This is a genomic window from Nitrobacter vulgaris, assembly GCF_031453995.1.
Taxonomy (GTDB): domain Bacteria; phylum Pseudomonadota; class Alphaproteobacteria; order Rhizobiales; family Xanthobacteraceae; genus Nitrobacter; species Nitrobacter vulgaris.
In genome coordinates this window covers 1-48054 of record NZ_JAVDPZ010000030.1, presented here as the reverse complement: position 1 = coordinate 48054, position 48054 = coordinate 1, and the positions used below count along the sequence as shown (strand labels likewise).

Below are 48054 nucleotides of genomic sequence, written 5' to 3'. Positions count from 1 at the left end.
ATCTAAAAACAGGACGACTCGGGATGCCCCCCGGCCGATAGCCTATCGATATGTTTCTCGCTATACATCGTACAGCGCGGTGTCAACATGCAGGCATCTCTTTTAGGTGAGGGAAACTTCCGGGTGGGACTGAAAGGCAACACTAAAGCCGGTTCATGCAACCGATGATTGCCGCTCTGCGATCATGACGGTTTTGCGCGTAGCGCTCGTGATCAACCGTGAGATCAAACATGGTGACCGCTCGGCGCGTGACGCGAGAAATCACCTTTGGTTCTTCATCTTCGTGTCCGATCGTCACGACAACATTGATCTCAACATCGTCCACGGGGTGTATTGTTTCTACCTTACCGTCAGAATGAATTCCGAATGACTTCGGTTACACGTTATAGTAGTATATATATAATGAGGAAATGCCTCCGGTTGCTGGGGGGCAGTGCGGTCATATTCTTCGTAAAAGTCATTGAGTTCTGAATAAAGAATCTACCGAGAACGGATTGTTGGTGGGTTGTTCCGACATCAAAACCGCGCCAACGAATTTTGCTACCTCGGCTTTGGCTGCGTCGAGGTCAGACAAATCCACGATTACGGCATTGATCAGTGGATTCCCGTTTATAAAGTGAAAGCAATACTGCGGCATGGTGCTCCTCTCTCTGTCAGGGGACTCCATTGACCACTGAGGGTGAAGTGCCTGTGACGTTCGGCGCGTCGAGATAGACCGCGCCGCAGGTATCTACGCAGTACGGTCCCCATTTGTTTTGGTGGCTATCGAGGGGAGACGCCTTGGCTGAGGGAGAGATTGAAAGTATCCGCGCAATACTGTCTTCAAAGCCTCGTCCGATCGGATGGGAGCAGCGAAGGCAACGTCTCGATGAGGTCGGCTCAATTTGGCCGGTGGCGGACGATGTAGAGCTGCGAACAGTCGGTTGCGGAGATGTAGCAGGGGAATGGTCGCTTTCGCCCGGGGCGGACGCCACACGGGTACTTCTGTATTTTCATGGCGGCGGCTACTGTTCGGGCTCAATTGCGAGCCATCGACGCCTTGTTACAGAGGCCGGGCGCGCCGCTGGTATAAGCACGTTGGCGATTGCCTATCGGCTAGCGCCGGAACATCCTGCTGCGCATGACGATGCCATGATCGGTTGGCGGTATCTGCGCCAGCAAGGCATTGACGCGCGGAATATTGTAGTTGGCGGCGACAGCGCCGGCGGCAATCTCACGATCGCCCTGATCAACGCCTTGCGAGAGGCGAACGAAGATTTGCCGGCGTGCGCGTGGCTGATTTCACCCTGGACTGATCTCACCATGTCCGGAAAGACGTTGGAGAGCAAAGATCATATCGATCCAATTATCCATCGTGGCTACCTGGTGGAGCTAGCTGATGCCTATGCTCCCACATCACTCGACCGCAGGAACCCACTTCTTTCCCCTTTGTTTTCGGTCCTTGCAGGATTTCCACCGACGCTCATTCAAGTCGGCTCTGCTGAAACATTGCTCTCGGACTCAACACGTTTTGCGGAAGCTGCCGCGGAAGCCAACGTTGCGACGACTTTGGAGGTGTGGCCAGAAATGATTCATGCGTGGCCTCTCTGGAATGCCGGCCTTACGGATGCACGGCTGGCGCTCAAATCAGCCGGACAGTTCATGAAACGCAGGTTGTTGGATCGAGTCCCCTAGGCTCATGAGATCGCAAGGTTTCGGCATTTGCAACAAGCCTAGGGTCTGACGAGATTTGCCGACTGTCTTGGTAGATTGGCAAGCTGCCCTGAAGCAGACCCTTTGGTTTTGACCTTTGTCTTTTGAGTGTCACCTGAGAGATGTTCCGCCGTCTCACGCAACAGGTCGATTGTCTGCAGCGTGACCTCCGCATGCCGGGACGGGATCAAAATCCCGGCCTCCTGGAAGGCTTCCAAAATAGCGATCCTTAGATCCGCGGTCACGTTGCCGCCCGCACGCACATCGACAAAAGCGTAAAGTTTGAACGTGAGGCCATCTACCCCAAAATCTTCAAAATCGAACGACGGCGCAGGCAGTGTCAGGACACTGGGATGGTCCTGCGCGACCTTGAGCAGAATCGATTTGACCGCTCGCGGATCGGAGCCATTCGCAACCTTAACCGGGATCGCGATACGACGTCTGTTATCGCGCAATGTCCAGTTCTTCACCTTCTCCGTGATGAAGTAGGAGTTCGGAATCACAACACTCGCTCGCTCAGACGTCTCGACCTCGGTCGAACGCACGCTGATCTTGCGAACATAACCTTCTTCGCCTCCGACGACGACCAAGTCACCGACCCTGATGGGGCGCTCAGCCAGAAGGATCAGCCCCGACACGAAATTATTGACGATACTTTGCAAACCGAACCCGATGCCGACGGAGAATGCGCCGGCCAGGATCGCGAGATTGGATAGGTCGAAGCCTGCGTAAGAGAAGGCCACAAGCGTTGCGATGACGACGCCGCCGTATCCCACTCCAACGCGAATCGAATCGCGAAGGCCGCCCGAAATACCCGCCGCCTTGAGAACCCGCTCATCGAGCCAGCCCTGGAAAAGTCGCGCGGCGCCATAGGCGAGCCCGAACACCATCACCGACGCGAGGAGCACCGCAATGGATACTTGGGTGTTGCCAACCCGGAAACCGAAGAAGAGTTGCGAGTACCAGTCGTAGACTTCCGGCCAACTGTACCCCCACTGGAGCAAAATGAGGGGCACCGACAGTATGACCACGATGGCTTTAAGGAGCAGGCCAATCGGCAGAGCCAACTGCTCGTGCCGCTGGTGTTGCTCACCAAAGCTTTCCTTGAGCCAGCGGCCTGTCGCTGCACGGTCGTCGCCCAAGCCCTGCATCAGCCCATCGACCCACAGCAGCAGGAGATAGGCAAACGCCATAATGGAGACGGTTACGACCAATTGTTGCGCGAGAAACCGGGCAAGCGCCAGGTATCCGGCAAATGTCGAGATGATGATCGCGACAACTGCAATCCAAACAGGGGCCCGAAGCACGGCGAGGAGCCGTGGTGAGAGGCTTTGGTCCTGGTGCTGCCCCTCTAGCGGCGTAAGAAGGATGGCAACGATGATTCCGGCCAAAAGCAGGCTCGACGGAAGCGCAACCGCGATCGTCAGCGCAAAGGGGGCCTGCACAACACGGGTGACCATGTAGAGCAAGCTGGTTACGCCGTACACGATTGCGAGCGCCAGAAGGAGTCCGCAAATTCGACGTGCTGTGCGATCAGAGACGGGGATCAACCGCCAATGCGGCATCCTCGGTGCGAACGCGCTGATGACGAGCACGCTGACCGCGAGAACGGTGATGATGGATTGCGCAGTCGTGTACAGCAGCCAATCGACACGTTTAGGCAGTTGATGCGTGTCGGCGACCAGCCCGTAGAGGAAAGCGATCGGCAAGACCGGCAAGAGCCACAACAAGGCGATGGCGCCCGCGACTGCAGCCCGCCGCCAGAATGGCTGATCAACGTCCTCGGATCGCCGGCGGCGCAACCGCCAGGTTCCCAAGGCGGCGGCAACAGCGAGCCCGAGCATGAGCAGTCCGGATTCGAAAACGAGGAGCTTCACATCGTCCTGATCGCCAAGACTGCCCCACCAGTCGGCCACGATGTCGCGAACGCGGTATGTGGCCAATGGAACATAGTTCGGCACACTCGACCAGGTCTCGGACGAGTAAATGCCAGGTAGCGGCTGCAACAGGCGCGTCGCGAAATTCTTTCGACGGATGTCTTGGATGGCATCGATGAGCTTGTCGATGCGCAGATTGGCGGAGTCGATCTCCTTCTGACCTCCGGTCAACACCCCATGGTAGTAGGTCCGGTCGGCCCGACTTCGCGCGACGTCGTCCGGCTCGGGTGGTTGACCGGCGGCCGGCGCCGGCCCGAGCAGGCCCAATTGGTCCTTGGCGGCTGCGAGTACAGGTTCAAGTTGCTTGCCAAAGCTTCCAATCTCGCTGCGAACGCGCTGGAGCTTGTCACGGAGGTCGTTCAGTTCGGAATAGCTCAAGCGGGGCTTTTTTAGGTCACCTTCCAGGCGCGAAAGCTCCTGCTCCCAGCCGTTGATACTCTTCTCGATGTCAACGCCGACATTTTTGTTGGCACGTGTAACGATCTCGGCCGTGTTGAGCGAAGCAGCAGGCTGTTTTGCTGGCTGCGCGGTGGCTGGCGCATCCGAAGGAGAATCTGCCCGCTGCGTCACATCTGGTTTGGGCGATGTCGGCGCCTGTGCGGTCTGAGCCTGAGCGCCGGCCACAACCAGCATAGAAAAGAGACTCAACGCCCACGCTACGACCCACAGTCGGCGGATCATCGGCAGTTCTCCCTTATTCGATGGCAACTTTGAAATCCAAACGGTAGATTCCCCTCAGCCGTCTCCGAAAACTTGATGGCCAGACAATGACCAATTGTGCGATTCCGGGGTCAGCTATGGTGGTGCGTGTATCGTTTGAGACCGGCGAACCCACAATCCGAGCCCGCGCGGCCCGTCTCCGCAACTCCACCCGCTCCGACGGTTGCTACCGCTTTGCCCTATTGCTCCAAAGGAATCACTGAATAGCCTGGGAGGATTCGATTCTCACGGTCAAGGGCCGCCTTGGCGCAGTCTCGAGCAGCTGCAAGCGGCAAGGCAATGGCCCATTTGGGAGGTATCTTCGCGACGAATCGGGAATCTATCCGATCAATTGGTGTTGATCTCCTCCGCGGCGGGATCTTGAATATTATAAAGGGGTATCTTGTAGTGCTTACGCGCCCACATGCATATTCAAGATAGTAGGGTATCTACTCTGTGAATAGTGAGCAGCACAATGACGCGCAGAACCGTGCTTGGCGAGGTGTCACTGACCGGTTCGGAAGCAAGCTGCGATCAGCTTTACTGGAATCGCGCTTCGGATCTTCTTTTTGCTGTGCGTCCCTTGGGCGCGGGAGGCTTTGCGTATGAGGCCATCAATCCAGCCTTCGAGGCTGCCCTTGGAATTTCGTCACGGAAGATCAGGAAACTGGATGTCTTCGACTATATGGGCGCGGAAGACGCTCGATTAATTTGCTCAGCTTTCCAGGCATGTCTTGCACAAGGGAGCGAAGTCAGGGTCCGTCACGGACTTGCATTTGGAGGTTCAAGGCATGACACGGAGACGACGGCCGTTCCGGTCATCCAGCCAGACGGCTGTGTCCGATTGATCGGTAGCCACCGGATCTTGCGCGGGGAGGATGACATTCGTAGGAATGTTAGCCTTGCTTCCATTCAGGAGGACATCCATCAGCGGTTCGCATCCGAGCTCCATGACTCCACGTGCCAGCACCTGATTGCCGCAAGCCTTAGTCTCATGCGAATGCGCGCCCACCCAGGCGCTTCGATCAATGCCGAGAGACTTTTCGATGAAGTTGATGCATCCATCGGCGAGGCGTTAAAGGAAATCCGCGCATTCACTTATTTGCGGTATCCTCAAGCACTGACGGTCGACGGATTGAAAACGACGATTGAGTGCTATGCGCGAAGTTTCGCCACGCGAACGTCGCTGGATGTCAGTACGAAAATCACGCGCGCTGTCGACCGATTGCCAAAAGAGCATCAGCGCTTATTGCTACGGGTCACCCAGGAAGCGCTTACGAACGTATTTCGGCACGCGAAGGCCACCAAGGTCAAAGTTGTCCTTGAGGCAACTGATGCTCACATCCGCCTTATGATCAACGATAACGGATGCGGCCTGTTAGCCGCGCGTGCGGGCCGCGGCGTGAAGGCAATATCCACCGGTGTTGGAATTCCGACAATGAGCGCGAGGCTGAAACAGATCGGCGGCAGACTCGAAATCCATTCAGATCCGGCAGTGCCGCACTCTGGCACGACGGTATATGCTGTTCGCTCATGGCTTTACGACGAAGGTGCGTAAACGGAAGACGGTAGCGGCGACTGCCAAGGCCAAAGCAAATACGCCATAAAACGCAGAGTTTAACGATTCCCGGGGTCGCGGGCCGAAGTCAAACTCGTGCCAGCGGTCGCGAATTGCCGCTTTCCCAGAATAGAATCTCGGCGAGGGTGCGGACATATTTTGGGACGCCAGGTCCATTAATGGGATTCGCCATCATAGATAGTTCTACCTAGTGATTTATCCTGAGGTTCGAGAATGTCCTCCGGAGGACTTCTGGAAGATGAAACGAATTCTCATAGCGGACGACCATGCCGCCGTCCGGCTTGGGTTGCGTGCGGTGCTTGAGCAGCGTCCCGGTTGGGAGGTCATTGCCGATGTGGATGACGGCAGGAGGGCGTTCGAGGTCGCCCTTGAGAAGCGCCCCGACGTTGCAATCCTAGACTTCTCGCTCCCGCATATGACGGGAGTCGAAGTTGCGCGACTCATCAGCAAACATTTGCGGGAGACGGAAGTCCTAATCTTTACTGTGCATGAGTCCAGGGTGCTGGCACAGGAAGCGTTTCGGGCCGGTGCGCGCGCATATCTGGTCAAATCTGACGCAAACAAGATGTTGTTGGCGGCCGTAGAGGCTTTAATGATGCATAGGTCGTTCGATGATGGGCGGTTTAGCGCCGGGCCGCGCCGCGAACAGAACGGCGCGGACGCAGGGGGCCAGAAGCTCTCTCCGCGCGAGCGGCATGTGGTCACGCTGGTGGCCGAAGGCTACAGCAATAAAAAGATTAGCTCCCTCCTCAATCTCAGTGTGAAGACCACCGAAGCTCATCGTGCGACGGCCATGCGGAAATTAGAGATCAATTCAATCGCAAGCCTCGTGCGATACGCGGTGAGGTCCAACATGATAGAGCCGTAACAGACCGGCGATTGATCTTTCCAGTAATTGCAGTACTTGAGGAAATATTCTCACCTCACTTCGTTTGCGGGCATGGATTGGACCAGCAACAATCTCTGATGAGGTGGACATCACGTAGTTCATCGCGGAATCGTTGGCAGATTGGCCCGGATGCGCTCAGAAAAATCTGATTTTCCGTCGGCGGCCTGCGCGGCTTCATTGATGAGAGAACGTCGCCTCAGTTCTTCGAACGGCAACGTCGTGTCCACTCGGCCCGAGTGGTAAAGATAGCTATCGATCAATCCGTTGAGCAGGTGGCGGATATCGAACCGCCCCTGCCTGCCTGCGGCATTGGCGTAGCGGATAATATTGATGGTGCAGCTATTGGTCAGCAGGTGATAGAATTCAGGCGTGTCGGCAAGTTCGTTGATCCGGTTCAGATAGACAAGAAATAGCCGGCGCGCACTCTCCGCAGAGGTATTCAGGCGATATAAATATACCGGTTCGTGGCGGTGATTGGTGCGCACACCCACCAGGTCACGTTCGCTGCCGACTATGTAGATCAATTCAAATTGCTTGAAGAGGGAGGCGACGGGCGCAAAGCCTTCGCCAACCTCCGGCCGTGTTTCGATGGAGATGCTCAACGGCTCGGCATTGTCGAATATGAAGCTCACGAAGGTGTGCCCGACTGGCCCCTCAGCAAAGTAGGCTACGTAGAAGTCGAGACCGGTCAGATGAGACAGCTGAACATCCCGCTCCTGGTAGCGGACCGTGAAGTCGCTCCGGCTGCGATAGTCGAAGTCGCGGACGCCAGTGAAGTGCACATTGTCGCCGTCGATGATGGCTCGTGGCATCACCGCGACTTCCTGTCGCCAGGGACGATCATGCGAAGGGGGAATGGCTATCCACCATGCGACCACGCCGACGAACAGCAGAGCCGCCATCACGGACATGCGTCGCCGATGGGAAAACCAGATGGCCCAAATCGTGAACGCTGCAAAGACTATCGCTAGCGCGATGCGTAATCCGGGCCATGGGAGATTTGAATAGTAGATGGCCAGAGTCGCCCATGTGAGGGCCAGAGCGAGACAGAAAAAGCCAAAAGCCTTCTTCAGCCAGCGCAAAGATGAAGTCAGAAACCTGAAATGCACACTCATGGCTTCTTCCACCAGCGTCGTCGAACTATTACGGATGCCGAACGTAAGATCGCATCAGATATCATGAACAGCGGCATGCCAGCAAACGACTGTCTGTCAGGTTTTATTTGCCAAGTGCGATTCGCCAAATCGTTGCCGGTGATCAAAACTAATCTTGTGTCCATCTCTTGCTTCCGGACGCCATTGCGCTACCATCGTGCAGATATTTTCAAGCAATGAAGTGTTGCGCAATCCGACATCGCTTCAAGGCTCATCGCTGATGAAAGTTGGCAGCATAGTTCGCGATCGTCCGGTACTGTTTTTGTACGGATTGATGATTGTTACGCTTGCGGCGTTACTGCCGATTCCACCCTTGCTGCAGAACCAGGACTATCATCAGTTTGCCGATCAGCGCGAAGTGTTCGGCATACCGAATTTCTGGAATGTCGTGTCCAATCTTCCATTTATCGCCGTGGGCGCGGTTGGTCTCGCGCAGTTCGGACGCAGCGCAACAACTTTCGTATTATTTGGCGGAATTTTCCTAACCGGGTTCGGCTCATCCTATTATCATCTCAATCCCAGTGACCAGACGTTGTTCTGGGATCGATTACCGATGACGCTCTGCTTCGCCGCGATACTTTCGGCGGTGGTTGAGGAGCGCGTGGATCCAAAGGCCGGCGTGGTGTTGCTGCGGCCGCTGCTTGCAGTCGGCATTTTCAGTCTTCTGATGTGGCGCTGGACAGATGATCTGCGACTATACGCGTGGGCTCAATTTTTCCCATTTACTGCACTGGTGTTAATTCTAAGCCTGTTTCCGCCCAAATACACCGGCGCTTCCTACTGGGGCGCCGCTGTGGCACTTTATGCATTAGCCAAGTTGCTGGAGCATTATGACCATCAGGTTTATTCATTCGGTGGAATTCTTAGCGGACACACGCTGAAGCACCTTGCTGCGGCATCCGCCTGCTTCGCAATTCTGAAGCTATTCCAGGTGAGACGGCCGCTGGAAGCTATTGCTCGTAGTGATTAGCTTCGCCTGGCATCGTGATGAACTGAACGATGGTCGACTTCCGGGGCGACATTGAACGGGGTTGAAATTGCGGCGCAGATTGATCGTCTCTCCGGATTCTGCCGGACCGTTTGGGAGTATCCCTCATGTCTCTGTTCGGGGTTTCTTCCGATAGACGTTGATGGGATGCCGCTATTAGCTTCAATGGGCCGGCAAGTCCGGATGCCATGCTGCAATTTCGGAAGCGATTTGATGGTAACCGGTGAAGTGCGGGATTGAGTGCGTGATGACTGCTTCGCGCTGTCTTGCCAGCGCCCTCTCAGCGGACCTGCCTGATCGCAACGAGCGTGGCATCTGAACAAATGCCCGTATTCATCAGCCGTTCTCATTCATGATACGCGGGAGATATAGATGTCCGATCTGGTCGTGATTGTCTATCCGTCTGAAGCAAAGGCAGAGGAGGTTCGGCAGCGCCTTTTATCTCTTCAAAAGGACTACCTGATCACGATCAACGATGCCGTGATCGCAGTGAAGGGGGCCGATGGAAATGTTAAGCTCAACCAGCTTGTTAATACGACCGCAATAGGGGCCGCTTCGGGCAGTTTCTGGGGACTTTTGGTCGGTCTGGTCTTCTTGAATCCGTTGATCGGCGTGGCTGTCGGAGCGGCATCGGGGGCGCTCGGAGGAGCGCTATCGGACTTCGGCATCAACGACTCCTTTATGAAGCAGCTTTCGGGAAAGATCGATGCCGGGAGCGCAGCCCTGTTTTTGCTCATCAAGAATATGACAGCGGACAAGGTGCTGCGAGAAATCAAGGACTCCGGCGGAACGGTCCTGCAAACGTCGCTCGACGATAACAAGGAGCAGAAGTTACGCGACATCCTCGCAAAGGCCGCGGCTTCTGCGCCGCCAACACCCTCAGCCGGGTTCGGTTAACAATGAGAAAGATGGGACGACGTTGTCATTATTCGAAAGAAAGATCGTCGGCGTTGGACTGTTGGTGTGAGGCGTGCCTCTTATGCGTAAGCGGTTAGACGCTTGCGCATAACGAGCTGACAGTCCTGAGTTATTAGGTGTTTCTGCTCTCATGTTGAGCGTCGTGCTTCGGAATCAGTCTGCGCAGAACATGTGACGGCCTTCACGCACGAGAGCGACAGAGGGGCACCTCGAGGCCTTCGCGATTGTGGGGGATACTCCCATGCGTATGCTGAACTGCTGGCCTAATCCGGAGGGCGCCAAACGGACGACGCCGATCGCGGCGTCGCACTTCCGGATCGTCGAGATATCGTTATGAAGCGGCGCGTGATCAAAGTTCCCACCCGTGGGGGAGTGCCCATGTCAGATTCAGCCAAAGATAGAGATATTCTTGATCGGCGCGACTTCATGACCGGCTCCATCGCCGCTGCTGGGGCGGCGGCCATCGTCATCGGGGAAGCCGCCACCGCGACCGCGCAGCAGACTTCTGGAAAAGAGGAGGCGAGGGCCGGAACCATCTATACAGGTGAAACGGTTCAGGAGAGAAAGGTTGTCAGCCGGCTTGATGTTGCGGATCTCGAGCCCGGAAAAAAGCACCAGCTCTATTTTCAAGGTGTGCAGGCGCCGGGCGGCCAGTGCTGGTACGTGTCGGTCGTCGTGGCCAAGGGCGCTCGACCCGGCAAGCGTTTCACGTTGACCAGCGGCGTGCATGGCGATGAAATGAGCTCGATCCGCACGGTGCAGGCTGTGATGGAGCAACTCGATCCGAAGCAGATGTCCGGGACGGTCATGGCTGTGCTGGACATCGCGCGACCGGCCTTGGAGAGCATGCAACGCCGATGGCCCAATTCTGGGCGCGGCATCGGCCTCATCGACATGAATCGCGAGTGGCCGGGAAACGAGAACGGGGCGAGTGCCACGAGCCGTCACGCTGGCCTTCTATTCAACCGGCTTCTGAAACCGAACTCCGACCTTGCGATCGACTTCCATACCGGAGCTACGGGCCTGGAAATTGCTGCGTTCATTATCGGCGATCGCAGTATCCCCGACGTGAAGACCATGACGGACCTCTATCCCGTCGGGCAAATGTGGGACGATGCCGCCTATCCCGGGGTTCTGCATAATGCGTTCGTCGACGCTGGCATCCCGTGCTTCACACCTGAAGTCGGCGCCGCGCGGATTCTCAACGGTGGCATGATCGACCTGTTTGTCGAAGGCACCACGAACGTTCTGAAGCATTACGGTGTGATCGGTGGCGCGATTGGGCGGACCGCGGCGGATGCCGGCATGAAGATCGGCAATGGGGCAGCTCCGATCATAGCAACCCACGGCGGTCTCGTCGAATATCTGGCGAAGCTCGACGAGGAGGTCAAAGCCGGCCAGAAGATTGCCGTGCAACGAAACATGTTCGGCGAGACTGTTGCAGAATATGTTGCTGCGCAGAACGGGACAATGGCCGCCTATCGCACCGACTCGATGTCGGACCAGGGAACATATTGGCGTTCATTATAATCCGCGAGCCGGATACTCCCGCTCGGCGTGGCGTGCATGCCGATACCGAACACTCTTATCCAGAATAGTGGATCGTCAAGATATGGAAAAAAGGGCGCCGAGGTTACAACGGCGGCAGCGGATGACTCTCGCTAATGACGATTTCGCCTCCATTAAATGAGGGGCAGCCGATGAACGACACCGTGCCAAATCCGAGTCGATTTGAAACCGGTCACAGCGTCCAGCTTCTCCTTGCGGTCTTTCTGATAACCGCTGCGCTTTACCTCGCGCGACCATTGTTTGAACCCATAGCCTTCGCACTCTTCGGTATGGCGCTCGTCTGGCCGATTCAAAAGGCGCTTGAGGCAAGGCTTTCGAAGTTTGCCGCGTTGTCTCTCACCATTCTTCTGACGCTTGTCATCATGCTCGTGTTCACGATGGCTATCGTCTGGAGCATTGATGACGTGGTCCACTGGACAATCGCCAACATCGCGAGCATTCAAGCCCTTTACGAGCGATGGACCCTGTGGCTGGCAGGGTACGGCATTTTCATCACGGAAGGGGTCGGTCAGTACGATGCCAGTGCGTTCGTCGGCGTCCTTCGGACGATCGCGTCTGGAGCGAATTACTTTTCCGGGTTCAGCATTGCTGTATTTCTCCTGCTTACGTTTGGTCTGACGGAACTGGACGATTTCAGAACGCGACTGGACTCGTTGGCACCCAAGATCGGGCAGGATATCTGTCGAACGACTGCAGAGATCGCTGGGAAAATTCGCAAATACATGATGATACGAACCACGGCCAGCATAGTAACAGGCTTGGCGGTCTTCGCTTTCACGTTCTCGATCAGCCTCGACCTGGCAACGGCCTGGGGAATCATTTCTTTCGTATTGAACTATATTCCATATGTCGGCACGCTGGTTGCGATTGTACTCCCGGTGCTTTTCGCCAGCGTGCAGTTCGAATCCTGGCAGATGGCGCTATTTGTATTTTTTAGCCTGTACCTGATCCAATTTTTGATCGGAAGCTATCTTGAGCCGATCATCGCCGGTAGAACTCTCGCGATATCGCCGTTCGTGATGCTGGTTGCATTCTTTTTCTGGGCATTTCTCTGGGGGATACCAGGTGCATTCATAGGCCTTCCCGTAACAATCGCGCTCCTGACGATTTGCGAACAACATGCCTCACTGAACTGGCTGGCGAAATTGCTTTCAGCGGGTTGAGACGAAAGGACCATGACCTTTGTGGCGCTGTCTCAAGAGCGCTTGACAATTTACCGCTGGCCTTGAGTGCGTCAGAGCCGATCAACATCGTTAGAGCGGTCCCAATAGTTTCCTAGCAAGAGATTGCGAAGCGTTGGCGTCCTGTCAGTCGGCCGTGCGAATTTGAGGTTTAGCCAACCTTCCGTGCGCGCGTCTCGTGGCGAAATGCCGAACTCTTTCTTGAACATACGGCTGTATGTGGAGGGATCCATGAAGCCATATTGCTCAGCAATGGCGAAGATCGATCGTCCGTCCGAACTGTCGGCCAGCGCGTCACGCGTCTTGCACAGGCGCGCACGCCGAATGTAATTCGCAACGCCTCCAACCGACTCGAAAATTCTGTACAGCCCGGAACGCGATACGCCGATCTCACGGCAGAGCAGGTCCGGCGTCAATTTTGGATCCGACAGGCGCTTCGCGATGATTTGAGAAGCGCGGTTCATGAGAACGGCTTCGATCGGGCGCTGCGCCTCGGCGATCCGGTCGCGTGATGGTGCGAGACATGCGGCGAGCAGGCTGGTAGTTGCCGCGGCGATGTTCAGCGCGTCGGTGCTCCTCAGATGAGGAAGCGAGCGATGCAGAAGAAGCATGTAGTCCGTCAGGAGTTGTTTCGAATTCCTGCGTATTTCAATTGTTGACGACTGGATGAAATGCAGATTTCGGGGCAGAACAAAAGCAAGGAAATCGGTTTTCTTTGATATGTATTCGAACGGGTCCGCGAAAGACTGCAAGCCTAAATCTCCAGCTTCAAAATCGTCTCTGGAATCCTGAGCTTTAGGTAACAGTAGGGTCAAATACCAATTGTCTATTGTGGGTCTGCTCAAATGCCGCCAACCAAATTGGCAATAGGGCAATGTGAGGTAAATGAAAGTCAACTTTCCAAAGTCCCACACCATTTGATGCGCCAGAAATGAGGAACACTCTTCTTGGAAAAGCGAGACTTCGGCAATGCCCGCGTACCAACTGCGAAAGAAGTCGAACTGCTCAGGGGGCAAAACGGAAGATGTGTTCATGTCGAGTGCGCATCGCAGCGGCTGCTCGCTGCTCGCCTTTAGTAGCTCGACTGCGGGAATCAGAGCATTCATGGCAAATTACCTCCAAATTGCAGGCATTCGCGCTATCAGCAGATGGACTACTCTAACACCGGGAGCCGGTGGGAACCAGATGCCCTGGCTCGACGGCCATCAGCCGTGTGGCTGGTTTGGCCGGCGTCTGCGACCGCATCTTGAATGTAAGATCCAGATCGTCTTCAGGGTGCGACCAGATTCTTGCGGATGGCATAACGGACTAGATCGGCTGTCGAGGACATACCCAGCTTTCGCATGCCGATGCGCGATGGGTTTCTACGGTCTTCACGCTGAGCTTCAGAATTCCGCTGATGGATCTGTTCGTATGCCCTTCCGCAATGAGTTGAACGATGCCTTGCTCGCGCGGAGTGAGCACGACGTCCAGCTTGTTTTGCTTGTTGGTCTGATAGTGATGAAGTAATTTCTCCATTAGAACGCCGGTGAAATAGGGCCTGCCGTCCAGTAGTGCCTCGATTGCGGCAATCAAATGTTTTCCTGCATCTGACTTGAACAGCAAGCCACGAACGCCGGCCAAAATGGCCTCAGTCAACAACTCCTCATTTTCGTGCATCGTGAGGACCAAGATCGCGGCCTGCACGCCCTTTGACTTGAGGCGGCGGCTTACTTCCAGCCCATTCATCAGTGGCATTGAATAATCTACGATGACGACGTCAGGCCGCGTTTCTAACGTCAGCGCGACAGCCTGCTCTCCATTGACGGCCTCTGCGCTGACGATCCAGTCGGCTCGCGTTTCGACAAGCGCGCGAAGTCCGGAGCGAACCACTTCATGATCATCTGCTATGACGAAGCGCTTCACGGCGTCGTTCCCGTTTTCCGGCTCATCAACGTCGGGCTATAAAGAGCGCGATCAACTGCAAACCAGCAGTTACATTAGTGGCAACACAGGTGAATATCCCACAAAACCCTGAAAATTTCGGCCAAATGTACTGACTACCGCTCTTAGATGGCATGATCGAACGGCAGCCTGAGCGCATTGTACTCACGGTTCTGCCTGTGGCGAGGATCATTTGTTGGTGTGATTGCTCAGCACGAGATTTGGTCGTCGTTAAGGAACGGCGAGCCTGCTTCCTAGGGAAAATCCCTGATGGGCAAGACGGGCTTCGGCAATCTAGGATGCTGGTTCACTCTAGGTGGCTCGGCGGGCTGGCCGATTGATGAACGACATGAAAACAGGCGGAACGTTCCGATCGGCGATGATCCCCCAGCAAGCCGCGAATCGTCAATGAGGCACCGATGGATGAAATTGAAGCTACACGAGACGATCGAACGAACCCTTCGGTGGCGCGGTCGCCGGTGACCCGCTTCGTTAGGGAGCAGTTTCCTTTTATCGTTGCACTGGTGCTGTCTATCGCCGGGGTCGCGTATACGAACGCGTCGCGCCAACCCCTCGTCGGCTATTGGGAATTTCTGGCAATCGCGATCGGCGTCACCGGCGTGATCAGCAAGTGGTCACAGGTGCACAGCAGAGAGGCGCGATGGCAACTCGTCTGGACCCAGGCACTACACTGGATCGCTGTCCTAGTTGCGATGAACATCATACTACTGTCGGGCGTTAGTCAATTTTTGACGACGCCAGCAATCAGTCTTGTTCTCCTTACGTTGCTTGCGTTGGGGACATTCCTCGCGGGCGTGAGCCTTCTGTCGCTACAGACCGCTTTCCTCGGTCTTGCGATGGGCGCAGCGGTTCCAATGATATCCTGGCTGAAGCAGTCTATTCTCCTATTTCTGCTGGCGGCTGTCTTTCTGATCGGCCTCGGCATCACGTTCTGGTTTCGCAATAGCGGTCAAACGAGCGCCGCATCCAGCCGACACAAAAGCCCCGACGAGATTTAGATGATGAGTCAGCGTCTCGCGACCATTTGCGTGTCTGCTTTGATTTGCATCGTTGCTCTTCCCGCCAATGCGGAGAGATTCAGGGTCGGCAGGCTTTTGTGCGCTAGTACACCGCGCGTTGGACAAGTTTTCGGCTCGGCGCAGGACTTGCGTTGCGTATTCCGGGCGGGAAATTCGGGGCGGCAGTACGTCTATGAAGGGAGGATCAGGCGCGTCGGTCTTGACCTCGGAGTGACCAGCGGAGCGGTCCTTTCGTGGGCCGTTCTTGCTAGGAACTCACGCATCGGTCCCGGCACCCTGCGCGGCAATTATGTGGGTGTCAGCGGTAATATCGCATTTGGGCCGGGCTTTGGAGCCAACGCGCTGATCGGTGGATCCCGCCGCACGATCATCCTCCAACCGCTATCGACCGAAAGATCGGTCGGGCTGAATTTCGCGGCAAGTGTTACCAATCTGACGCTCGGTTCAAGTCCGGCACGTTAGATCGGTGCACAATCGGATATTTTCCCTGCCCAAGTAGTTCCTCGTTCTTCGAGATGATTTTTGCCGGTCCGCCCATCATGTCCACGTATAGTGGCGCGGAGTCCTTCGGTGATAACGGGATCAGGTTAGCCGGATTGCCGTCGTAGTGGCCGAGGAAGCGGTTGATTACCGCTCGCGCGTTGTTCTGCACATCCCCATGGTAGCTCCGCGCAGCCCACTGATCGCGCAGGCTCTTCGGCACCTCATACACGTTGTGAATCTCGTTGATAGTGACGCCTCGGGCAGCGTAGTGCAGCGCCTGCTTATTCAAGTTGGCGTAGGCGTCGCGTTGCGCGCGCAACACCTCTTGGATGCGTGCGTTGCCCCAGCGCGGCCAGCTGTGTCATCGTCATCGCTACTCCTTGTAATGCGCTCTCATCCAAGTGACGCTTGAAGCTGAACAAAAATTGAAAAGGCGGACAACAGAAAAACTCCTAGGTAACCTTCGGCAATTATTAGGACCCGTTGCTGCTTGCCGCTGACAACCCCACGATCTTTTTATGGTCACGACTCTGTCAATATGACCTGGCGAACGATCTATTTGGTGCGGCGACTGAATGACTCGGCATACGCCTCGGTACGCGTATTAATGATCGGGTCATCCGAAGCTTCGATGCCGGTCGTCACATTGGTCGGCAGGAATAGCAGATCGTTCTCGATCTTCTTCGTATCCAACGCCTTGATGACTGCGATTTCTCCGAGTTCTATCGTCGGACGGCTATCCAGCCAGACTTTCGTAGCGTCCGCGGTTGGATCGCCAGCGGCGGCAACCTGCACCAAAAGGTGAAACTTGACCGGTCCTGCTTCGAGTGACGCCCGTAGATTGTCAGCTAATGCATTCGGAGGACGCTTCGCCGCCTCCTCGTCGGTTACGTAGGCCGGGCCGCTCTCCGGTACGATGCGATAGCGGCCAAACTTGCTCGTTTTTTGCGTGTTGGTAAACTTGAACGCGTTCACGCCGAAGAAGGGTTGCGTGCCGTAACTGACAGCCACAGGCCGAGGCGTGGTGACAAACGCTGCTGCCGCAGGGTGAATCGACAAGAATTTCTCGACCGGCGTCGGCTTGGGGACATTGGGACCGCTCGCACCGACGGCTTGGAGCAGAGCTAGAAAATCCTCGCCGGTTGCCACCGGAAACCCGTTGGCCGATATACAGACAATGTCTTGCTCGCTGCCATCCGAGAGACGAAACTTGATGGCCATGCCGCGGATACCGCCGGTCGAAGGGTGGGTGTCGGGCGCATCAGGGACGCCGCCTGCATTTGAGAATCGAATGACCAACGGCGTCGGAGCGCCTTTGAGAAATACAGCCGAGCTGAAGGAGTCCGCGCCTTGCGCCGGCGTGAAGATACCTTCAAACACGGCACCCTTGGCGTGGTTCGCGCGAACGCCCGTATGCTGGCCGTAGCGCGCGTTCATTTGATTGACCAGCCGAACGCCAAGCGGCTCGTCTTCGGCGCAAACGTTGGTAGCTCCTACCGCGATCGCCGCGAAGAATGCGATGCTCATAGCAAGACGTTGAAACGATCGCACGATGATCCTCTCTGATTACGAGAAACGTATAAGGAAAGCTGCTAAAGGAGAACAGAACACCAGCGGTGAGTCTAAACTAAATCGCACGCCCAATATAGTCGGAACGGCAGACTGAAAGCCATTTGCTCATCGTATTGGCTTCCTTCCTTCAATGCCGACGGTCAGCGCGAAGGTCCAGAACGCCTTACCTCCATCCCCGCCATGTGCCGCTGGAAACGCGAGCGCGAGATAAGAGGCCGAGCCCGCGACGGTGCCAATGAGGAGGCTCGACATCATGCCGATACGCGGGATCAGCCAACCGGCCATGAAGGTGGCACCAAGCGCGATCCAGAAACCGAAGACCTCGGTCACGGGCGCGATGTCGGTATTTGTGAATCCCTGGTGCTTGAAGAGCGGCACCGATGAGGACAGCCGCCTGTTTCTCCGGTGGACGCACGCTCGTGATACGCCAACCGTCGAGCACCAGATCGAGCGTTGCGCCCGCGATTCCGAGTGCGATTGAGAAACCGACTGTCCACCAGATCCAATATCCTGGATTGCCAAAAGCGATCCCGGTCAGCATGGCCATGACAGCGAGAATGGCCACAATCAACCAACCGCGCCGCCGCCCGAGCATACGTCCGATTATCGGCGGATCGTATTGATCGAGAAATGGCGTCACACGAACTTGAATTTGTAGGCGAGGGTCAGCTTTGTTGACGCGAGGGGATCGTCGCTCCAATGTGCTACGGCTGGTCCAAGGAGTTCTTGGAGACCGGTAAACGCGATTGACGGGCAATACGCCCGCGCCGCAGCCTGTGGCGAGGTGAAGGATCTTGGCGAGAGCTTATGGATGGACGTTTGATGAGGGGCGGGGGCTTCTCACGACGGAAGTATGCCGACGCGCATGGAATAGGCCGTCACGTCGCGACGGAAATCGACGATCGTTCGTTCGAATAGTGCGAATGCTTCAAGCTGAAATTCGGCAACGACCTTGTGCGGTGGAAGCCCGCGGTCGCCGATCCTGCGCTTGAGATGGTCGAGGCGTTCCGATTGCTCTGACCAGAGGTGATCGATCAGCGCCATCATCAGCCGGCGAAGGATATCAATAAACATCGTCTCACCCATGCTGGCTATCTTGCCGTCGATCCAGCGATCGGCCGCCGCAGTGATGAGCTGGGTGAGGACCTTTGCGTCGGCTTTAGGATCGCTCGATGGAGGTCTGATATCAATGGCAAGAGTCAGGACGGACCGGATGGCGTGATCCAGCCCGGCAATGTCCCATGGAGCGGTTGGCGTGGCGAAACGATTTATCAGGTCGTCGACCGTCTCATGACGCAGGCGCTTTACCAACATGAGCGTATCGCTTCCATCGCGGATGCTTTGCCGCAAATCGAAAACGTTGTCGCGCTGGCGTTGAATGATTGTGTCGAAACGCAGGAGTCCAAGGCGGCGATCGAAACTGCGCATTTCATGCCGCTTCTGCGCCGCCTCGACCAGGCGGGTCGCAACCGAAGGCGCGATCGTGGCGGCTTGTTCTGTTAGCAGCGTTGGCGGCGCGTTGATCGCAGCAGTCCGCAGAAACTCGTCTTGAAGCGAGGCGTGGATGACCGATCGCCCCGGATCGCCTTGCCTTCCGGCACGACCGCGCAATTGTTCATCCATCCGCCCATGATCGTGATGGGTGGTGCCGATAACCAGCAGTCCGCCTGCGGCAATCACCCTGGCGCGTGTTAGCGCATCGGCATGTTCGCCGCCAAGCCGTATATCCGTGCCCCGGCCGGCCATTGCGGTGGCGATCGTCACCGCGCCCGGAGCGCCGGCTTCAGCGATGATCTGGGCTTCGCGGGCGTGATGCTTGGCGTTAAGGATGGAGAAGGTGCGGCTTGAACCTGGATTCTGAGCTGGAGCGTTTTGCTGCCGCCAGCCGTTGGCCTGGAGCATCGCTGCCAATGCTTCCGATTGTTCGATTGATGGAACGCCGATCAGCACGGGCTGACCGCGCGCGGCGGCGTCTTCCAACTCCCGCAGGATCGCCTGAAACTTACCGGCGGCGGTGGAGTGAAGCACGGTTTCGTCGACACGGATCATCGGTCGGTGTGTCGGGATTGAAATCACGTCGAGGCCGTAGATATCTCGGTATTCTTCTGTATCCGCTTTTGCTGTGCCGGTCATGCCAGATAGCTTGGCGTAGCGCTGGAAATAGGTCTGGAACGTGATCGAGGCGAGCGTACGTGTTTCCTCTCCGATGGCGCAACCTTCCTTGGCTTCGAGGGCCTGATGCAGCCCTTCATCATAGCGCCGCCCTGGCATCGGTCGGCCCGTCAGCCGATCGACAATGGTCACGCTGCCGTTCTCAACCACATAGTCGCGGTCGCGCGCGAGCATCACATGAGCCCGCAGCGACTGCATGACGTGGTGGAGCAGTGAGATCGACGCAATGTCATGCAGCGTCGTCGAAGCCTTCAGCAATCTTTGTTGCTGCAGCCGCAATTCGATCTCACTGTATCCCGCCTCGGTCAGCGCGACGCGCCGACGATGATCTATCTCGTAGTGTGAGGGCTGCAACGAGGCGACCTCGGCATCGATCGCGTGATAAAAGCCGGAGTGATCGCCAAGCGGCCCAAACAGCGCCAAGGGCATGCTGGCCTCGTCGATCAGGGTAGCGTCGGCCTCGTCAACCAATGCGAATGCATGGCCGCGCTGCACAGTTTCCGCGGCCGAAAATTTCAGGTTGTCGCGCAGATAGTCGAAACCGAACTCGCTGGCGATGCCATAGGTAATATCGCAACGATAGGCTTCGCGCCGGCTGTCGTCGTCCATCTCCTGCGTGATGACGCCGGTGCTGAGTCCGAGCAAGTCGTAGAACGGCCGCATCCAGGCGGCGTCGCGTTCAGCCAGATAGTCGTTCGGCGTGGCGACGTGAACGCCCCGGCCCGTCAAAGCATTGAGCGCGCAGACGAGCGCGGCGGTTAGCGTCTTGCCTTCACCGGTCTTCATCTCAGCGAGATGACCGTCATGAAGGGCGAGAGCGCCGATGATCTGCACCGGAACAGGGTGCTCGCTCAGCGCACGCCACGCAGCTTCGCGAGCCAGCGCGAAAGCCTCTTGCTTGATCCCATCGATGGCCGAGCCGGCCTGCACCCGCCGGCGCAGTTCGGCAACGCGATCAAGCAACCCGCCGGAAGATAATCGTCGACAATCCGATTCCTGGGCAAGGATCCGGTCGGCTGTCGTTTCGTATTGTGTCAGTTTCCGACGAGTGCCGAAACTAAGCGCGCGCCTTGCCAGGCGTGGGATCATTGAAACTCAAAAAGAATCGGCATCGTAAAAGCAAACTGAGTACCGCCGACGTCGTTCGGAGGCTGAGGCAAGGGCTGCGCGCGTTGCAGGAGTTCGAGCGTTTCACGATCGAGAGCTGCAGAACCGCTGCCTTTCGCGATTTGGCTGGAAATAACGTGACCATTGCGGTCAACGATGAAGAACACCCGCGCTGTTCCGGTTTCATGGTGGGCCTGGGCATCCCGCGGGTATCGCTTATTGCGCTGAAGGTGAAGGGCCAGCTTCCGTTTCCAGCTCACGAGTGGCGCCTTACGTGCAGCCGCGGCGGTTGGCGCCGTCGTGACGGACGAGGCGACCACCGGTGGCGTTGCGTTCGGAGTCTTTTCTTTCTCTTCTTTTTTCTCCTCCTCCTGTTTCTTCTGCTCAGGAGGGGTCTCCAGCGCAACATCCGGTTCGGCTACCTGCGGAAGCGGCGGTTCGGGCTCCGGCTCCTTCTCGGTCTTGACTTCGGCCTTCTCCTGAGGCGGAGGAGCCTCGTCGGTCTGCATTTGCTCTTCGCCCGGTGCGACGTCTCGGGCCTCGGCGTCGCGGAATGACTCAGTCGTAAAATCGACTTCGATTGCCGTGACGGTATCGAATGTATCTCCTTCGGCCGGAGTCATGAGCAGCGCGGCCCCGACCGCGCCATGTAGCGACAACATTGCAACGAAGCAGGTGCCCCAGCGCAGCATTTCTTTCCGCGTAATGTGGCTGTAAAGGCGCGACATGCTCATTGCGCGGTTTCCCCGGCTCCGCTCGCGGACTCAAGCCCGACCAGGGCGATCTTCAGATACCCTGCAGACCGCAAATCGTTCATCAGCGACATCACCTCGCCATAGGGAACGGTCTTGTCAGCGCGAACGAACAGACGCTTGCTGTGATCCGACGATGTCAGCGAGGCCAGCGAGGCAGCTAGCGCCATACGCGAGAGCGGCGTCTCCCCGACCGCCAGCGTACGGTCGGCCTTGAGCGTAATGAAGATCGGCTTTTCCGGACGTGGCTGGCGCACCGCCGTCGATGCCGGCAGGTCGACAGGGATGTCGACGGTCGCCAACGGCGCGGCAATCATGAAAATAATCAACAGCACGAGAATGACGTCGATGAACGGCGTCACGTTGATGTCGCTGACCTGCGTCATCTCGTCCTCGGACGATGCCGACTGAAGCGAAACGCCCACGGGTGTTACTCCTTACTCCGCAGCTATCCGATGAGGTATCATCTCCGCACGATTGAGATCTCTGCTCACCATGCGCATCAGCTCCGCCGAGCCGTCTCCGAGTAAGCCGCGATAGCCGGTGATGGAGCGCGAAAACATGTTGTAGATCATCACCGCCGGAATCGCCGCGACAAGCCCCATGGCTGTCGCCAGCAAAGCCTCGGCGATGCCAGGCGCGACGACGGCGAGGTTGGTGGTTTGCGTCTTCGAAATGCCGATGAAGGCATTCATGATGCCCCAGACGGTGCCGAAAAGCCCGACAAACGGCGCGGTCGATCCGATAGTGGCCAGAATGCTGGTCCCGCGGGTCATGCGCCGTGACGCGGCCGCCTCAATGCGGCTGAACAGCGAAGCGACTCGTTCCTTGACGCCGTCATGGTTCATGGCGTCCTGCGAACGATGAATTTCAGCGCGCGCGGCCTTGGTAAGGATGGCTATATCACTGCCGGACTGCTGCAATATCTTGCTCGCCTCATCGAGTGAGCGAACGTCTTCCACCCTATGAAGGTCGCGCACAAGTCTGCTTCGCGCGCTGAGCAACTCAATTGTCTTGGCAAGCCAAACCGACCAGGTCACGACAGAAGCGAGCGCCAGACCGATCATCACCGCTTTCACGATGGAGTCGGCCGCCATGAACATGCCTATAGGCGTCAGTTCATGCGGCAGGATCGACTCGGAGACTTCGACTAGTTCGGTCGCTGGCGGCGTTTGATGTTCGACTGACGGCGTCGCCGGCGCGGCCGATTGCTCGGCGGGAGACGTTTTTGCGTCAGGTACGGCCTGCGACGTGGGTTGCTGGGAATTAAGTTGTGTCGTCTGCGGTGCCGCAGGCGTTGATTGCACGCCTAGCGAAGGATTTTGGCCAGAAGAAACGGCGTCGTGAGAGCCGGGCCGCGATAATGACTGAGCGTAAGCGGGGTGCGGTCCAACCGCCAACATCACCAACATCAAGAGGCATGCAAGCCCGATCGCTGAAGCCTTTGCGATCCGCATTCGGTCGTTTCCCACCATTGTACGTGAGACATTCAGAGACAGCTTCATGGTGAAAAACTCTACAATCATGCACCGGTCTGGGCCATCCGAGCGAGCCGAGAACGAGTGCGCAGGCATCTGGCGAGTGGTCTAGCGTCTGGGCTTTCCAAATCAAACAGGCAAACCGGCAAACATTTTTAGAATCTCTTTAAGAGACGCAGCGAGGAGACGCTGTTTACTCGCGCGGGTTGATTTCGTTTGGGATACGCAGATGGACGGCGTTAGAACTTCTATAAAAGGCTTCAAATTGTGCCTCAGATATATTGCTCAACGACAATGTCTAAAGCTAATGACGGGCCGCCGTCGCGGATACTGTTTCTGTTTCCGTAGGGGTCGGCAATCGAGGAATTGGGGGCAATGGTTATTTCATCGGCAGATCATACGGGTGGTACAAGCAGTGTTGACAGACAAACAGAGGATACGTCGGTAGTTGGATGGGGGAGAGCAATGATCGGCGTTGCCGCGGTCATGTTGATCCCCGATTTCGCCGATGCTCAGCCAGCGCCCAGCGGAGAAGATCTTCCGCAGGTTCGTGTCACGGCGCCAAAGCGGCAAGCCAAGAAAAGAACCACACATCACGCGCCTGCACACGTTGCCCCAGCGCCAGTTGCCGCTGCCACGCCGAGCAACGTTCAGGTCAATCCCATGCTCGGCGACGCGCATGGCGTCACTGGCTATCAGGCGCCTGCGCAGGCAGGAATGGCCCGTCTTCCGGTGCCGCTCTCCAATACGCCGCAAACCGTCAACGTGGTGACGCAGCAGGTGATCCAGGAGCAGCGGGTTCTCACCATGGAAGATGCGCTGCGAACGGTGCCGGGCATCACCTTCGGCGCCGGCGAAGGCGGCAATCAGGGGGATACGCCGATTGTGCGCGGCTTCGCGGCACGCGGCGACATGTACCGCGACGGCCTTCTCGATCCGGGCTGGTACACGCGCGACATGTTCAGCAGTGATCGCGTCGAAGTTTACAAAGGGCCGTCGGGATTTGCCTTCGGTCGTGGTTCGACCGGCGCCGCGATCAACACCGTCTCAAAGGTGCCGCAAGCGACCACCTTCGTGAATAGCACCGTCAGCGGCGTCAGCAGCGGCGGTTATCGCGCCGATGTCGATGCCAATGGGACACAGGGGAATTTGTCCGGCCGCATTGCTGCGATGTATCAGGACATTCCTGTCCAAGACCGAAATCACATTTTCGCAAGGCGCTGGGGTGTCGCGCCGTCGCTCAAAGCGGAGTTTACGCCGGATACCCGCGCAATCTTCAGCTATGTTTATCAAGGCGAGGATGGCGTGCCGGATTACGGTCATCCATATCTGCCGCCGCCGGTTTACAGTTCGGTGACCGGCGCGAGGACCAACCCCGGCTATTTCGGCAATGGCACGGCGACACCGCCGATACCGGTTCCCCGCCAAAATTTTTACGGCGTGGCTGGTGGCCCTCTGGCCGACCGTCAGGTCACTAATACCCACATCGCGACAGCCCGGTTCGAACATGATTTCGACGACGGCTTGAAGATTTCGAACTCGACCCGATACGTCAGTGTCGACCGCATGGCGCGGCCGACCCCACCGCGTAGCCTTGGTGATGCGAATAGCACTTTCGTGGTACCTCAGCCAGCAGCTGGGCCTGCGATAGCGCCGCCGCCGCCGGGCTATCCGGTCGAACTGATGACGATCGGGCGTCAACACTTCGAGACGTTGACCGATAACACGCTGTTCATCAATCAGACCGATCTGACCGGCAAGTTTCACACCGGCAGCTTGGAGCATACCTTCACGCTGGGTGCTTTAGCCTCGCAGCAAACCCGCGCTCAGATACGTGCCAATTACTGCTTGCCAACCGATCCGGCGTGCCGGACCAGCGCCTTTGCTCCGGTCGATACGACCTATGGTGGACCGAACAACGGTTTCCTCTTGCCGAACTACACTATCTCGACGGACTACGCGGTTTATGGCTTCGATCAGGTTAAGATCAACGAGTACTTCGAATTGCTCGGATCGATCCGCTACGACGATTTCCGAACGACCTATACCAATCTCGCGGCGGTACCGCCCGCGAGCCAGCAGCTCAGTCGGGCCGACCAGATGGTCGCCTGGCGCGTCGGCGGTGTCTTTCATCATACCCATAATGCAATGGTCTACGCCGCCTATGGCGTGTCGAATAATCCGGCGGCGGAGTTCGACGTGCTGAGCGACGCCGGCAACAACGCGGCGAACTCCAGGCTAGCTCCCGAGCGCAACACGACGATGGAAGTCGGCACCAAGGTCGATCTTCTACACGGCAAGTTGACGTTGAGCGGTGCGGTGTTCCGCATCGAGAAAACCAACATGCGCATTCCGATCGATCCGGCCACGAATGCGGCGCTGGTGCTCGGCGGTGTGGCGCGCGTGGATGGTGTGGAAGTGGGCGCCGCGGGCAAGCTCACCGATAAGTGGGGCGTGTTCGCGGGCTACAGCTATCTCGACTCCAAGATCCTCAATACGACCGATCTTGCGCAGTTGGGCAACCAGCTTCCCCAGACGCCACCGCATAACTTTACGCTGTGGACCACTTACGAACTGACGCCACTGTGGACTGTCGGTGGCGGTGCCGTTTATGCGGCGCAAACCTTCGCCAATGTCCAGAACACAAACTACGTGCCCAACTACTGGAAGCTCGATCTGATGACGAGCTATAAGCTCACGAAGGACTCGATGCTGCAGCTCAACATCTACAACCTGACGGATGAGCTGTACTACGCCCAGTATTACCAGGGTCACGCCGTTCCGGCCGCCGGGCGGACCGCGATGTTGACTTACCGCTATAGCTTCGTGCCGCCGCCGCCGGTCGCACCGGATTTTCCGGTGAAGGCCGAGCGTTACGTGAGCAAATAACTTTTACGGTAGGTCGAGGATAACGATATCGGAGCCGGCGTCGTAAGGCGCCGGCTCTTTATCTCAAGGAGCGCCCCGGTGCTAGTGCGAGTTCCGAATGTCCTGACGCCGGAGCAGGTGCAACATTGCCGAGAGGTGATGGCGCGTGCCGAATGGGTGGACGGACGGATTACGGCCGGGCATCAATCGGCGCAGGTCAAGCGCAATCTGCAATTGCCGGAGGGAACGCCGGAAGCCCGCGAGCTCGGTGACATTGTGCTGGCGGCCCTCAACCGCAATCCGCTGTTTGTGTCGGCGGTGCTACCGAAGACGATCTTTCCGCCGCTGTTCAACCGCTACGATGCCGACGGCGAGATGAATTTCGGCTCGCACGTCGACAACGCCATCCGTATGGTTCCCGGCACAGGAATGCGTGTTCGGACTGACGTCTCGTCGACGCTGTTTCTTTCGTCTCCGGAGGAATACGACGGAGGCGAGTTGGTCATCGAGGACACCTACGGTACCCATTCCGTGAAGCTGCCGGCCGGCGACATGATCGTGTATCCTGGCACCAGCGTCCACCATGTCACCAAGGTGACCCGGGGCTCACGTGTCGCGTCGTTCTTCTGGACCGAAAGCATGATCAGCGAGGCGTCGCGACGCGCCATGATGTTCGATCTGGATATGTCGATCATTCGTCTCAACGCTGACCACCCCGAGCATCCGACCGTGGTGTCGTTGACCTCACTTTATCACAACCTGCTGCGACAATGGGCGCAGACCTGAATCCAACGTGCATGGCTCGAGCGCGGCGAGACAAAGATTGCTGAAACGGCCGTGAATGCTGAAGCTGATGCATCACGCAACAATAGCGATCAGTCGGTATTGTTCGACTGAGGGTCTGCTGTCCCGTAACGCAACATCCCGCCACGCTCTTCGAGCCAGAGGCGGATCTGGTTTGCGGTGACGGATCCGACGCCCGGTTCGGACAACAACTCGTCCCAGGTGTAGGCGGCGGCAATCACGGCGAGATGGCGGCTGCGCTTGGCGACGGTCCTGCCGCCGATCGAGGCGTGACGGCCATGAAGCAGCGCTTCCACGGCACGACGCGGCAGGTTGCGGCGCGGGTCTTTCTCGCGTGGCTTCGGGCAAAACGCTCGCACGTCGTGCTCTTCGATATCGAGCTGCACGGCGATGCGCCGATGATCCATGCCGAGTGTGCGCAGGATCGCGACCTCGTCGCGTAGCAATGCGAGGAAACGGCGCCGGTTGTAATCTCGCTGACGCGGCGACGAATCCTGCTGGACGGAGAGATCATCCTTAACCGGCGTGAGCACGGGCAATCTCCTCGTATTGGTGGATGTTTGATTCAATCGCGCTGCACCTCTAACCTGGTCTTTGATCGAGTATGATCTTGTCCAAAACCGGCTTCCACTCTGCGCTGGCGTAACCCTAAGGGTTGGAACCGTGCCGTCGGTCCCTCAGGCTTTGGCAGGCCCTTCATCACCGTTCGTCACGTAATATTTAGGGTCAAAGGGAAGGCGATGGGCAGTACGCATATCCGTACCTTGACTGAGTAGATGGGTCTTTGTCTGAGCACGCTCGCGCCAGCATCATTGTGTATCCGCCGTCCGCCTGATCAACCACGGTTTTCAGATACCGATCTCCAGGAGAGGCTCGCGCGATAGGAGCGACAGATGTCGCTCACTGGAACATGACGAAGCCTCAGTTTTTTGCGCCTACATTTGTAGAGCTTCCAATAGCAGACGAGATCGCGATACACCTTTGCCTCGCCTTGGAACGGAAAACCGATTATTGTCCGGGGGATGGTAGAATGTCGGAAACCAGGCTTACTGGACGTCAGCGCATAGCGGGGCTATCGCGCTTGCAACTCCTTGGGCTTAACTTACTGTCGGCCACATCCAACTTCTGATGCACAAATGACGATCAAAATATGGTCTCGCATCCATACGTGGACATCGCTCGTCAGCATGTTGTTTTTGCTGATGCTATGCCTGACCGGGTTGCCGCTGATCTTTCATCATGAGATTGATGAGCTATTCGAAGAGGAAATATCCGCGCCCCCGATGGCAGCGAATACCCCTCGGGCATCGTTGGATCGTGTAGTTGAGGCTGCCCAAAAACTATACCCCGGCCAATTCATCCTTTTCATGCAGCCAAGTCAGACTGAACCGGTAGTGAGCGTTGCGACATCGCCCACTGCAGTTCCACTCCCGGGCATGTTCCGTCGCACGACGTTCGATGCGCGGACCGTTGAAGTACTGGGAGATGAGGTGCCGCATCTGGACGTCATGAACATCACATTGCGGATTCACAGAGATATGTTCGTCGGTCTGCCCGGCGAGCTTTTTCTCGGCGTGATAGGTCTTGTTTTCGTGGTCTCTATCGTGTCGGGCATTGTCGTTTACTGGCCGTTCATGAGGCGGCTGGATTTCGGCTCGATTCGCTACACATCGTCTCGTGTGAAGTGGCTGGATGGGCACAATCTTCTGGGTATCGTGACCGTAACCTGGGCACTGGTTGTGGGGCTGACGGGCACAATCAACACACTTGCGAGTCCGTTGTCCGACCTCTGGCGTGCTCAGTACTTGCCAACCCTGCTTGCTTCCTATGTAGGAAAGCCGGTTGCGCGAATTCCGTCCATTCAAGCAGTCGTTGACAACGTGCAAGAGAAATTCCCGGACCGGATCATCACGCAGATCATCATGCCGACCTCTGGCCGTTTCGGAAGCCCGCAACACCTCATCGTGGGGACCAAGGGCAGCACGCCATTCACGGCTCGGATGCGTGAACCCATTCTGGTCGATGCAAACGACGCGTCAAACATGATTGCGCCGCAGGTTCCTTGGTATCTCAAGGTATTGCAGGTTTCACGTCCGCTTCATTTTGGAGACTATGGGGAGTTGCCTCTAAAAATCATCTGGGCGCTTTTCGATATTATTACGATCATCATCCTGTTGAGCGGCCTTTACTTATGGGCAATTAAAAAGCGATCCTTTGGGATCGATCGCGCCTCTCGCAGCATACCTCGGATGGTTGATCCGAAGCGTGAGTATTGAATGGCTCAAATCCACATTCCCCGGCAAAAAGTCGTCCACAGAACGGTTTGGAAAGTCTTCCGTGTGCCTGTCCTTATAGCCGCTGTCACCACAGCAGGGCTGACGTTTGCTCTTTTTGGCAATGGTCTTTCGGATGCGATCTCGTGGTTGGCGCTCGCTGTGCCGGTAACAATCGCAACTTTTTACTGGATTAAGGGCAGGTCTGTCTCCCGAAGAAGTGTCTGTGGCAAATCAGGCCTTCACCGCTTAACCCCAGGCACGTAATACGCGTCGAGCTTTGACTTGAGTCTGGTCTGGGGCTGACAAGGCTGGCTCTTTTTCTTGCTGGGGAGAGTCATCACCCGTCGCAGATGGCGCGAACTGCGGGACATATCGGCGCTGTGGCTTTCAGTCTCCGCGCAATGAAACTCGCGCATTAAGCTTGATGTTGCGGCCTCGGGTTAAATCTGGAACTGAACGCGACGGCTCGATGCTCGTCCGCGGTGCATATTAACACTACCCCCTAGATGTCGTTGACCAATCCATCGCGTCGATCGAAGTGTGTCGCACGATTGGAGATCGACGATGTTCGAGGTAGCCCTATTTTTTGTTGTAGTTGCGATGGGTGCTGTTGTTGTGAAGCTCTATGAGTGGCGGCAGGACGTGCTCTATGGCCCTTATCTAAGGCCGGATGATCCTTCAGAATTGTAGCGGATCCACGCTGGCGCCTGACCGCTGGCGTTGTCTTCGCCTCTTACGTCGCCATCCACGCCCGCTGCGACCAAATGGGATGCGACCACTTTGCTGAGAAGCAAACTGGTCGAGGCCATGATCCTTGTCATGGCGATCTCGCCAGTAGGTCCTGAAGGCGCTCCAGGTCTGTCGACGACTATTTTAGTTTCCGCATCACCCATTCGGCTCTCGGATAGGAACATGGGCTACACGTAAGTTACTGAGCCTTGGCCATCTTCGGTCGAGATGACGGCCCCTGCGCGTCGGTTGCCGGGAGCCGGTTCGATGGCAATGCCGGGTCCGGCGATCGGAAGGCGGCGTCGGCCGGGTTTCCCTGCGATGGTCGTTGAGCAGCGGTTACCGGAAGCACGATCACTTTCGCTCCGACCTTCACCCGCTCATAAAGGTCCATGACGTCCTCATTGGTCAGCCGGATACAGCCGGACGAAACCCGCTTCCCAATCGTATCGGGCTTGTTGGTGCCGTGAATCCTATATTCGGTCTCGCCTAGATACATCGCCCGAGCGCCGAGTGGATTGCCGGGACCGCCTGCCATAAATCGCGGCAGATAAGGCTGGCGAGACAGCATCTCTGCAGGTGGACGCCAATCCGGCCATTCTGTTTTGCGGGCCACAGCTTGCTCGCCGGACCATGTAAAACCTTTGCGGCCAACACCGATACCGTAGCGCATCGCTTGCCCGTCGTTCAAAACGAGATAAAGAAATGTGTTTCCTGTATCGATGATGACTGTGCCTGGCGTCTGGTGGCTGACGTAGTCAACCACCTGCCGAACAAGTCTACCGGGAGCGTCAGCGGCTTTTGGTGTTTCGACCCGAGGCGCGGGGGCAGGGATTGCAGCTTGAGTTGACGCTACACGAATTGAAGTTGATACGTGAGCTGGGGGCGACGGTACCTGGACTAAGCGCGCGGATGGCCTCCGTACTGGTTCGACCCCCGCAGGGCGAGACAGCAAACTGTACCCCAATGCGGCAGCGGCCACGACGCCGACTGCAACTCTTCCTGCGACCGGAAGTGTTATCGACTCTGTCTTTCCACGTTTGGCCCGCTTACCCATATTTCTTCCCAGATCCATTTTCTCGGAAGAAGTATCTCAGCAAATTATAATAAACTTTGAAGCGATTCCGCTTGGGCCGGAGATCGTCAGGCGTCGTTAATGCTCGTTTGGCAAACCAAAATCAGCCTCTAGTTACGGTAAGCGGGCTAACCCGCTTCACCGCGATCGGCGACCGTGAAGAACACGGTGCGTGGCCGAGGAGGCAGGAGATCCAGGAGACTCAAAGATTGAGATCACTCAGGCTCGGATGATCATCCGGGCGGCGGGCGCCGATAGTCCAATGGAAGAGGCGTGCGTTCTCTGTGATCGAGAGGTCGTTGATGCTGGCATGGCGAACAGCCATGAGGCCAGCTTCGTTGAACTGCCAGTTTTCGTTACCATAAGAGCGAAACCAATTGCCGCCCGCGTCTTGCCATTCGTACGCAAAGCGCACGGCGATGCGTGAATCGCTGAATGCCCACAATTCCTTGATGAGGCGATATTCTCGTTCCTTCTCCCATTTGCGGGTCAGGAACTCGACGATCGCGTCGCGGCCGGAGAAAATCTCATTCCGGTTCCGCCAGCGGCTGTCCGAAGTATATGCGAGGCTGACCTTTTCTGGATTGCGGGAATTCCAGCCGTCCTCGGCTCCTCGCACCTTGAGGACCGCGGTTTCGTGCGTGAACGGCGGGACTGGCGGACGAACTTCGGACATTTGTAATTCTCCTGTTGATGTTTGCGATGGCACGCAGGCCCGACTTTCAGTCGGGGCATCGTGGCCGGTGTGCTCAGAAATTCCAGAAGCGTTGTCAGAATTGTCGTGAGCAGTTCGTCCTTGGAGTTGGAACAATAAAAGGGACAAATCAAATGGCCAAGCTGATCTTTCAGATCGTCCCTATCGAACCATGGACCTGAACCATCTTCGCCTGCCATCGATGGCGTGAACTAACTGTCATACAGCGGCGGTAATTTCGAACTCTTCTATTGGGGGTCCGAGATGAGCCAGACCATCGAGATTATTCGCGGCGACGGCGGTGATGAGCCGCCATGCCTTGAGACCGGAAACCCGCGTTTTGGCGATCTTGTCGCGCGGCGTTTGAAGCGCCGGGACGTGCTCGCTGGCGCGCTGGCTACAGCGGTCGCCGCGTTGTTCGTTCGCCCTGGTGATGGACGAGCCGCCAAGGACCGCCTCGATTTCAAAGCAGTCCCGGTCAGCCGTGCCGATAGGGTGGCCGTTCCCGAAGGATACCGCGTGCAGTTCATCCTGCCATGGGGCGAGCCAATCCTGGGCCGCATGCCAGCCTTCACGATCGACAACAGCGGCGAGGATCAGGCGATGCAGGTCGGTAGTCACCATGACGGGATGCACTTCTTCGCAATCGATGGCCATACCGATGACGGGCTGCTTGTTATCAACCACGAATACGTCGAACCGCGGTTAATGCACATCTCCGCCTCCGGTCTCAAGCTCTGCGCCGAAGATGCTTATCTCATCGATGGCGGCCGACCGGCTGACGACGTGCTCAAGGAAATGAATGCGCATGGCGTCAGTGTCGTTCGAATCCGCCGCGAGGCCGGTGGCCGATGGGTGGCCGTCGCCGACCCTCGCAATCGGCGAGTCACCGCGCTGACGCAGATGGAGCTGGCTGGACCCGTGCGCGGGAGCGACTTCGTCAAAACGAAATACAGCCCAGACGGCACCTGCGTACGCGGTACGCTGGGCAATTGTGCGTCGAGCGCGACACCATGGAACACCTATCTTGCCGCAGAGGAGAACTGGGCGCTGTATTTTCGCAACGACGACAGCAAGGAAGGCAAGCCGGATCAGCCGCGGGAGCACAGCCAGTATCGGGTGCCGCGCGGCAAGACGCGCTATCATTGGGAACTGGCCGACAACGGCGACGATGCTTTCGTTCGCTTCGATGCCTCGCGTAAAACGCAAAGTCCGGCCGAGGACTATCGCAACGAGCCAAACGCCTTCGGCTGGATGGTGGAGATCGATCCGTCGCGACCCGGTGCGGTACCGGTCAAGCGCACCGCGCTGGGGCGCTTCGCACATGAGGGTGTTGTCTTCGCGCCGGCGACCGAAGGCAAGCCGCTGGTCTGCTATTCTGGCGACGATGCCATGTTCCAGTTCATTTACAAATTCGTCAGCGCGCAGCCCTATGACAACGCCAGCGCGGGTGGCCATCTGCTCGATGACGGAACGCTATATGTCGCGCGGTTCAATGATGACGGGAGCGGCGACTGGCTGGCGCTTGCGGCTGGTCAGAACGGCCTGACGTCTGAAAACGGATTCTGCAGTCAGGCCGAGGTGCTGGTCAACACCCGTGCCGCGGCGAAACATGTCGGCGCCACCCGTATGGACCGGCCGGAATCGGGTGCGATTGAACCAACGACCGGCGCGGTCTACTTCAGTCTCACGAGCAATGTTAAGCGCAAGCCGGATGAGGTCGACAAGGCAAATCCACGCGCTGAGAATTATTTCGGGCATATCGTGCGTTGGACCGAAGAAGGCGCTGACCACGCAGCGACAAGCTTCCGTTGGGATCTGTTTGTCATCGGTGGCGACCAGGCCTCTGGCCGCGACCTGACCGGGCGTCCGCTGGACGATAACAACCTGTTCGCTTGTCCTGATGGGCTGTGGTTCGACGCCAACGGCCGATTGTGGATCCAGACCGACATCGGCGACTGCGCACTGAACAAGGGCCGCTATGAGCCGTTCGGAAACAACGCAATGCTATGCGCAGATCCAATGACAGGAGAGATTCGTCGATTTCTGACAGGACCGCTGGGGCAGGAGATCACTGGCGTGACGACGACGCCGGACGGCCGCACCATGTTCGTCAACGTTCAGCATCCAGGTGCCCATACGAGCGCCGATGAGTTTGCGCAAGGACGTCTTGGTAGCCACTGGCCAGCCGGCGGTTCAGCGGTGCCGCGGTCTGCGACGCTTGTGATTACCCGCGAGGATGGTGGTATCGTCTGAGCTTGATCGGTCTGCTCATACCACTGCGTGGCGATGCCCGAATGATGACGAGATGGGGAAGATCCATCACGAGGACGCCTTTTCCACACTGGATTATCGATAGAGGTTAATCCGGCCTCTGCAGATTTGGCATGGAGTTCGGTTCCAGTTCCTTCAGAGTTTGCTCAACTAAACGGTTAATGTGCGGGACGTCAGTGTGATCGCTGATCACACCCAAGCCGTTATCGCCGTTGCCGTAAGCCAGAGTGATGATACCGACACGCCGTTTTTCGACATTCAGTGTGAGCGTGTCCATATCGGTGCTGAACATCGCCTTGGTGATTTCGGCGAAGTTCCGTGATCGGTCGACAACCCTTTGCGTCCCCGTGACCGAAATTAGAAAGCCATCGTTGATCGCATTCTCAACGAGCGCTTTTGCAATCCGCTCGTGGCATAATTTCTTTTGCATGGGAGCTTCCCGCGGCATCGATAGCGATCGTAGTAACCAGCCAAGTCAAGGAGATGACGTTTCTGCATCGTCGGGAAATCCGCTCGCGGCCTTGTAATCAGCGAAGCATAGGCTCGCTTTCGTCGGCCAGAGCACCAGCTTCGGGGATGGCCAAGTAGTCAGCACCGCGGCTCTAGACGGCGTCATGACGCGGTTGTCTTCGAGGTTTACCAACCTGGCGAACCTTATCACCCGCAGACGCACGCGCGGCCGAACAAATCTGGCGCTTAAGGGTTGTATCCGATTGATCAGGGACTTGCCGATGACTCGTTACTATTTCGATGTGCGCGATGGAGATGACCTTATGCCGGATGATGAAGGGCTTGAGCTCGCTTCGTCCCATTCTGCACAGGAAGAAGCCGCGCTGTCGTTAGCTGACCTTGCAAAGGATGCCATCCGTAGCCGCCGTATCGACGGTCAGGGCGGCCTTTTAGCGGTTGAGGTTCGTGATGATAAAGGTCCTGTCTTGCAAGCACGCTTTACAGTTCATGTGAAATCATAGCTCGACCAGCCATGTTTTCGATCAACCGATTCGAAGGCAGGGTTACTGTCGGAGGGCAGCGATGCGCCCACTACGCCTGAACGAGAGGTGGCCGATTTACAACGAAGCCACCGGACCGGAGTATGACAGACCGGCGGCTTCTGGATTTAGCCAAGCGACCGGTTCGTTCGCTGCAGAGAAGTCATGCCGTCTTCCGCAAGCGCTTCCCCGCCGCAATCACCTCCGCAAGTACGTCGTTTGCAGTAACCTCCTCGTGGCCGATGAGGCAGCCAATCGCGAAAGCCTTTTGAGCCGCGGGGCTGGATCGCGCGAAGTCGTGTGCTTGCTGCTGATGCATCCGCATGTCGTTAAGCTCGCCGAGCCCACTCAGTAGCTTTTTCAGGGCGCGATCGAGCTTACGTCCGGATTTTCGGCCACCGATACGGAAAGCTTTAAAGAATTCGCGACCATACCGTACCTTCTTCGCTGCAATCCGCAGTTTGTGACGTCTACGCCCATCGAGCTGCTTAAACTTGCGTAACCGCTTGTTGATCTTGCGGATACGGCGCGCCAGCTCGTTCTGCGCGAACGTCCGCGCCGGGCATCCACCTAAAGCCCGCGCTAGAGCATCACTATCGTTGTGATACCCGCTATCGAGCAGCCTTAACGCGACGTCCAGCAAAAGGCGACGGAAACGTTCGCTGTCAACGGCCGCTCTCGCGGTTACGAAACCAGCGTTGCGGGTTCTTTCGAGCTCATTCTGCAGTATTTCGAGCTCGCGCCGATCCCTTTGCTCAGCGCGATACGAAACCAGGGCTTTCCTGACGAAAACATCATAGTCGCGCGCCTGACCGAGCTGCCCAGTGAGCCATTTCATCTCTCGTTTTAGTTTGGTGACCTTGCCATCGTGCAATATCTTCTTGAACAGCGATAGCGACGCGCGCAGCCGTCTCAAGCCGACCCGCATTTGGTGAATGCCTTCGGGATCGCCGTGCCGCACAGCGCCGTAGTTCCCCGCGATCTGGCGCAGACAGGCGAAGCTCACCGCGACAAAAGCTTCGGTGACCGTGGCCTTTTTCCCAATCACGACAGGCTCGGAAAAGACAGGGGCATCCAGCGTGCCCTCAAGCAACGCATAGCCTCGCTCTGCCTTGGAACCCACGGACAGCGTGATGGGAACGCTGCGCGCTAGCTTTTCTGCAAGTCGTGCCGCGTCACGCCGATCACCATATTTCAATTCGATCTCGATTTCCGCCAGGTCGAGCTTCGCATCCATGGTGGCCACGCGACCTTGATCGAAGGCAAGTTCAATATCGCTGTTGCCAAAATGCAAGGGAATGACCACGCGCTCCACCTGCGTCTCGAAGACGGGACTCAGCCGCTCTGTAAGCTCGGCAGTCAGTAGGGGCGCGAGTGCAGTGCCGCGAGCGAACTCCAGATTTGGCTGATCGCGGTCAATCGCTGTTTCCCACTCGTCGCGCGTTATAAGCGCACTGGAATTGGCTTTGATGGTTTGAAGTCGATGTCCGTCAACCTTGCGTACCCGCAAGCTGACGCCGTGTTCGCGCAAAATGAAATCGTCGGTGTCGAAATAGACCGATGTGAGTGCTTGCTTGCGGCCGCTTTCACTGGCCTGCTTTTTTAGCCAAGGCAGCATCATTGCCCGGTGCAGACCGTTTTTCGACGTGGCGAGCTTGAGTTCGATCTCCGTGCCCACGGGTTGTTTATCCTCTGACAAATCCAAACTCAACGTTCTGATGGCGAGGCGTTTTAATGCTAGTTATGTGGGGTGGCTGTCTCCGTCGGTCGGTAGATCTGTCCGCTTTTCAGGCCCTCGACACTGACCAAATGAGCCATTTCCTTACGAAGAGAGATAGGGTAACGGCGCAGCAACGGTTTCGTCTGGATTATTGAACTCTGGCATACGATCGACGGGCGTGGCCCGCGCAGCCAGAACCCAAGCACAGAAGGAGAATATCAGATGCCGACCCTCTACACGATGCCTGGCACTTGTTCGCTTTCGCCGAACATCGCCGTCGCGTGGCTCGATGCCCCGGTCGCAATCCACAACATTCCCTATGGCGACCAGAAAAAGGAATATTATCTCGCTATCAATCCTCGGGGGCAGGTGCCGGCGCTACGCTTCGAAGACGGGGACGTGCTGACCGAGGTGACGGCGATTCTCGCCTGGCTCGGCGCCACCTATGGTAAGGAGGGCTATGCGCCCAGTAGCCGGCTCGGCCGCAAGGAAGCCGAAGCGCTGGCCTACATGAGTTCGGAAGTCCATGCGACTTATGGAGGCCATTTCAACACTCCAAAGTTTGCGGAGAGCGCGGCGGCGCAGGATGAGGTTAAGCGCAAGACCTATGAGAAACTCGCCGATCAATACGGGCGGTTAAATGGCATTCTGAGCGAGAATGGCGGCGAATGGTATCTCGGCCAGCGTTCCTTCGCCGACACCTTCCTCTATGTGCTGACGCGCTGGATAGAGAAGACGCCGCTGTCAATCGGCAACTATCCGGCGCTGAAAGCGTACCGCGCGCATATGGAAGCGGACGAGGGGGTGAAGCAAGCGCTCGCGCGGCAAGCCATGGAGCCGATCGGATGAGCGAGGAAAAAACGGGCTGACATTGTGAGACATTCGGACGTGCCCCACAAAGCTGCTAGTGCCGTCGAATCGACGATCTGGCGAACGACCTCGCCTGGCTTACTGAGGTCTCCAAAAGGCCGGCTGCACTGTTCGCGGCTCCTTTGCTGGCGAGCTTCCGAACCGATCGGGATGGTGCGGCCTCGGGAAGCGGAGTTAACAGCAGATCAATGGCCTCCAGCAGCATAAATTTGATAAAAGGTGACGATAATCTCGACCGCAATCAACACGACGATAATAAGTTCAAGGTGCAGCGATCGGCGCGTATCGATGATGTCAGCGAGAGTGTTGGCTGTTTCGGCCACTACGGCGAGCTTCCGATTGAGCGCATCAACGCGCTCTTTTAGTTCGTATTCGTCTTCGAGCCGTGCATAAAGCCGCTCCAGATCTGGACGGTCCCACAAAACATCCGGCTTTTCCGCTACCGCAACGCGGCCTGATACACGGTGCTGTACCAGCAGAGCATTTCCGAGCAGTTTCAGCATCCCTTTTCGGTTACGCCGAGTACGTCCGCGATCTGCCAACTCTTTTGCAAAAGGCTCGATGATCTCGAACACTTTTGCCACTTCGCGTTCGTCATGGGCAAGCACAACGCTCTTCGCAAGGGCATCGGCAACGACTAAAAGCCTGTCGGGCGACATGTCCCGCAACTGAAGCGGACCTCCCGCCTGAACCTGATCCTCGGTTTCACTAGTGATCGTGACAATCGCTGCTTCTTCCTCAAAACGCGCGAGCTGGCCACCGATCCGGGGCTTCAACGCTTCCAAAAAGTTGACTTCTTCTTCGGGTGAAAGGCCGATCAGCACCGCGACGCCGTAGCGAAACAAAGCAGCGACACGAGCCTCACCAATCCGGATCGCCAGGGGAAGAGCCGAAAGCACTTCGCCTTCGAACCCCACCGTGTTGATCCGGTCTCCAATATACAGGGCATGCGCGGTGACCCGCGTACCCATTTCCGCAGAGAAATCCGCTGGTGTGCTCACCACGTATCGTCTCCGCGCGTCATGCTTTTTCTTTCACCTTATGAAGGGCGATAGCGTATCATCAAAAGTGACAGCGATTGTGACGATCATAAAACACAGGGGCGCCATGAGACAAACCGATGTCGCTTGCACGAAGTGCGGAGCCGGGTTCCGGCGACTAGAGCTGGTGTCGTTGCCCAATCAAGGCGGCGAATTCCGATGCCCGGTCTGTGGTGAGGTTTTGGAAGCCTTCAATGGAGACGAAGCGTTCGTCACCCATCGCCTCACGGTTTCGCCTCAAAAGAAAAGGCCCGGCGCAACCGCTGCACCGGGCAAGTCGGGAGCGGCTGGCCCAAAGGGGTCGGAGGACCTAGCGTCCAAGAAGTGATCTACTGATGATTCGTGACAGCCAGATTTCATGCAGGCATAGATCTTTGCTTATCTCGGAACCGTCTCTGCGGCCTTGGATGACCGGTCAAGGTCGCAGGCTCGTCTAAGTTGCAGACCATTAGCGAAAGCTCCGCAAAGCTAATGGCCGTGATGTTCGATAGAATGTCGCATTGGAAGATGGACCGTCCGTTGTCGATGCGTCATACGCTTGAAACATCGTTGGGCGAACGTCGTGGAATTGAGAATCACAAAACTCGAGACCTCGATGCGAATTCTGGTGGCGACCGATGCCTGGCATCCGCAGGTTAACGGCGTAGTCCGCACATTAACGTCGCTGGCCCGCAGCGCGTCGGCGCTTGGAGCTGACATCAAATTTTTGACCCCGGAAGGCTTTCCGTCAGTGCCTCTTCCAACCTATCCGGGGTTGAGAGTAGCCTTACCAAGCCGCGGCGAAATTGCCCGTAGGATAGAAGCGGCGTCACCGGATGCCATTCACATCGCGACCGAGGGACCGGTCGGTTGGATGGTGCGAGATTATTGTTGTCGTCGGAAGCTGGCCTTCACAACCTCATATACAACGCGCTTCCCGGAATACATCGCCGCACGCTCGATCATCCCGTTGTCGATGAGCTATGCGGTACTCCGGCATTTTCATGCGGCTGCGGCCATGACGATGGTTGCCACTTCCTCGCTCAGGCAGCAACTGACCGCGAGAGGCTTCAAAAAGCTCGGAACCTGGACGCGAGGGGTCGATACCGAGCTATTCACGCCCGATGGTGCGTCCGAGCTCGATTTGCCGAGACCTATTTTTATGAGCGTAGGTCGTGTAGCGGTCGAAAAGAACCTTGACGCGTTTCTTTCGCTGAACCTGCCGGGATCCAAGGTGGTGGTCGGCGACGGGCCACAGAAGCCGGAGCTGGAAATCCGGTTTCCGAAAGTCAAGTTCCTGGGCGAGAAGACTGGTCGTGAACTCAGCGCGCACTTGGCCGCGGCTGACGTCTTTGTTTTTCCAAGCCTGACGGACACATTCGGCATTGCGCAACTCGAGGCGCTGGCATGTGGCACGCCTGTTGCTGCATTTCCGGTTACCGGTCCGCTCGATGTGATTGCCGATTTTCCGGTTGGTGCATTGGATATGAACTTAAGAAGTGCCTGCATCCGCGCACTCAGGATTTCACGTGAGGCCTGTAGGGATTTTGCCTTGCAACGCTCCTGGGAAAATAGCGCAAGGCAGTTCATCGGCAATCTTAGTGCATTGCAGCCGAGCCGTTCATTGCGACCTCGCGGCCGCCTGATGGCGCCCAGTGCTGCGCAGGGCTAACCAGGCGAGAAAGAGGAAATCGAAATTATCATGGCAGAAATCTTTAAGCTGGATGACGTCGAGAAGTTGGACTTCGACCGTGCGACGGTTGAGCAGGCTTACGATCGTTGGGCTCCGGTTTACGACTTCGTGTTTGGCGGCGTGTTCAGCAAGGGTCGCAAGGCGGCTATTCAGGCAACTAACAGGGTCGGCGGGCGCGTGCTTGAGGTTGGCGTCGGCACGGGAATCTCGCTGCCGCAATATGCATCCCACCTGCGCATCTTCGGTACCGACATTTCGGAAGCGATGTTGCAAAAGGCGAAACGCAGGGTCAATGATCTCGGCCTGAAGAACGTCGAAGAACTTGCGGTCATGGATGCGGAGAAGCTCGAATTTCCGGACAATTCATTCGACGTGGTGATGGCGCAATATGTTGTGACGGCGGTACCGAATCCGGAAGCAGCCCTTGATGAGTTCGCTCGCGTGCTACGGCCGGGCGGCGAATTGATAATCCTGACTCGGATCAGCGCCGATGCCGGGGTGCGCCGCTTCATCGAGCGTCGATTGCAACCGGTGGTGCGTCCGCTTGGCTTTCGGACAGCCGAATTCACCTGGTCGCGCTATGCGCAATGGTTGGCAGTTGCAGCCGAAATGGAATTGGTGGAAAACCGGCCGATACCGCCGCTCGGCCACTTCTCGCTGCTCCGTATTCGAAAAAACACGACGACAGTCACCGCCTGATTGAGACGATAGAGGTTCGTGCGAGCGCATTCTCGCGACGCGTCTTGTGACATTTGCATAATGTCATCTTGCGTACATCGAATCCTTGTAAACCGAATAAACCGTATTCTGGACAGAGAATGAATATGAGCTTTCGAGATCAGCTGCGCATTCAACGGTGGGATGACCATCGCTTTTACCATCACAGCCGCATCAACCAGAGCCTGCACTTTGTCAGCGCCTTCAGCTTTCTCGTTGCGTATGCATTGCTATTCGTCGATCCGGTTGCCGCTGCATTGGTCGGCTGGCTGTTCTCTATGACCACGAGGCAGGCGGGTCATTTCTTCTTCGAGCCGAAAGGTTATGACCACGTCAATCAGGCGACTCACGACCACAAGGAGGATATCAAGGTCGGATATAATTTGAATCGGAAGATCGTTCTGATGGCCATCTGGGCGCTTTCGCCGCTGGTTCTCTTCTTCGATCCGACACTGTTTGGTGTCTTTACGCCATGGGCCTCGCCGGCTGATTTCATGCGGCAAGTCGCCAAGATATGGCTCGCAATTGGAATTGGCGGCGTGCTGTTTCGAACCGTTCATTTGTTCTTCATTCGCGATGTCGAGACCGGTCTTGTGTGGATGACCAAGATCCTGACTGACCCGTTTAACGATCTCAAACTATACTACAAAGCACCGCTGTATTTGATGAAGGGCGAGTTGATCGATCCAGGCCTTGGACAAGTACAAGTGCGTAAAGCGCGCTCGAACTGAAAATGATCCGCACGACGACGGTCGCTGGCTTACCGCGGCCGTCGTCGCGTGATCATCTCCCTCAGGATTTGCCGGCGTACGCTCTTGTTGGTGAGCGAAGGACTGTGCCACCACCAGCCATCCCGCTTCATGTTTTCGGCCGCCGTCACGAAGCGATCGGCGACTACGGAAAAGTCAGCGTCGTTGTAATTCAGGCTGAAGATCAGACGACCGGTACCAACCCAACTCAAGGCGAGCCCTTCGGCCCGCAGATAATATTGAAACATCCAGTTGTAGCGGGACGGCTCGGTATAGTACACCGTCCAGATCGACGACAGGTTGCTAACCCGCACTGCAAGGTCTCGTGCGCTCAGCAGGTCATTCAGCCGCTTGGCGCGTCCGTTCCAGGTCTCATCAAGGCCGTCATAAATCGACAGGAAGTTCGGATCGGCGAGTCGACTCAGGAACTCGTTCATCGCCGTCATGACGTAGGGATGCGAATTGAAAGTACCGCGGGCGAAGCAGACGTCGGCGGGACGATCGTCGCGGAAGCGTCGCATCAGATCCTTACGACCGCAGACCGCACCTACGGGAAGACCGCCGGCGAGGCTCTTGCCATAGGTCACCATGTCGGCGCGGACGCCGAAATATTCCTGCGCGCCCCCGGCGGCAAGACGGAAGCCAACGAAGATTTCGTCGAAGATCAGTACGATGCTCCGCTCGGTGCAGACCTCGCGCAGCCGCTTCAGCCAATCTCCGTAGGCGGCGCGGTCGAACTGGCTTTTGCGAGAGCTGTCGACCAGGGCGGAATCAGCCGGTGCATTGCCGTTGGGATGAAGTGCCTGCAAGGGGTTCACGAGAACGCAGGCGATATCGCGCCGCGTCCTCAGGACATCGAGCGTCCGCTCCGACATGTCGGCAAGAGTATAGGTTTCGTGCGGAGAAATTGGGTTGCCCACGCCAGGCTGAACGTCGCCCCACCACCCATGATAAGCTCCGGCGAAGCGAACCAGATGCGATCGGCGCGTATGATAGCGGGCGAGCCGCACCGCCTGCATCACGGCTTCGGTGCCGGACATGTGAAACGAGACTTCGTCAAGACCGGAAATCTCGCAGAGGCGGCGCACATTGTCCGTAATCACGGGATGATAGGGGCCGAGCACCGGCCCCAACGCATGGGCGCGTTGTTCCGCAGCGGCGATGCAATCCTTGTAGAAATCGTTGCCGAAGATATTGACGCCGTAGGAGCCGGCAAGGTCGTAGAAGACATTGCCATCGACGTCGGTGACAGTGACGCCGCACGAGGACTGCATGAAGGCGCTGGTCGAAAGATGCTCCCGCACCATCCGGCTGTACTGAAAGGGCACCCGATAGGTCTCGGTGAATCGCAGGTCGGAGATTCGGCTCGACGCCTCTGCGGTCAGTTGTCGACCCTTGGCGTAGCGTTCTTCATAAAGGCGGGCGAGCCGAAAGAAGGCTTCCCGCCTTTGTTTGACGACTTCGCGCGGCGCGCCGTCGGAACCGAAGAAGTCATTGTTATCGAACTCGTAGAACGGCAGCAGCCGGGCAACCGTCTTGGACAACTTGGAATGACCGGTCAGCGAGCGGTGTTTGGCCCGCGAAAGCGCCAACCGGGCGTTCAGTTTGGGAAAGGCAACTGCTGCGCCGGCAACCGCGGCGGCAGACAAGGCCAGAATCGGAAGAGGCAAATCCATGCCGCCAGCGCTATCCAACGCCTCTGACAGGTTCATGACAATGAGAAAACTGATCTCGGGCCTGGCCCAGCAGGAGGATTTGAATTTCCTGCTGACCAACCGGATTCCGCGGGCAACCCTGACCTGGTTCATCGGATGGTTTAGCAAGATCGAACAGCCCCTGATCCGGGATATCTCGATGGCTTGCTGGCGTCTGTTTTCCGACCTCGACCTTAGCGAAGCGCGCAAAACCAGCTTCAAGAGCCTGCATGATTGTTTTACGCGGGAGTTGCGTCCGGGCTTGCGCCCGCCGGATGCCGACCCCGCGATTGTGGTCAGCCCGTGCGATGCCATCATCGGGGCGTTTGGAAATATCGTCGACACGCAGCTTTTTCAGATCAAGGGCGCGCCGTATTCGCTGCTGGACCTGCTCGGCGATCCGGCACAGGTCGATGCGCACCGAAATGGCCGCTTCATCACCCTGCGGCTGACGTCAAGCATGTATCATCGCTTTCATGCGCCGCATGACTGCCGGATCGATCGCGTGAGCTTCATTCATGGCGACGTATGGAACGTGAACCCGATTGCACTGAAACGGGTTGAGCGGCTGTTCTGCAAGAATGAACGGGCGGTGCTTCAGATGCGGCTGACAACCGGGGAGGCGCTGACCCTGGTGCCGGTGGCAGCGATTCTGGTCGCGAGCATTCGGCTGCATTTCATCGATGCCACCCTCAACGCTCAAACCAGAGGGCCGATGGGTTTTTCCTGCGATGCAAGCGTGCGAAAGGGCGAGGAGCTCGGCTGGTTCGAGCACGGATCAACGATCATTGTGCTGGCGCCAGAGGACTTCGAGTTCTGCGGCAACGTGGTGGAATCGGCGCGGATAAAGGCCGGTCAGCCCCTCATGCGAAAGGTTAGGGCAGGTGATCCTTGCCTGCGCGCTGAGCCGCAGGCGTAAGCCATGTCCTCACCGCTTCGCTGATCCCTCGGGAAGCGTCAGTACGGCGTACTGGGTATAATCGCGGAAAAGGCGATCAAAGCGCAAATGGGCTCCGGTATGTTGCGCCATCGCAGTGAGCATTTTCTGCAGTTCGTTGCGCGGCGTCACATCGAACAGCGAAAGCCATCTCAGTAGCAGCGTGCGGGCTAGCGTCGGCATCTGTTCCTGGCTGCCGAAATCGACAATGTGTAACCGGCCGCCAGGCTTTAGGCGGCTCACAGCTCTCTCAAGCACTCGACGCCAGTTTGGTATCATCGACAGGCTGTAGCAGATAAGCACGTGGTCGAACCGCTCGGTACCCAACAAGGGATGCGGCTCTAACGCGGTAGCATCGCCGTGCGCGACTCGAATTCGATCTTCCAGACCGTGTCGCGAAATACTCGAGATTGCGGATGTCAGCATCTCCGTTGAAACATCGATTCCGAAAAATCTTGCCTGAGGGTACATGCCTGCGGCTAAAACTAGATTCCTGCCGGTCCCGCATCCGATCTCCAGAACGGCCGCGCCTGCCTCAGGCCGTAGATCGGCGATTAGCTGGTCACGTCCGAGAAGGTAGTATCGCCGCGTTGAGTCGTAAAAGTGCCTTTGCCTCCGATACATTCGGTTCATGCGGCGGGTTGCTTCGACTGGCCACGAGGCATCTGCGACCATATCGGGGGAATGTGCGAACATCCGTGCGCCCTCTCTCTGGTTAGCAGCTGACTCATGGAATATGTGCGCGACAGGGATATGACGAGGCGCCCGCGCAGATCCACGAGGGACAGCGTCTCGCGCTGATCTGGGTACCGGGATAAATCCCGGAAAGACTCACGATCATTTTGTGAAGAAGGTGAGTGGGCGATCCTGCCACTCGCATCTCATTATTGAGCTTGGTGTTCTTGGCGGAGATATCGGCATGCAGGTCCGCTCGCACCGACATGATTGCCGAGCTCGAATTTCAAGTGGTGCCGCTATCACCTACGTATACATAACGCATTGAAAATAAACATGTTATCGTCTTTAGTCGGGTTGACATCTGTTCCGCGACATACCACTGTTTTCGACGGACGGAGGCTGCCGGATCATCCTTGGGGTATCGCTGAGGGCAGACCTGCGTCCCGAATGACGGCTTCGATCAGATGGTCGTCGCAAACGAAAGGAAGCCCCAATGGCCACCACTGCGGAACTTGAGCAGCTGCTCACGCAGCGCTCGCTGACCCTTTGATTCCAAAAATCTCGGTCGCCGAAATGAAGGCCAAGGGGCTGCAGGACTCGATCCTCGAATTCCGCATGCTCGATCTGCTCGCCTCGGCACGCCACGTTCGTCAGGTGCAGGTTGTGAATGGCCTTGTCCCCGGCAACCTGACCCGCGCGCTTGCTGGCGAGCACGTCGGCACCATCATCACCGCGAGCTGAAAGAGACACGTCATGGCCAACACAACTGACACCATCAAGCACGTCGCCTCGCCGCTCGCGCGCCAGACCCTGCTCGACGGCGAACTTACCACTCCCGTCGCCGGCAAGCGGCCGATCCGGCTGCTGCCGTGGCTGCAAGTGGTGAAGATCGGAGGCCGCTCCATCATGGATCGCGGCCGCGATGCGATCCTTCCGATCGTGGACGAGATCCGAAAACTTTTGCCCGAACACCGTCTACTGATCCTGACCGGTGCCGGAATCCGCGCGCGCCATGTCTACGGCGTTGGCCTCGATCTCGGCCTTCCGGTCGGGTCGCTGGCCCCGCTTGCCGCGAGCGAAGCCGGCCAGAACGGCCACATTCTCGCCTCGCTCCTTGCTCCGGAAGGCGTCTCCTATATCGAGCACCCGACCATCGCGAGCCAGTTGGCGATTCACCTCACCGCGGCCCGCGCCGTTGTCGGAAGCGCCTTTCCTCCGTATCACCATCACGAGTTTCCAGGCTCTCGTATTCCGCAGCACCGGGCGGATACCGGCGCGTTTCTGCTAGCCGACGCGCTGGGCGCGGCCGGCCTCACGATCGTGGAGGATGTAGACGGGGTGTCTACTGCGGACCCCAACGGCCCCGATGGAAAGACGGCGAAATTGCTTCGCGAGATGAGCGTCGCCGATCTTGCAAAGTTCAAGGGCACGTTGCCGGTCGATACGGCTTTGGCCGAGGTCATGGCGACTGCGCGTCATATCGAGCGCGTGCAGGTTGTAAATGGCCTTGTGCCGGGACGACTCACCGCCGCTTTGCGTGGCGAGCACGTTGGCACGATCATTCATACTGGCGCGCATCAAGCCTGAGCTCAGTTCCAGCGTATAGATCTGGTATCGGAAAAACGGGTCGGAGCAAGTGCTCCGGCCCGTTTTGTGTTTGCAAATTCGGCTTCGTTCCCGGCGAAATATCCGTTATATATGCTGAATATATAACGCGGGGCGGGGCGTGATGGCGATTGAAGCGCTGGTCACCTTGAAGGGCGAGAACGTTCCAGCGGTCGGGCGGGAGCGGTTGAGGTTACTCGAGGCGGTTGCGCGCGAGGGCAGCATTTCAGCTGGGGCACGGGCGGTCGGCATCACCTACAAAGCTGCATGGGACGGCCTCGATGCGATGGCCAACCTTTTTGGCAAGCCGTTGCTCGTCGGGCGCGCTGGCGGTCGCGCCGGCGGCGGAGCGACGCTGACGGCGACCGGCTACTCTGTCATCGAGGCGTTCAGAAGAATGGAAGCGGAGATGGCCCGCGTCTTGCGAACGATCGAACCTGAGCTCGCCGAGGCCGGCGTTTCTCCATTGGATCTTGTCTCGGGATTTCTTATGAAGACCAGCGCACGCAACGCGATCCGCGGCAGCATCATCAACATCGTGTCCGATACGCTGAGTGCCGAAGTCGAAATTTCGGTCTCGCCCCAAACGACGATCTATTCGCTTGTCACGCACGCCAGCATGGAAGAGTTGGGACTATGCGCGGGCCGGCCGGTGACGCTGCTGATCAAGGCACCATTCGTTGCTATTGCTACAGGTAAAACAGCGCCGAAGACCTCCGCTCGCAATTGCATCAATGGGATCGTCAGCCGATGTGAGGCATCCACCGTGAGCGCCGAGATCGTCCTCGACATCGGTGCAGGCAAGACGCTTGCGGCTAGCGTCACTGCGCAAAGTGCCAAATCGCTTCGCCTCTCTCCCGGCAAGCCCGCATTCGCCCTTTTCGATGCCGCGCATGTTATCATCGCCATCAACTGACAAGAGTCGTGCTGCATTTGGGCTGATCGCGAACAGTCCGTCGGCTTCCTGGATCAAAAATATATCGAGGTGTGCGCCGCTAAGGGAAAAAGCGAGTCGACAAAGTCGGGAAGTTTGACATCGCTGCTTCGTCTTGCTGCCGTTGCAGAAATGCAACGACACTGACCTTTTGTCCTGAATTCGACTGCTTATTCCATAATATTAGAAGTAATCCAAAATATATGAGATTGCGGGGGAATTTTCGCCCTCATAGAGAATGGCGCAGCGGTTGCAAGCAGGAAGGCGCCCCCGCGCATCCTTGCGGCCGAGGGGCTGACCCGTGGCCTTTGATATTCAAGATCTGTTTCGGCGGCATAATGAGGAGCTAAGGCGCTTCCTGCGGCGACGGGGTGCGACTGCCGATACCGCCGCCGATCTCACTCAGGAGACTTTCCTGAGGCTCCTCACCGCGACGCCGGTCGCGCCAATCGACAACGTGCAGGCCTATATTTTCCGGACTGCGAACAATCTCTCGATTGATCTAGAACCGATCGACATTCAGGATTCCCAATCGGTTTGATCGCTGATTCATAGAGCTCCGTGATTCGTCACGGAGCAGATCATGGCGGCGAAGC

40 protein-coding genes and 3 pseudogenes are annotated in these 48054 nt (G+C 57.3%); 24 read left to right on the top strand and 19 right to left on the bottom strand.

The genetic code is table 11. The features are described from left to right. The first annotated feature begins 780 nt into the window (after window positions 1–780). On the top strand, window positions 781–1674 hold the full coding sequence (locus GGQ85_RS16100; RefSeq protein WP_309775362.1) for an alpha/beta hydrolase: 894 nt from the start codon (window positions 781–783) through the stop codon (window positions 1672–1674). A 38-nt stretch (window positions 1675–1712) separates the two neighbouring features. On the opposite strand, the gene GGQ85_RS16095 is transcribed toward GGQ85_RS16100, so the two are convergent. Then, on the bottom strand, window positions 1713–4310 hold the full coding sequence (locus GGQ85_RS16095) for a mechanosensitive ion channel domain-containing protein (protein ID WP_309775361.1): 2598 nt from the start codon (window positions 4308–4310) through the stop codon (window positions 1713–1715). A gap of 493 nt (window positions 4311–4803) precedes the next feature. Here GGQ85_RS16095 and GGQ85_RS16090 point away from each other — a divergent pair, with 493 nt between their 5' ends. Both GGQ85_RS16090 and GGQ85_RS16085 read left to right on the top strand, forming a co-directional pair. Further along, entirely contained in the window at window positions 4804–5886 is a 1083-nt protein-coding gene (locus tag GGQ85_RS16090; protein ID WP_309775360.1) for a sensor histidine kinase, read from the top strand. 259 nt (window positions 5887–6145) lie between these two features. Then, on the top strand, window positions 6146–6775 hold the full coding sequence (locus tag GGQ85_RS16085; RefSeq protein ID WP_079448485.1) for a response regulator: 630 nt from the start codon (window positions 6146–6148) through the stop codon (window positions 6773–6775). 119 nt (window positions 6776–6894) lie between these two features. On the opposite strand, the gene GGQ85_RS16080 is transcribed toward GGQ85_RS16085, so the two are convergent. Then, window positions 6895–7923, bottom strand: a complete 1029-nt coding sequence (locus tag GGQ85_RS16080) for an Lnb N-terminal periplasmic domain-containing protein (protein ID WP_309775359.1) — start codon at window positions 7921–7923, stop codon at window positions 6895–6897. Between the two features lie 184 nt (window positions 7924–8107). On the opposite strand from GGQ85_RS16080, the gene GGQ85_RS16075 reads away from it, so the two are divergent. The 4 genes from GGQ85_RS16075 (at window position 8108) to GGQ85_RS16060 (ending at window position 12588) form a co-directional block, all read left to right on the top strand. Continuing rightward, entirely contained in the window at window positions 8108–8920 is an 813-nt protein-coding gene (locus GGQ85_RS16075; RefSeq protein WP_309775358.1) for a ceramidase domain-containing protein, read from the top strand. Between the two features lie 390 nt (window positions 8921–9310). After that, window positions 9311–9835, top strand: coding sequence for a DUF1269 domain-containing protein (locus GGQ85_RS16070; protein ID WP_309775357.1), 525 nt, complete (start codon window positions 9311–9313; stop codon window positions 9833–9835). A 399-nt stretch (window positions 9836–10234) separates the two neighbouring features. Next, entirely contained in the window at window positions 10235–11386 is a 1152-nt protein-coding gene (locus tag GGQ85_RS16065; protein WP_309775355.1) for a M14 family metallopeptidase, read from the top strand. A gap of 170 nt (window positions 11387–11556) precedes the next feature. Continuing rightward, window positions 11557–12588 carry an AI-2E family transporter gene (locus tag GGQ85_RS16060; RefSeq protein WP_309775354.1) on the top strand — a complete coding sequence of 344 codons (1032 nt, stop codon included), beginning with the start codon at window positions 11557–11559 and terminating at the stop codon, window positions 12586–12588. Window positions 12589–12659: 71 nt separating this feature from the next. Here GGQ85_RS16060 and GGQ85_RS16055 read toward each other — a convergent pair whose 3' ends face one another. Both GGQ85_RS16055 and GGQ85_RS16050 read right to left on the bottom strand, forming a co-directional pair. Beyond that, complete coding sequence (locus GGQ85_RS16055) at window positions 12660–13712, bottom strand: helix-turn-helix domain-containing protein (protein WP_309775353.1); 1053 nt, start codon at window positions 13710–13712, stop codon at window positions 12660–12662. A gap of 164 nt (window positions 13713–13876) precedes the next feature. After that, window positions 13877–14511, bottom strand: a pseudogene (locus GGQ85_RS16050) (response regulator). A 437-nt stretch (window positions 14512–14948) separates the two neighbouring features. On the opposite strand from GGQ85_RS16050, the gene GGQ85_RS16045 reads away from it, so the two are divergent. Both GGQ85_RS16045 and GGQ85_RS16040 read left to right on the top strand, forming a co-directional pair. After that, window positions 14949–15548, top strand: coding sequence for a hypothetical protein (locus GGQ85_RS16045; protein ID WP_309775351.1), 600 nt, complete (start codon window positions 14949–14951; stop codon window positions 15546–15548). After that, window positions 15549–16031 carry a DUF992 domain-containing protein gene (locus GGQ85_RS16040; protein WP_079448488.1) on the top strand — a complete coding sequence of 161 codons (483 nt, stop codon included), beginning with the start codon at window positions 15549–15551 and terminating at the stop codon, window positions 16029–16031. On the opposite strand, the gene GGQ85_RS16035 is transcribed toward GGQ85_RS16040, so the two are convergent. The 7 genes and pseudogenes from GGQ85_RS16035 to exbB all read right to left on the bottom strand — a co-directional run bounded on the left by GGQ85_RS16035 (window position 15994) and on the right by exbB (window position 23112). Further along, the gene (locus GGQ85_RS16035) at window positions 15994–16371 is read right to left on the bottom strand and encodes an alkyl sulfatase dimerization domain-containing protein (RefSeq protein ID WP_309775350.1); all 378 of its coding nucleotides are present in this window, start codon (window positions 16369–16371) and stop codon (window positions 15994–15996) included. The two genes, GGQ85_RS16040 and GGQ85_RS16035, sit on opposite strands and share 38 nt — an antisense overlap. A 236-nt stretch (window positions 16372–16607) precedes the next feature. Further along, window positions 16608–17603 (bottom strand): catalase family peroxidase, encoded by a 996-nt coding sequence (locus tag GGQ85_RS16030; protein ID WP_309775349.1) that lies wholly within the window; start codon window positions 17601–17603, stop codon window positions 16608–16610. Between the two features lie 144 nt (window positions 17604–17747). Continuing rightward, window positions 17748–18299, bottom strand: a pseudogene (locus tag GGQ85_RS21080) (AmpG family muropeptide MFS transporter); the annotation flags it as partial. A gap of 165 nt (window positions 18300–18464) precedes the next feature. Then, complete coding sequence (locus GGQ85_RS16020) at window positions 18465–20885, bottom strand: preprotein translocase subunit SecA (RefSeq protein ID WP_309775348.1); 2421 nt, start codon at window positions 20883–20885, stop codon at window positions 18465–18467. Then, on the bottom strand, window positions 20882–21637 hold the full coding sequence (locus GGQ85_RS16015; protein WP_309775347.1) for an energy transducer TonB family protein: 756 nt from the start codon (window positions 21635–21637) through the stop codon (window positions 20882–20884). Before GGQ85_RS16015 ends, GGQ85_RS16020 begins: the two co-directional genes overlap by 4 nt. Further along, window positions 21634–22041, bottom strand: a complete 408-nt coding sequence (exbD, locus tag GGQ85_RS16010; RefSeq protein ID WP_079448154.1) for a TonB system transport protein ExbD — start codon at window positions 22039–22041, stop codon at window positions 21634–21636. The genes GGQ85_RS16015 and exbD overlap by 4 nt, the downstream gene beginning before the upstream one ends. A 51-nt stretch (window positions 22042–22092) precedes the next feature. Continuing rightward, the gene (exbB, locus tag GGQ85_RS16005) at window positions 22093–23112 is read right to left on the bottom strand and encodes a tonB-system energizer ExbB (RefSeq protein ID WP_309775345.1); all 1020 of its coding nucleotides are present in this window, start codon (window positions 23110–23112) and stop codon (window positions 22093–22095) included. A 486-nt stretch (window positions 23113–23598) separates the two neighbouring features. Between exbB and GGQ85_RS16000 the strand changes: the two genes are divergently transcribed. Beyond that, on the top strand, window positions 23599–26022 hold the full coding sequence (locus tag GGQ85_RS16000; protein ID WP_309775344.1) for a TonB-dependent receptor: 2424 nt from the start codon (window positions 23599–23601) through the stop codon (window positions 26020–26022). A gap of 78 nt (window positions 26023–26100) precedes the next feature. Continuing rightward, the gene (locus GGQ85_RS15995) at window positions 26101–26787 is read left to right on the top strand and encodes a Fe2+-dependent dioxygenase (protein ID WP_309775343.1); all 687 of its coding nucleotides are present in this window, start codon (window positions 26101–26103) and stop codon (window positions 26785–26787) included. Window positions 26788–26876: 89 nt separating this feature from the next. Here the strand turns inward: GGQ85_RS15995 and GGQ85_RS15990 are convergent, their stop codons facing one another. After that, window positions 26877–27338: a hypothetical protein gene (locus GGQ85_RS15990; protein ID WP_079448148.1), complete on the bottom strand. Its 462-nt coding sequence runs from the start codon at window positions 27336–27338 to the stop codon at window positions 26877–26879. A 603-nt stretch (window positions 27339–27941) separates the two neighbouring features. Here GGQ85_RS15990 and GGQ85_RS15985 point away from each other — a divergent pair. Together GGQ85_RS15985 and GGQ85_RS15980 are read left to right on the top strand one after the other, a co-directional pair. Beyond that, on the top strand, window positions 27942–29081 hold the full coding sequence (locus tag GGQ85_RS15985) for a PepSY-associated TM helix domain-containing protein (protein WP_309775342.1): 1140 nt from the start codon (window positions 27942–27944) through the stop codon (window positions 29079–29081). 564 nt (window positions 29082–29645) lie between these two features. Beyond that, the gene (locus tag GGQ85_RS15980; protein ID WP_274533977.1) at window positions 29646–29771 is read left to right on the top strand and encodes a hypothetical protein; all 126 of its coding nucleotides are present in this window, start codon (window positions 29646–29648) and stop codon (window positions 29769–29771) included. 238 nt (window positions 29772–30009) lie between these two features. Here GGQ85_RS15980 and GGQ85_RS15975 read toward each other — a convergent pair whose 3' ends face one another. Together GGQ85_RS15975 and GGQ85_RS15970 are read right to left on the bottom strand one after the other, a co-directional pair. Beyond that, window positions 30010–30867 (bottom strand): L,D-transpeptidase, encoded by an 858-nt coding sequence (locus tag GGQ85_RS15975; RefSeq protein WP_309775341.1) that lies wholly within the window; start codon window positions 30865–30867, stop codon window positions 30010–30012. 220 nt (window positions 30868–31087) lie between these two features. Then, window positions 31088–31561: a nuclear transport factor 2 family protein gene (locus tag GGQ85_RS15970; protein ID WP_079448145.1), complete on the bottom strand. Its 474-nt coding sequence runs from the start codon at window positions 31559–31561 to the stop codon at window positions 31088–31090. A gap of 282 nt (window positions 31562–31843) precedes the next feature. On the opposite strand from GGQ85_RS15970, the gene GGQ85_RS15965 reads away from it, so the two are divergent. Beyond that, on the top strand, window positions 31844–33835 hold the full coding sequence (locus GGQ85_RS15965) for a PhoX family protein (protein ID WP_309775340.1): 1992 nt from the start codon (window positions 31844–31846) through the stop codon (window positions 33833–33835). Between the two features lie 106 nt (window positions 33836–33941). Here GGQ85_RS15965 and GGQ85_RS15960 read toward each other — a convergent pair whose 3' ends face one another. Continuing rightward, window positions 33942–34283 (bottom strand): hypothetical protein, encoded by a 342-nt coding sequence (locus tag GGQ85_RS15960; RefSeq protein ID WP_201789022.1) that lies wholly within the window; start codon window positions 34281–34283, stop codon window positions 33942–33944. 301 nt (window positions 34284–34584) lie between these two features. Here GGQ85_RS15960 and GGQ85_RS15955 point away from each other — a divergent pair, with 301 nt between their 5' ends. Then, the gene (locus tag GGQ85_RS15955) at window positions 34585–34824 is read left to right on the top strand and encodes a DUF6894 family protein (RefSeq protein ID WP_079447332.1); all 240 of its coding nucleotides are present in this window, start codon (window positions 34585–34587) and stop codon (window positions 34822–34824) included. A 181-nt stretch (window positions 34825–35005) separates the two neighbouring features. On the opposite strand, the gene GGQ85_RS15950 is transcribed toward GGQ85_RS15955, so the two are convergent. Then, entirely contained in the window at window positions 35006–36520 is a 1515-nt protein-coding gene (locus tag GGQ85_RS15950; protein WP_309775339.1) for a CYTH and CHAD domain-containing protein, read from the bottom strand. Between the two features lie 264 nt (window positions 36521–36784). Between GGQ85_RS15950 and GGQ85_RS15945 the strand changes: the two genes are divergently transcribed. After that, complete coding sequence (locus GGQ85_RS15945; protein WP_079447330.1) at window positions 36785–37411, top strand: glutathione S-transferase family protein; 627 nt, start codon at window positions 36785–36787, stop codon at window positions 37409–37411. 206 nt (window positions 37412–37617) lie between these two features. On the opposite strand, the gene GGQ85_RS15940 is transcribed toward GGQ85_RS15945, so the two are convergent. Next, window positions 37618–38403 carry an RMD1 family protein gene (locus tag GGQ85_RS15940; protein ID WP_309775367.1) on the bottom strand — a complete coding sequence of 262 codons (786 nt, stop codon included), beginning with the start codon at window positions 38401–38403 and terminating at the stop codon, window positions 37618–37620. A 664-nt stretch (window positions 38404–39067) separates the two neighbouring features. Here GGQ85_RS15940 and GGQ85_RS15935 point away from each other — a divergent pair. The 3 genes from GGQ85_RS15935 (at window position 39068) to GGQ85_RS15925 (ending at window position 41592) form a co-directional block, all read left to right on the top strand. After that, window positions 39068–40123, top strand: coding sequence for a glycosyltransferase family 4 protein (locus GGQ85_RS15935; protein WP_309775366.1), 1056 nt, complete (start codon window positions 39068–39070; stop codon window positions 40121–40123). A gap of 30 nt (window positions 40124–40153) precedes the next feature. Beyond that, entirely contained in the window at window positions 40154–40843 is a 690-nt protein-coding gene (locus GGQ85_RS15930; protein ID WP_309775337.1) for a class I SAM-dependent methyltransferase, read from the top strand. Window positions 40844–40968: 125 nt separating this feature from the next. After that, window positions 40969–41592: a hypothetical protein gene (locus tag GGQ85_RS15925; RefSeq protein ID WP_374708908.1), complete on the top strand. Its 624-nt coding sequence runs from the start codon at window positions 40969–40971 to the stop codon at window positions 41590–41592. A gap of 29 nt (window positions 41593–41621) precedes the next feature. Here GGQ85_RS15925 and GGQ85_RS15920 read toward each other — a convergent pair whose 3' ends face one another. Beyond that, window positions 41622–43286, bottom strand: a complete 1665-nt coding sequence (locus tag GGQ85_RS15920) for an aminotransferase class III-fold pyridoxal phosphate-dependent enzyme (RefSeq protein WP_309775336.1) — start codon at window positions 43284–43286, stop codon at window positions 41622–41624. Between the two features lie 34 nt (window positions 43287–43320). Here GGQ85_RS15920 and asd point away from each other — a divergent pair, with 34 nt between their 5' ends. Beyond that, entirely contained in the window at window positions 43321–44223 is a 903-nt protein-coding gene (gene asd, locus GGQ85_RS15915) for an archaetidylserine decarboxylase (protein WP_309775335.1), read from the top strand. 9 nt (window positions 44224–44232) lie between these two features. On the opposite strand, the gene GGQ85_RS15910 is transcribed toward asd, so the two are convergent. Next, window positions 44233–44865, bottom strand: a complete 633-nt coding sequence (locus tag GGQ85_RS15910) for a class I SAM-dependent methyltransferase (RefSeq protein WP_309775363.1) — start codon at window positions 44863–44865, stop codon at window positions 44233–44235. A gap of 603 nt (window positions 44866–45468) precedes the next feature. On the opposite strand from GGQ85_RS15910, the pseudogene GGQ85_RS15905 reads away from it, so the two are divergent. The 4 genes and pseudogenes from GGQ85_RS15905 to GGQ85_RS15890 all read left to right on the top strand — a co-directional run. Next, a pseudogene (locus GGQ85_RS15905) lies at window positions 45469–45660 on the top strand (amino acid kinase family protein); the annotation flags it as partial. A gap of 12 nt (window positions 45661–45672) precedes the next feature. Then, window positions 45673–46506, top strand: coding sequence for an amino acid kinase family protein (locus tag GGQ85_RS15900; protein ID WP_309775334.1), 834 nt, complete (start codon window positions 45673–45675; stop codon window positions 46504–46506). 142 nt (window positions 46507–46648) lie between these two features. Further along, window positions 46649–47440 (top strand): TOBE domain-containing protein, encoded by a 792-nt coding sequence (locus GGQ85_RS15895; protein ID WP_309775333.1) that lies wholly within the window; start codon window positions 46649–46651, stop codon window positions 47438–47440. 319 nt (window positions 47441–47759) lie between these two features. Then, window positions 47760–47999 (top strand): RNA polymerase sigma factor, encoded by a 240-nt coding sequence (locus tag GGQ85_RS15890; RefSeq protein WP_309775332.1) that lies wholly within the window; start codon window positions 47760–47762, stop codon window positions 47997–47999. The last annotated feature ends 55 nt before the right edge of the window (window positions 48000–48054 follow it).

Excerpts from the sequence above, each read along its gene's own strand:
- GGQ85_RS16085 (WP_079448485.1), top strand. The coding sequence starts at position 6,146 with ATGAAACGAATTCTCATAGCGGACGACCATGCCGCCGTCCGGCTTGGG.
- GGQ85_RS16015 (WP_309775347.1), bottom strand. The coding sequence starts at position 21,637 with ATGAGCATGTCGCGCCTTTACAGCCACATTACGCGGAAAGAAATGCTG.
- GGQ85_RS15920 (WP_309775336.1), bottom strand. The coding sequence starts at position 43,286 with ATGGATTTGCCTCTTCCGATTCTGGCCTTGTCTGCCGCCGCGGTTGCC.
- GGQ85_RS15960 (WP_201789022.1), bottom strand. The coding sequence starts at position 34,283 with ATGCAAAAGAAATTATGCCACGAGCGGATTGCAAAAGCGCTCGTTGAG.
- GGQ85_RS16065 (WP_309775355.1), top strand. The coding sequence starts at position 10,235 with ATGTCAGATTCAGCCAAAGATAGAGATATTCTTGATCGGCGCGACTTC.
- GGQ85_RS15895 (WP_309775333.1), top strand. The coding sequence starts at position 46,649 with ATGGCGATTGAAGCGCTGGTCACCTTGAAGGGCGAGAACGTTCCAGCG.
- GGQ85_RS16020 (WP_309775348.1), bottom strand. The coding sequence starts at position 20,885 with ATGATCCCACGCCTGGCAAGGCGCGCGCTTAGTTTCGGCACTCGTCGG.
- GGQ85_RS16070 (WP_309775357.1), top strand. The coding sequence starts at position 9,311 with ATGTCCGATCTGGTCGTGATTGTCTATCCGTCTGAAGCAAAGGCAGAG.
- GGQ85_RS15930 (WP_309775337.1), top strand. The coding sequence starts at position 40,154 with ATGGCAGAAATCTTTAAGCTGGATGACGTCGAGAAGTTGGACTTCGAC.
- GGQ85_RS15985 (WP_309775342.1), top strand. The coding sequence starts at position 27,942 with ATGACGATCAAAATATGGTCTCGCATCCATACGTGGACATCGCTCGTC.
- exbB (WP_309775345.1), bottom strand. The coding sequence starts at position 23,112 with ATGCGGATCGCAAAGGCTTCAGCGATCGGGCTTGCATGCCTCTTGATG.
- GGQ85_RS15925 (WP_374708908.1), top strand. The coding sequence starts at position 40,969 with ATGAGCTTTCGAGATCAGCTGCGCATTCAACGGTGGGATGACCATCGC.
- GGQ85_RS16060 (WP_309775354.1), top strand. The coding sequence starts at position 11,557 with ATGAACGACACCGTGCCAAATCCGAGTCGATTTGAAACCGGTCACAGC.
- GGQ85_RS16095 (WP_309775361.1), bottom strand. The coding sequence starts at position 4,310 with ATGATCCGCCGACTGTGGGTCGTAGCGTGGGCGTTGAGTCTCTTTTCT.
- GGQ85_RS15975 (WP_309775341.1), bottom strand. The coding sequence starts at position 30,867 with ATGGGTAAGCGGGCCAAACGTGGAAAGACAGAGTCGATAACACTTCCG.
- GGQ85_RS15940 (WP_309775367.1), bottom strand. The coding sequence starts at position 38,403 with ATGGGTACGCGGGTCACCGCGCATGCCCTGTATATTGGAGACCGGATC.
- GGQ85_RS15935 (WP_309775366.1), top strand. The coding sequence starts at position 39,068 with ATGCGAATTCTGGTGGCGACCGATGCCTGGCATCCGCAGGTTAACGGC.
- GGQ85_RS15955 (WP_079447332.1), top strand. The coding sequence starts at position 34,585 with ATGACTCGTTACTATTTCGATGTGCGCGATGGAGATGACCTTATGCCG.
- exbD (WP_079448154.1), bottom strand. The coding sequence starts at position 22,041 with ATGACGCAGGTCAGCGACATCAACGTGACGCCGTTCATCGACGTCATT.
- asd (WP_309775335.1), top strand. The coding sequence starts at position 43,321 with ATGACAATGAGAAAACTGATCTCGGGCCTGGCCCAGCAGGAGGATTTG.
- GGQ85_RS15965 (WP_309775340.1), top strand. The coding sequence starts at position 31,844 with ATGAGCCAGACCATCGAGATTATTCGCGGCGACGGCGGTGATGAGCCG.
- GGQ85_RS16055 (WP_309775353.1), bottom strand. The coding sequence starts at position 13,712 with ATGAATGCTCTGATTCCCGCAGTCGAGCTACTAAAGGCGAGCAGCGAG.
- GGQ85_RS16090 (WP_309775360.1), top strand. The coding sequence starts at position 4,804 with ATGACGCGCAGAACCGTGCTTGGCGAGGTGTCACTGACCGGTTCGGAA.
- GGQ85_RS15900 (WP_309775334.1), top strand. The coding sequence starts at position 45,673 with ATGGCCAACACAACTGACACCATCAAGCACGTCGCCTCGCCGCTCGCG.
- GGQ85_RS15980 (WP_274533977.1), top strand. The coding sequence starts at position 29,646 with ATGTTCGAGGTAGCCCTATTTTTTGTTGTAGTTGCGATGGGTGCTGTT.
- GGQ85_RS15945 (WP_079447330.1), top strand. The coding sequence starts at position 36,785 with ATGCCGACCCTCTACACGATGCCTGGCACTTGTTCGCTTTCGCCGAAC.
- GGQ85_RS16045 (WP_309775351.1), top strand. The coding sequence starts at position 14,949 with ATGGATGAAATTGAAGCTACACGAGACGATCGAACGAACCCTTCGGTG.
- GGQ85_RS15910 (WP_309775363.1), bottom strand. The coding sequence starts at position 44,865 with ATGTATCGGAGGCAAAGGCACTTTTACGACTCAACGCGGCGATACTAC.
- GGQ85_RS16040 (WP_079448488.1), top strand. The coding sequence starts at position 15,549 with ATGATGAGTCAGCGTCTCGCGACCATTTGCGTGTCTGCTTTGATTTGC.
- GGQ85_RS16000 (WP_309775344.1), top strand. The coding sequence starts at position 23,599 with ATGATCGGCGTTGCCGCGGTCATGTTGATCCCCGATTTCGCCGATGCT.
- GGQ85_RS15970 (WP_079448145.1), bottom strand. The coding sequence starts at position 31,561 with ATGTCCGAAGTTCGTCCGCCAGTCCCGCCGTTCACGCACGAAACCGCG.